The organism is Hymenobacter psychrophilus (assembly GCF_900107135.1).
Classification (GTDB): Bacteria; Bacteroidota; Bacteroidia; order Cytophagales; family Hymenobacteraceae; genus Hymenobacter; species Hymenobacter psychrophilus.
Window position 1 is genome coordinate 227,200 of the sequence record NZ_FNOV01000008.1, and the last position, 43,300, is coordinate 270,499.

At 60.7% G+C, this 43,300-nt stretch carries 37 protein-coding genes, 1 tRNA gene and 1 pseudogene (1 of these 39 cut by a window edge); 17 read left to right on the forward strand and 22 right to left on the reverse strand.

Annotated elements, in window-relative coordinates; genetic code table 11:
• On the forward strand, positions 1–644 hold the final stretch of the coding sequence (locus BLW21_RS13735; protein ID WP_092740982.1) for an efflux RND transporter permease subunit. The gene continues 2,770 nt to the left of window position 1, outside the view; only the last 644 of its 3,414 coding nucleotides appear in the window; its start codon lies beyond the left edge, outside the window; the stop codon is at positions 642–644.
• A 158-nt stretch (positions 645–802) separates the two neighbouring features.
• Complete coding sequence (locus tag BLW21_RS13740) at positions 803–1,075, forward strand: acyl carrier protein (protein ID WP_092740984.1); 273 nt, start codon at positions 803–805, stop codon at positions 1,073–1,075.
• Positions 1,076–1,503: 428 nt separating this feature from the next.
• Here BLW21_RS13740 and BLW21_RS22060 read toward each other — a convergent pair.
• A pseudogene (locus tag BLW21_RS22060) lies at positions 1,504–1,857 on the reverse strand (YkvA family protein); the annotation flags it as partial.
• A gap of 203 nt (positions 1,858–2,060) precedes the next feature.
• Complete coding sequence (locus BLW21_RS13750; protein WP_245711899.1) at positions 2,061–2,627, reverse strand: C40 family peptidase; 567 nt, start codon at positions 2,625–2,627, stop codon at positions 2,061–2,063.
• Between the two features lie 372 nt (positions 2,628–2,999).
• Between BLW21_RS13750 and BLW21_RS13755 the strand changes: the two genes are divergently transcribed.
• Positions 3,000–3,359, forward strand: coding sequence for a hypothetical protein (locus BLW21_RS13755; protein WP_092740990.1), 360 nt, complete (start codon positions 3,000–3,002; stop codon positions 3,357–3,359).
• Between the two features lie 88 nt (positions 3,360–3,447).
• Here the strand turns inward: BLW21_RS13755 and BLW21_RS13760 are convergent, their stop codons facing one another.
• Complete coding sequence (locus BLW21_RS13760) at positions 3,448–4,206, reverse strand: SDR family NAD(P)-dependent oxidoreductase (RefSeq protein WP_092740992.1); 759 nt, start codon at positions 4,204–4,206, stop codon at positions 3,448–3,450.
• Positions 4,207–4,393: 187 nt separating this feature from the next.
• Between BLW21_RS13760 and BLW21_RS13765 the strand changes: the two genes are divergently transcribed.
• A complete protein-coding gene (locus BLW21_RS13765; protein WP_092740994.1) occupies positions 4,394–4,921 on the forward strand; it encodes a hypothetical protein in 528 nt (175 codons plus the stop codon).
• A gap of 166 nt (positions 4,922–5,087) precedes the next feature.
• Here the strand turns inward: BLW21_RS13765 and BLW21_RS13770 are convergent, their stop codons facing one another.
• The 6 genes from BLW21_RS13770 to BLW21_RS13795 form a co-directional block, all read right to left on the reverse strand.
• The gene (locus BLW21_RS13770; RefSeq protein ID WP_092740996.1) at positions 5,088–6,455 is read right to left on the reverse strand and encodes a DUF389 domain-containing protein; all 1,368 of its coding nucleotides are present in this window, start codon (positions 6,453–6,455) and stop codon (positions 5,088–5,090) included.
• Between the two features lie 218 nt (positions 6,456–6,673).
• Entirely contained in the window at positions 6,674–6,985 is a 312-nt protein-coding gene (locus tag BLW21_RS13775; protein WP_092741073.1) for a DUF3817 domain-containing protein, read from the reverse strand.
• Positions 6,986–7,128: 143 nt separating this feature from the next.
• Complete coding sequence (locus BLW21_RS13780) at positions 7,129–9,408, reverse strand: GEVED domain-containing protein (protein WP_092740998.1); 2,280 nt, start codon at positions 9,406–9,408, stop codon at positions 7,129–7,131.
• A gap of 568 nt (positions 9,409–9,976) precedes the next feature.
• Entirely contained in the window at positions 9,977–10,711 is a 735-nt protein-coding gene (locus BLW21_RS13785) for a DUF6503 family protein (protein WP_092741000.1), read from the reverse strand.
• Positions 10,712–10,823: 112 nt separating this feature from the next.
• Positions 10,824–11,285, reverse strand: a complete 462-nt coding sequence (locus tag BLW21_RS13790; protein WP_092741002.1) for a cold-shock protein — start codon at positions 11,283–11,285, stop codon at positions 10,824–10,826.
• Positions 11,286–11,862: 577 nt separating this feature from the next.
• Positions 11,863–12,459, reverse strand: a complete 597-nt coding sequence (locus BLW21_RS13795; RefSeq protein ID WP_092741074.1) for a pseudouridine synthase — start codon at positions 12,457–12,459, stop codon at positions 11,863–11,865.
• 134 nt (positions 12,460–12,593) lie between these two features.
• Between BLW21_RS13795 and BLW21_RS13800 the strand changes: the two genes are divergently transcribed.
• Positions 12,594–13,226, forward strand: coding sequence for a T-complex 10 C-terminal domain-containing protein (locus BLW21_RS13800; RefSeq protein WP_092741004.1), 633 nt, complete (start codon positions 12,594–12,596; stop codon positions 13,224–13,226).
• 303 nt (positions 13,227–13,529) lie between these two features.
• On the opposite strand, the gene BLW21_RS13805 is transcribed toward BLW21_RS13800, so the two are convergent.
• Together BLW21_RS13805 and BLW21_RS13810 are read right to left on the reverse strand one after the other, a co-directional pair.
• The gene (locus tag BLW21_RS13805; RefSeq protein ID WP_175470971.1) at positions 13,530–14,234 is read right to left on the reverse strand and encodes a LytR/AlgR family response regulator transcription factor; all 705 of its coding nucleotides are present in this window, start codon (positions 14,232–14,234) and stop codon (positions 13,530–13,532) included.
• A 161-nt stretch (positions 14,235–14,395) separates the two neighbouring features.
• Positions 14,396–15,508, reverse strand: a complete 1,113-nt coding sequence (locus BLW21_RS13810; RefSeq protein WP_092741008.1) for a sensor histidine kinase — start codon at positions 15,506–15,508, stop codon at positions 14,396–14,398.
• 227 nt (positions 15,509–15,735) lie between these two features.
• On the opposite strand from BLW21_RS13810, the gene BLW21_RS13815 reads away from it, so the two are divergent.
• Complete coding sequence (locus BLW21_RS13815) at positions 15,736–18,183, forward strand: outer membrane beta-barrel family protein (RefSeq protein WP_092741010.1); 2,448 nt, start codon at positions 15,736–15,738, stop codon at positions 18,181–18,183.
• Between the two features lie 96 nt (positions 18,184–18,279).
• Here the strand turns inward: BLW21_RS13815 and BLW21_RS13820 are convergent, their stop codons facing one another.
• Both BLW21_RS13820 and BLW21_RS13825 read right to left on the reverse strand, forming a co-directional pair.
• Entirely contained in the window at positions 18,280–19,359 is a 1,080-nt protein-coding gene (locus BLW21_RS13820) for a hypothetical protein (RefSeq protein ID WP_092741012.1), read from the reverse strand.
• Between the two features lie 116 nt (positions 19,360–19,475).
• The gene (locus BLW21_RS13825) at positions 19,476–20,351 is read right to left on the reverse strand and encodes an AraC family transcriptional regulator (RefSeq protein WP_092741014.1); all 876 of its coding nucleotides are present in this window, start codon (positions 20,349–20,351) and stop codon (positions 19,476–19,478) included.
• A 497-nt stretch (positions 20,352–20,848) separates the two neighbouring features.
• Here BLW21_RS13825 and BLW21_RS13830 point away from each other — a divergent pair, with 497 nt between their 5' ends.
• The 6 genes from BLW21_RS13830 (at position 20,849) to BLW21_RS13855 (ending at position 27,752) form a co-directional block, all read left to right on the forward strand.
• Positions 20,849–22,078: a tetratricopeptide repeat protein gene (locus BLW21_RS13830; RefSeq protein ID WP_092741016.1), complete on the forward strand. Its 1,230-nt coding sequence runs from the start codon at positions 20,849–20,851 to the stop codon at positions 22,076–22,078.
• Positions 22,079–22,250: 172 nt separating this feature from the next.
• Positions 22,251–23,690: an aldehyde dehydrogenase family protein gene (locus BLW21_RS13835; RefSeq protein ID WP_092741018.1), complete on the forward strand. Its 1,440-nt coding sequence runs from the start codon at positions 22,251–22,253 to the stop codon at positions 23,688–23,690.
• A 189-nt stretch (positions 23,691–23,879) separates the two neighbouring features.
• Positions 23,880–25,925, forward strand: a complete 2,046-nt coding sequence (locus BLW21_RS13840; RefSeq protein WP_175470972.1) for an FAD-dependent oxidoreductase — start codon at positions 23,880–23,882, stop codon at positions 25,923–25,925.
• Between the two features lie 135 nt (positions 25,926–26,060).
• Positions 26,061–26,495 carry a death domain-containing protein gene (locus BLW21_RS13845; protein WP_139255213.1) on the forward strand — a complete coding sequence of 145 codons (435 nt, stop codon included), beginning with the start codon at positions 26,061–26,063 and terminating at the stop codon, positions 26,493–26,495.
• A gap of 54 nt (positions 26,496–26,549) precedes the next feature.
• Positions 26,550–27,071 (forward strand): acyl-CoA thioesterase, encoded by a 522-nt coding sequence (locus tag BLW21_RS13850; protein WP_092741024.1) that lies wholly within the window; start codon positions 26,550–26,552, stop codon positions 27,069–27,071.
• Between the two features lie 123 nt (positions 27,072–27,194).
• Positions 27,195–27,752, forward strand: coding sequence for a type 1 glutamine amidotransferase domain-containing protein (locus BLW21_RS13855; RefSeq protein WP_092741026.1), 558 nt, complete (start codon positions 27,195–27,197; stop codon positions 27,750–27,752).
• Positions 27,753–27,880: 128 nt separating this feature from the next.
• Here the strand turns inward: BLW21_RS13855 and BLW21_RS13860 are convergent, their stop codons facing one another.
• Both BLW21_RS13860 and BLW21_RS13865 read right to left on the reverse strand, forming a co-directional pair.
• Positions 27,881–28,372 (reverse strand): DUF6992 family protein, encoded by a 492-nt coding sequence (locus tag BLW21_RS13860; protein WP_092741028.1) that lies wholly within the window; start codon positions 28,370–28,372, stop codon positions 27,881–27,883.
• A gap of 71 nt (positions 28,373–28,443) precedes the next feature.
• Complete coding sequence (locus BLW21_RS13865; RefSeq protein WP_092741030.1) at positions 28,444–29,163, reverse strand: porin family protein; 720 nt, start codon at positions 29,161–29,163, stop codon at positions 28,444–28,446.
• A gap of 207 nt (positions 29,164–29,370) precedes the next feature.
• On the opposite strand from BLW21_RS13865, the gene BLW21_RS13870 reads away from it, so the two are divergent.
• Together BLW21_RS13870 and BLW21_RS13875 are read left to right on the forward strand one after the other, a co-directional pair.
• A tRNA-Val gene (locus BLW21_RS13870) sits at positions 29,371–29,445 on the forward strand.
• A 127-nt stretch (positions 29,446–29,572) separates the two neighbouring features.
• Positions 29,573–30,484, forward strand: coding sequence for a histone deacetylase family protein (locus BLW21_RS13875; RefSeq protein ID WP_092741032.1), 912 nt, complete (start codon positions 29,573–29,575; stop codon positions 30,482–30,484).
• An 83-nt stretch (positions 30,485–30,567) separates the two neighbouring features.
• On the opposite strand, the gene BLW21_RS13880 is transcribed toward BLW21_RS13875, so the two are convergent.
• From BLW21_RS13880 to BLW21_RS13890, 3 genes are all read right to left on the reverse strand, one after another.
• A complete protein-coding gene (locus BLW21_RS13880) occupies positions 30,568–31,275 on the reverse strand; it encodes a methyltransferase domain-containing protein (protein WP_092741034.1) in 708 nt (235 codons plus the stop codon).
• Positions 31,276–31,379: 104 nt separating this feature from the next.
• The gene (locus BLW21_RS13885; RefSeq protein WP_245711900.1) at positions 31,380–32,564 is read right to left on the reverse strand and encodes a type III polyketide synthase; all 1,185 of its coding nucleotides are present in this window, start codon (positions 32,562–32,564) and stop codon (positions 31,380–31,382) included.
• 64 nt (positions 32,565–32,628) lie between these two features.
• Positions 32,629–33,744 (reverse strand): NAD(P)/FAD-dependent oxidoreductase, encoded by a 1,116-nt coding sequence (locus tag BLW21_RS13890; protein ID WP_092741036.1) that lies wholly within the window; start codon positions 33,742–33,744, stop codon positions 32,629–32,631.
• A 179-nt stretch (positions 33,745–33,923) separates the two neighbouring features.
• Between BLW21_RS13890 and BLW21_RS13895 the strand changes: the two genes are divergently transcribed.
• Positions 33,924–34,289, forward strand: coding sequence for a T9SS type A sorting domain-containing protein (locus tag BLW21_RS13895; RefSeq protein WP_139255214.1), 366 nt, complete (start codon positions 33,924–33,926; stop codon positions 34,287–34,289).
• Between the two features lie 96 nt (positions 34,290–34,385).
• On the opposite strand, the gene BLW21_RS21965 is transcribed toward BLW21_RS13895, so the two are convergent.
• From BLW21_RS21965 to BLW21_RS13905, 3 genes are all read right to left on the reverse strand, one after another.
• The gene (locus tag BLW21_RS21965) at positions 34,386–34,508 is read right to left on the reverse strand and encodes a hypothetical protein (protein ID WP_262490447.1); all 123 of its coding nucleotides are present in this window, start codon (positions 34,506–34,508) and stop codon (positions 34,386–34,388) included.
• Between the two features lie 170 nt (positions 34,509–34,678).
• Positions 34,679–37,159 carry a PAS domain-containing hybrid sensor histidine kinase/response regulator gene (locus tag BLW21_RS13900; RefSeq protein ID WP_092741040.1) on the reverse strand — a complete coding sequence of 827 codons (2,481 nt, stop codon included), beginning with the start codon at positions 37,157–37,159 and terminating at the stop codon, positions 34,679–34,681.
• Between the two features lie 113 nt (positions 37,160–37,272).
• Positions 37,273–38,646: a sigma-54-dependent transcriptional regulator gene (locus tag BLW21_RS13905; RefSeq protein WP_092741042.1), complete on the reverse strand. Its 1,374-nt coding sequence runs from the start codon at positions 38,644–38,646 to the stop codon at positions 37,273–37,275.
• A 325-nt stretch (positions 38,647–38,971) separates the two neighbouring features.
• Here BLW21_RS13905 and BLW21_RS13910 point away from each other — a divergent pair, with 325 nt between their 5' ends.
• Positions 38,972–41,176, forward strand: a complete 2,205-nt coding sequence (locus BLW21_RS13910; RefSeq protein ID WP_092741044.1) for a T9SS type A sorting domain-containing protein — start codon at positions 38,972–38,974, stop codon at positions 41,174–41,176.
• Positions 41,177–41,420: 244 nt separating this feature from the next.
• On the forward strand, positions 41,421–42,308 hold the full coding sequence (locus tag BLW21_RS13915; RefSeq protein WP_092741046.1) for a DNA/RNA non-specific endonuclease: 888 nt from the start codon (positions 41,421–41,423) through the stop codon (positions 42,306–42,308).
• Between the two features lie 135 nt (positions 42,309–42,443).
• Here the strand turns inward: BLW21_RS13915 and BLW21_RS13920 are convergent, their stop codons facing one another.
• On the reverse strand, positions 42,444–43,016 hold the full coding sequence (locus tag BLW21_RS13920) for a DUF4468 domain-containing protein (protein ID WP_092741048.1): 573 nt from the start codon (positions 43,014–43,016) through the stop codon (positions 42,444–42,446).
• Positions 43,017–43,300 lie beyond the last annotated feature (284 nt).

Genomic DNA, 43,300 nt, shown 5'->3' on the forward strand with positions numbered 1-43,300 from the left:
ACGAGAAAGAAACCTCCGACTTCCTCGGCATTGCCGCCGTGGGCGCCATTGGCCTCATCTTCCTCATTCTGGTGATGCAGTTCAACTCGGTCAGCAAGCCCATTATCATCCTGGCCGAAATCATCTTCTCGGTTATCGGGGTGCTGCTAGGCCTGGCCGTTACGGGCATGAACATCAGCATCGTGATGACGGGCGTGGGTATTATTGCCCTGGCCGGTATCGTGGTGAAAAACGGTATCCTGCTGGTCGAATTCACCGACATGCTACGCACCCAGGGCATGCCCCTGCGCGAAGCCATCATCCTGGCCGGCCGTACCCGCCTCAACCCGGTTATCCTGACGGCTACGGCCGCCACGCTGGGCCTGATTCCGCTGGCCATTGGCCTGAACATCGACTTCTACGAGCTCTTCAACTCGGGTAACCCCAACTTCTTTATCGGCGGCGAGTCGGTGACGTTCTGGGGCCCGCTGGCCTGGACCATCATCTTCGGGCTGGTGTTCGCCACGCTCATTACGCTGGTGGTAGTGCCGGTGATGTACCTGATTACCGAAAGCCTGAAAATCCGCATCAAGGGCGAGCCCGAGGTGCCGGCCGACCAGGAAGAAGTGGATGCGGCCACGCCGCCCATCCTGGCCAACGCCTAACGCAGTGCAGGTTCCGGGAGGATGCACTTCTTCCCGGAACCTTTTTTTGCGGACCCTTGCAACCATTGCGGCCAGGTTCGCACTCCTTCGCCCGAACGGGCGCGCAAAGCCCTACTGCCGGTCCCGGTCCGTTTTTTCTCCCTCTGTTGGCTCGTTTCATGTACGCCTCCACCACAACCGCCCCCAAAACCATTCAGCAGCAGGTGCTGCGCATCATCAGCAAGCGTAAGGCCATCAAGGCCCGGCGCCTGCGTATCGGCAGCGACCTGAGTCGCGAGCTAGGCTTCGATACGGTTGATGTCGTTGATATTATTCTGGAACTGGAGCGCAACTTCCACATCACTATCCCCGACGAAGTACCGCTGACTACCGTTGGCGACTTTGTTAACTATGTTGCCAGCCATACCCACGTTGAGGCGCAGGCTGCGTAGCTTGTTAGCTAATCCTTATCAATCCGCCAAAAAGAAGGCCCCATACTCAATCGAGTACGGGGCCTTCTTCGTTTTTCAGCTAACAGCTCAAATAAAACCTAGCGGACGTTACCGCCCAGGTTACCACCACTGGGGCGGTCCTGGCCCGAAAGGTTAGGCTCGCGGCTGCTGTCGGTGGTATTGGCGGCTACGTCAGACTGGGTGGCCGTGGCGGACGAAGGCGTCGAGGTGGCCTGAGGGGCTACCGGAGGCTTGTTGGCATCCGAACCCATATTGTCCATTTTCGCCGAGCCGTCGCTGGCGCTGCTGGTTTTCATGGCGGGACTGGCCGAGGGCTGCTTATCGGTGTCTTCTACCAAGGTGGGGCGGGTGTTCTCCCATTCGGCGAACTTGTCCATCTCATCCTTGATAGTCGTGCTGAACCAAGCCACTAAGGCCACGTCGTCGAGCAGACCCAGCATCGGAATGAAGTCGGGAATCAGGTCGATAGGGCTCAGGAAGTAAATGGTAACGGCCACGGCCGCTACCATAGTCGAGGTCGGAATGCCGGTGTACTCGCCCGCAGCCGCGCTTTTAATCATGCGAAATAGCATCTGCATGGTTGCCCAGGCTTCTTGGGCCAAGTGGCCCAGCTCGTTTTTCTGGCTGGCCTTCTCGTAGGCATCAGTCAGCAACTGTTTCATGCGGGTCGGGCGCTTGACGTAATCTTCGGCCTTGCCAACAAATTTCTTGAAAAGGGGCGAAGACGCAATATCTTGGCCTTTAGGGTTCTGCTTATCCATAATAGGGAGGAGAGATAGAGGAAACTAGCGCCCGTGGGCACTGATGTTGTGCTATACTCTGTTGAGCCAAAATTGTTTTGCCTTCCGTCATAGCCGTAAAACTGGCTTAACTACCAACAAAAACGCCTTGCTCAATGAAGAACAAGGCGTTTGAGGAAATTAAGAAGAAAGGCTGAGCATGTCCTTCCACTATTTATACTTGATTAGCGGTCGACGCGGCCGGCGGCGTAGAAGTTACGGCTGTAGTATGCCTGGTGCAGCGAGCTGACCATTACGCCTCCGTTGGTGGCGGCATGAGCAAACTTGCTGTCTTTCAGGTAAATGCCTACGTGGTAGATGGGCTGGCCCGGCCCGCGACGGAAGAATACCAGGTCACCGGTCTGCATTTCGTCCTTGTCAACGCGCTTAACGCTGCCGAACATGGAGCGCGAGCTGCGCTGCAGCGTCAGGCCGTACACCTCCTTGAATACGCGGGATACGAAACCGGAGCAGTCGGTGCCGCTTTTGCTGCTGCTGCCGTAACGGTAAGGGGTACCCAGCCACGAGGCTACAGTAGCCAGCAACGACTTGTTTTCGGTATAGTTGGTTTCGATGCCCAGCCGCTCAGCCACCTTATCGTAGGCTACCGAATCGGAGGGAGATAGGGCCCGGGAGTTGTCGCCCTCGTCGGTGGGCAGTAATCCGCTCAGCAGGGAGGCTTGTTGGGAAGAAGCAACCACTAGGTTGCCGGACGCGGCGGGGGCTTGCTCGAAAAAGAAAGAGAGGACCATGGAGGCCGCGGCGAGGCAATACAGGAGGCTGTTTTTCATTGTCCGTCGGGAGGGTGCTGGCAGCATCGGCAGTAAGGGCCGGACTGCAGGAAAAGATGTTCGTTACTCGATAGGCAACCGGCAATCCGGATGGCAAAAGCAAAAAAAGAGAGAATAGCACACTGTTTTTCCGGGCAAGCCAGACAGAGGCGTGGGGTAAAGCTAGGGCCAAACCGACCGAAGGACCAAGAGAAAAAGCAGTTGAAAGAGAATATTCTTGGTATAGGTCAATAAGTTTTGCAAATAGTCTTGCAAATAGTCTTGCAACTGGGCCAACTTGCCCGAATCCTATTACGTACATCTCGCCCTTTACCTTTCCCTCATTAGAGCCTTATGCAACTCCCCCGCATTGTGGAAAACTCACCATTTGCCCGGTTGGCCCGCCTGAAATTGACGGCCCCCAACGTGGCCATGGTGCTGGGTCGGAGCATTCACCTGAGCGGCGTAACGCGCGAAGAGTTTTTGCGCGACCCGTTTTGGGTGGCCCACGAAATGGAGCACATCCGTCAATATGAGCGCCACGGCCGGCTAGGGTTTCTGGTGCGCTACCTGTGGGGCTGGGCCCGCCACGGCTACTACAACATCCCCTTCGAGATAGAAGCGCGCGCCGCCGCCGAGCGCGATGCGCCCTTCTACGCCCAGGGCCGCCCGCTACCCACCGCCGCCGAGCGCCACCCCAGTCCGAAGCAGTGAAATTATGAAATGATGAGATGCTGTTTCGGGGTCCTAACTACGCCACTTGAGCGCTTAGGTCCCCGAAACAGCAATTCACTATTTCACCCTACAGCGCTGCCAGGCGGCCACCGTCGACGACTAGGGTGGTGCCATTGATGAAGCTTGCTTCGGACGAGGCCAGGAAGCAGATGGCGGCGGCCACTTCTTCGGGCGTTCCTACCTGACCGGTGATTTTCTCCTGGCCGCTTTTCACGTTGGGGTTGCTCCAGAGCATGGGCGTGTCTACAGCACCGGGCGCTACGGCGTTGACGCGGGCATGGGTATGCGGAATTTCTTGGCTCAGGCCCCGTACAAAGGCGTCCATTGCGCCCTTGCTGGTGGCGTAGGATATTACGTTGGGCGTGGTCTGGAAGGCGTGTACCGAGCTGATGGCCACGATGGCACCGGCCTTCATATGGGGCAGGCAGAGCTGGGTGAGCCGGAACAACGCCCGCAGGTTCACGTGCATCAGTTGGTCCCAGTCGTGCGGATCGAGCTTGGTAATGGGGTCGAAGGTCATCATGGCGGCGTTATTGATGAGCACGTCGATGCGGCCCCACTGCTTGAGCGTGCGCTCCACGGCCCGCTTCAGGTCGGCATCTTTGCCCACGTCGCAGCGGATGAACAGCGCCTGCCCGCCAGCCTGCTCGACCAGCGTCACCGACTCGTGGCCCTCTTCCTTATTGCGGCCGATAATGGCTACGCGGCCTCCTTCGCGGCCCAGGCGCACGGCCGTGGCCCGGCCAATGCCCGATGTGGCGCCGGTAACAAAACATACTTTATCCTGGAAGCGGCGAACCGCATCGGCGACGGGGGTGAAGGGCATGGGCAGTAAAGGCAGTGAAAAGAGTAGTATCCCAACGTATAGCCCGGCCGGATGTTTAATGCTGCCCGGCCGGCATCAGCGAAAAGCCAAGAGCCGAACGACAACTTTGGGAGGCTGTTTCACGAATAACATAAGATAAGTCCGGGTTTGCCCGTCGACAATTCATTCATTCTAACCTTCTTCCACTATGAGTACTTCCAAAACCAACCAGACCGGTGAGCCGGCTGCTAAGCACGTTGCGTTTACCCCCGCCCACTCCGAAGCCGGCGACACTGCCTCGGCAACCAGCCAGCCAACCGGCAGCAGCGACCGGAGCCAGCCCACGCAAGGTTCGGCCAGCCGGCAGCCGGAAGGCAAATCGACTCAGCACAACGACAATCCACAGGGCGGCTTGGAAGCACAGGCTAAATCCTGGCTCAACCAGCAGCAGTGGCTGCAGAACATCGATGTAAACCAGCTTTCCAAGCAGGCCAAAGACCTGGGGTCGAAAGCCGTAGAGCAGGTAAATCGGCTCACGCCAACCCAAAAAGTAGTGGGCGGTGCCCTGCTGGTAAGCGGGCTGAGCTGGCTGGCGCTTCGTTCGGCTGGCAGCAGCAACAAAGGTCAGGCCTATTACGGCAACGACTCCCAGACTGGCAAAGGCGACCACGAAGACGATACTTGGCAGCGCAGCAGCGAGTCGGTGTACCGGGGCCATAAAAAAGAAGACGCCTGAATTACAGATTACCGGCAGTAAGCTCAGCAACAGAACGCCCTGCCCGCCCGCGAAAGCCCAAGACCTCATCATATCGAAACGCACCGTTGTTACGGCCGTTCCGGTGTGGTAAGGTCCTGGGCTTTTGCGGGCGGGCAGGGCGTTCTGTTGCTGAACTTGCTGATTTCTATTTGACTGGCTCGGATTGTTCCAGCAGGCGTACGCGGTAGCGGCTGCCGCTGCGCAGTTTCAGCCACTGGCCCAGCCGCTGGGCTTCGGGTGCGGGCAGCGGCTGGCGGCTGCGTACGGCCACTACTACCAGCGTATCGGCCCGGAGCGAGTCGGTGGCGGGCTGCACCACGGTGCTTACGCCCAACTGCCGCACCAGCGGATGCTCGATCTGCACTTCGCGCAACAGGGCCGAATCGGTTGGCAGGCCCGACGGGACGATGGTAGCCGCCACAATGCTTCGTAACCGCCGGGTAACCTGGTCGTCGTAGCTGGCCAGGGTTTGTTCGCCGAGGCTGCGCACATCTTCCAGCAGACTGAGGCGTAGCGAATGGGCATCGGCCGAATCGAGGCTGCCCAGGCCCTGGCGTACAATCAGGCGGGCATCGGGCAGGCTGTAAGCGGGCAGGCGGGCATAGAGGGCGCGCAGTTTCTCTGGTGAAAGCGTCTGGCCCGCCAGCAGCACGTTGATGGTGCTGGTTTCAGGGGTAAGGCGGCGGCTGACAATGTAGGAGTTGGCCAAGTTGAACTGCTCCTCGACGAAGCGTTGGGCATTGTGGGTAAACACGGTGCGCCGCACAATACGGGCACCCAAGTACACGCTGGGCACGGCCGTGAGCAGGGCCAGGCCCCACACCGCGAGTTGTACGCGCCGGGCGCGGGCGCTATCGGTGAACGTAGCCCGCGGAATGGGTAGCAGCCGCACCACCAGTAGCGTAGACAGCACAATGAACACGCAGTTGATGAAAAACAAATACAGCGCCCCGAACATGTAGCGCCATTCGCCCATGGCCAGCCCGTAGCCGGCCGTACACAGCGGCGGCATCAGGGCGGTGGCAATGGCCACGCCGGGCAGCACGTTGCTTTTCTCGCGCCGGGTGAGGGCCACGGCCCCGGCCGCGCCCCCAAACAGGGCAATCAGCACATCCCAGGTGGTGGGCACGGTGCGGCCCAGCAGCTCGGTGCCGGCGTCGGTGAGGGGGGTGAGCCGGAAGTATGCTGCCGACACCATCAAACTGATAACGGTGGCCAGTAGCAGGTTCGACCCGCTCCGGCGAATAATATCAACCCGCACGGTGGCCGCCCCGAACCCGATACCCACGATGGGGCCCATAAGCGGCGAAATCAGCATGGCCCCGATTACCACGGCCGTCGAGTTGACGTTCAGCCCCACCGACGCCACCAGAATGGCGAACATGAGCACCCATAGGTTGGTACCCTGAAACACCAAACCCTCTTCCACGTCCTGCACAATATCGGCGGGCGTGCCCATGTCCTGGGTCAGGTCGAAGCGGCGGCGCAGCCAGCGGAGGAGCACAAAAATCATGGCGCGGGGCAAAAAAGGATAAAACAGACAGCCGCGGGGCTACCTGGCGGCAACTCCGTGCAGGTGCGGAGTGCGCGGGCGGGGGCCGCCGGGCTCGGGCGTGGCCCGCAAGCGGTCCGGCACTATATCGGCAAGAATAGACAGAAGGAATAACCAACGGCCGCACCCCGGGACAACATCCGTAGAAACAGCCCGCTTGGTTGCCGCCACTACCAGCTCTAGCCGGCCAGTTTGTCTTCCCGAAACAGTTTCATATCGGCCCAGAAGGTGCCAAACGGCACAATGGAGGCTAGGAAAGCCAGCGCCGTTTTGCGCCACGACCAGCTATAGCGCACCGCCGCGCCGATAACCAGCAGGCAGTAAAGCACGAACAGGGCGCCGTGCGCCGTGCCCACGGCCCGCACCGCCGCCGGCTGGCCGAAGTAGTACTTCAGCGGCATGGCAATGCCCAGCAGCACCAGAAACGAAAGGCCCTCCAGAAAGCCAACCAGCCGCAAAAGGCCCAGCGAGGAAGAAAAGAACTGTTTCATAGCGGAAAGCGGCCGGAACAAAGCCGCCCGGCAAAGGTAGGCCCGGCGGCCGGCAACTACCCGCATTCTGTCCAAACGCGCCAACGGCGGCAGCTTCCGAAGAAACTGCCGCCGTTGGGGCCTCAGAACCGATAGGGGTGAGGCTACTGCTTCACAAACCGCTCGTGGAAGGTTTTCTGCCCGTCGCTGACGGTAAGCAGGTAGACGCCGGTAGCCAGGTTGGCCACGTTCAACTGACCGTTTTCGAAGCGGGCGTTGGCCACCTGGGCGCCCCGCAAATCGGTAACCACGGCCGACACCACCGGCGCCTTGCCGGCCAGCACGATGTTGAGCACGCTGGCGGTTGGGTTAGGATACAGCAGCAGGGCCTTGTCGGAGCTGCCATTGCCCAGCGTAGCGCCCTGGGCAGCTACGTACACCTCGGTCCCAGCCGCGCCACCCGTAATGGTTACGGAGTAGTCTTCGGTTTCGCCGTAGGTGAAGCTATTGCAGCTGGTGGTAGCCGCGTTGTCGCTCATCGTTACCCGCATGCGGGTTTTGCCGGCCAGGGCCGTAGAGGGCACAGTGAAGGTGGCCGAGAGTGTAGCGCTGCTCGACGAGGCACCCGACACCACCGTTTCGCCGGCATCGGTGAAGTCGCCGTCCTGGTTGTAGTCGATGTACACGCGCCAGTTCTCGGTGTAGGCCGTCGAGCGGAAACCAGCCGAGATGTTGATAGTTTGTGCCGAACCGGCCGCGAGGTCGGTGTTCAGAGCCGTACCGTTGTAGTAGCCACCATCGGCCCCCGAAGTGCGGTTAATGCTGCCTAGCTTCACCAGATCAATCCACTCGTAGCTTACATTGCTGCCCTTGCTGTCGCAGTACGTAACGGCAACCGGCGGAGTGGGCGGGGTTGGGGGCGTAGGAGGCGTTGGTGGGGTCGGCGTAGTGCTACCGGCCGGGGCCGTGCCAGTAACCGTGAACGAACCTATCGAGCCGTAATCAGAGTAGCCATCGGTGGCGGGGTTGCCCGAGCCGGTGCCATCAACCTGCAGGAAGTAGGTGCCAGCGGCCAGGTCGGCGCTGACGGTGGCGTTGAGGCTGCCGCTGGTATCGAACGTACCCACCACGCTGCCACTGCTGTTAAGCAACCGCACGATAATGTCGAGGTTGCCGTAGCGGGCCACCGTATTCACGGCAAAGCTTACCGCGCCGCCGCTGGTGGTAAAGCTGAAGTAGTCCTGGTCAGTGGTCTGCTCAATGATGCCGTTGCCGGTCAGGGTGTTGCCGCTACGGGCCAGCGCCGTGGCGGCGGTGGTGGTGTTGCCGTGGTCATCGGCGCGGTAGCCCACGTTGTAAGTTGCGCTGGCAATGATGGCCAGGTCGTCTTGGGTCTGGTTGGCCTGGGCATATTCGCCCTTGCTCCACTGCGTTACCGGCTTGTAGTAGCCCACGCCCATGATCGGGGCCCATGTGCCCTGGCCCTGGTAGTAGCCCTCGCTGGGGCTGATGCGGCCATCATGGCTCAGGCCCAGCGTGTGGCCGATTTCATGCGAAGTGGCTTCCCCGCCCGATTTAGGGTCGCTCATGAACACCCAGCAGGGCGTGTCGTTGTTGCCCCGGAACGAGGTCACGTAGGCCACGCCGCCGGCCCCGGGTGCGGCCGTGTTGGTGGGCGTCACGATGCAGCGCATGCGCATGTTTTTGGGGTAGGAGTTGAACACGGCCAGGTCGGTGGTCACGTTCATGTCGAAGGGCCGGAAATCCTCGCTCACCAGCTCCCAGAAGGCCTGCACCTTCACGGCATCGTTCTGAATGCCCGAGGGCGCGGCGTCAATCGGGTTGCCGTTGTTCCAGGGCGTACCCGACACATACTCTCCGTCGAGGTCGATGTAGAGGCAGCCTTTAGCGCCGGGCAGGCTCTGCAGGGATATAACGGCGGCAGCCATGGCGGTACCCCGGTTGGCCGGAGCGGGCGCAGGGACCTGGTAGCCCACGGGCTTATCGTAGTCGATGCAAATCACCTGGCTGATATCTACCTCCTGCACCTGAGCGTTGCCCCGGGTGTCGGTCGAGTAGCGGTAGGCCCGCTTGGTGTCGCGGAGCACGATATTGCCCTCTACCTGGTTGCCTTCAACCCGCAGGAAAAAGGAGGAGTTCGGTACGCCTACCAATTCACCCACGAGGTATTCGCCGGTCGAGGCTAAGTCTTCGCGGTAGTTTACCTGGCCGGTGAAATCCTTGTTGGCGGCCACCTGCAACGAAACTGTAGGCTTGGGCTGGCGGCGGGCCACGTCGGCGGCCACCTCGTTTTCGAGCTGCCGCACCAGCGCCTGGGGGCTGCCTAATTGATAAACCGGACCGGCGGGGCGGTTTTGGGCAGCGGCTCCGAAGCCGCTGAGCAGGAGGGCTGCACTGAGCCCGTACCCATAAAAGTTGTTCATACTGGTAGAAGGTTGGTTGTGGAAAAGAAGAGGGTGCAGAGAGAAAACCAGCCGGGGTGATTCAGCTGATTTCTGTCAAATGTACAATTAGCCCGATAACGTGCAATAATCTTATTTTCTATATATGCATTTGACCTGCAATCAGTTATCACTGGAAAGTAGGACTTGCGAGGTATATATTAGTTAAGAAACCGTTGCTGTATGGCTGGAAATGGCTTTTCGTCGCATAAGCAGCATCTGTAATCGGGCGTTTAACCGGGGCGAGATAAGCTCGAGAAAACAGGAAAAATGCCAAAATCATGTTAATCTGAATGACTCCATATTCACGTAGGTACCGTCCTTTTTTCTCTGGCAATTGCTGCTTTCGCCCGGCAAGTACAAAAGACAAGGGGGTGGCACCCGGCCGCGTAGCTGGCTTCAGTGCGTCTGGAAATATTACTCCCGACACAATTGAGGCAGAGCGCAACTTTAAATTCGCTGGCTGCCCGGTCATGCAAAACTCCAAGGGTGGCTGCTTTCTAAAGAAGCAGCCACCCTTGGAGTTTGAGCGGATAATACAATTTGTCGGCTACAGCCGCCGCTTGGTCAGGGGCTCAGCACTGATGAGTTGGTCGGTAGCTAAAAAGGCGTCGTTGTCGTTGCGGTACCACTTGCGCTCCTGCGGAATCCGGATACCCTCCACAACCAGCTCGCCGCGCAACGTAATATACTCGCCATCGTTGGGCGTGCGGTTGTGGGCGAAGCGGTAGGCCCGTAGCGCGGCCGTTTTGGAGTCGAAGTAAAACGTCCAGCTGTCGGTGCCCACGGCCGGGTCGTAGCGAACTTCGGCGGTGGCGTATTCTTGGCCGAGTAGCGTCTGGAGCTTGGTTTCGGGCGTTACCAGCGTGCCGGAGTCCTGCAGTTTCATGGGCAGGCCGTAGAGGTAAGTGTAGTAGTTGCGCATGGTTTGGCCCATGCCGACCCCGAGGCGGTACTGCTGGCGCTCAGCCTCGCTCAAATCGGCCCGCCCATCGAGCAGCAGTATTTCCTGTCCGTCCACCACGGCCTTGATAAGCTCGTGCCCGTCGCGGTGCCCGATGTAGCAAAAGTAACCGGCCGCGTTGTCGAGCTCCACTTCAAACGGACTTTGCTTGCCCGCCGGATTCGTGGTAACGAAGTGGAGCCGGGTGCGCAGCTTCGGCCACTGCCCCCCGGCATCGTGGTAGGCAATGGACTGCCGGATAAGCTCGGGACCAGTTGGGGGGCGCAGGGGTTGAGCAGCAGAGCCGAAGACCAGAACTGCGGCCAGAAGCAGGATACGCATAGCAGGAGGAGGTTGCCGCCGCCAACGCGACGCGTAAGTTGGACCGAAAACCAAAAAGCGGCTGAAGCGTCGAGGGCTTCAGCCGCCTGGCTGCATCGCGGGCACGAAAAAATTAGCCCGCCATTTTTACATTGAAGGCGCTCGGGCCTTTCTGGCCCATCTCTACCTCAAATGTCACCTTGTCGTTTTCCTTGATGGTGAGACCATTCAGGTTGTTGGCGTGCACGAATACGCTCTGCTGCGTAGCCGAGTCCTTGATGAAGCCGTAGCCTTTCGAGTCGGTAAAGAAGGTAACCGAGCCAGTGCGAACCGGATCCTCCTCCTCGATATCCTCTTGGCGGATAGCGCCAATACGGATGCTTTCGAGCGGAATCTCCTTCTTTTTCTTGGTCGGATCCGGGGGAGTGTCTACGATGTTGCCGTTCTCGTCGACATAGGCCAACATTTCCTCCAGGCCTTGGCCCTTGCTGGAGTTAGCCAAACGCTCCTCTTTCTTTTCCGCCTTCTCCTGGCGCTTCTTCAGTCGTTTCTTCTCGTTCTCTCTTTTGCCGAAGGTGGCCTGTGATCTACCCATATACTATGTTTGATTGAGGTCGGAGTGCCTCTGCCGGGCAGAGGCGGTGATGATACAAAAAGCTGCTTACCGGGTTAAACAGACCCTAATCTAGCAAAGTTCCTATATTGAACTCTGCTGAGAAGGTGCGGGCGAAGCGGGGCCGGAAGACAAGCGAGCCGTGCTGCAGAAAGGCGGCGGGGCGCGGGCCAAACCAGCACGGCCGGGGCTAAAGCAATAGCGGCAGGGGTAAAGTTACGCCATAATTCCCGCAAAAAGAACACCACGCGGCTATATTCCGGGCGCGGCAGGCCGGCGCTTAGCTGCCGGGAGCAAAGGCTGAAGGCCGCCGCTACGTGCTGCTGCCCGGCAACCCTATTAAGCCGTTCTTACGGGCAACCCGTGCCGCGCTGACGCATTTGAAGGTAGGTGATGCTATTATCAATACCTCGTGGCGAATGCCAACGCCGGCAACGCCGAACTGTGCCCCTACCCCTCTACGAAAGGCGCTGCTCCAACCTTTACGTGGGCGTTGACTCCTGAGGCATGCACGTCAACTCGGTGGCTCCGGGTTCTATCCGGATATTCTTCATTCCTGCTACGCCCTAACTACCAGCCCGACTATATCCAGCACTTCGTGCGCTTCGCCGGGGGCGAGGGTGGCCAACGCTATACCGCCGATGCGGACGCGTACCAGCCGCAGCGTTGGAAAACCCACGGCAGCTGTCATTTTGCGTACCTGGCGGTTCTTGCCTTCCGTAACCGTGATGCTAACCCAACTAGTGGGGCCGTGGCGGTCGTCGCGGATTTTGCGAGGACGGGGTGGCAACCCGGGGGCATCGGGCAGGCGATGGGCCGCACCGGGCAGCGTTTGGTAGGGCTGGTGCTCCACGCTGATTTCTACGCCGGTGCGCAGGCGGGCCAGGGCCTCGTTGGTGATGAGGCCGTCGACCTGGGCGTAATACTCTTTTTCCACATCCTTGCGACGAATTCGCTCGCTTACCAGCCCATCGGTAGTGAGGAGCAACAGGCCCTCGCTGTGCTCATCAAGGCGGCCGACGGCCATGGTACCGGCCGGGAAGTCGTGTAATTCGCCCAGGAACCGTTTTTTGCGCGCTTCGCGGGCGTCTTCGCTTCGGAACTGGCTTAGGTAGCCGAAGGGCTTGTATAACAGGAAATGACGGTGTTCGGACACGGCCGCAAAGGTAGGCAGCCAGGTTCGGTTGCCCGCCACCCGATAACCCCGGTGCGCCGGCCGCCGTATCAGGCCCCAGTATAGCTGCGAACCTATATCTGGCCGCGCAATTTTTTCACCTGACGTTTTTTCCCATGAATAAGTCCCTGCTTCTTCTTTCCGCTGCTGCCAGTCTGGCCGTGGCTTCCTGCAACCAGGACAAACAGGCGGCCGTTGACGCCGCCACAACTCCTTCGGGCGATACGGCCGTGGTGATGAATGACAACATGGACTACCGGGCCGATGCTGACCGCACGGTCAATCAGATAGCCAACGACCTAGAAATCGACGATACCACCACCGTTTCGACCATTGGCCGGGGCTATTACGACCGGGGCCGCCGCTTTGCCGAAGTCAACAACCAGTATAAAACCGATACCACGGGCTTCTACGCCGCCCAACGCGCCGTAAACGACGAAACCGACAACACGGTGAAGGGCGCGGTGGATGGCGACCGGTACAATACGTACACTGCCAACCGCGGCACGTATTACGCCGGCACTCCCTACACGCCCGCGCCGGCCCCCCGGCCCGTTGCTAGGCCTGCTAAACCCGCTGGCCCGACGATAGTGAAGCGCGAAAAGCGCCTCGGTGGCGACACTAAAATCACGTACTCGAACGGTAAAGTCATCAAAATCGACAAGGATGGCGACACCAAAGTGAAGTATCCCGACGGCACCAAGGTAAAAACCGATGCCGACGATGGCAATGTGAAGATAAAAGACTAGCATTTCGTCTAGTCAACCACACGCCGTAAGGCCCCGCCCGGATGTTCTGGGCGGGGCCTTATGAGTTTTAAGTATAGATGATGTGGTACCCTACTCGCGCACAAAGCAAGAGTAGGTGGATCCGCTTTGGCGCAACGTGAGGGTGCGTTGAGCCGCATCGAAATCTATGATGATGCCCGGCTGCGCGAAGGTAAACAGCGCTTTAAATTTAGTGGTGCGCGGCAAGGTTGCCTGGCCGCTTGCCTGGGCCGTAAGCGACGTGTCGGTTGATGTAATGGGGAAAGGAGTGAGAAAATAAGGATTTTACTTTTTGAAATACGCCAGCAACTCTGCCCGGTGCGAATTGCCGATGGGTAGCAGCGTGTTGTCGAGTAGCAGCACGTTGTCGGGCTGCAGCATGCGGATGTGGGCGGCGGCCACGATGAAGGAGCGGTGCACCCGCACGAAGGCCGGGCCCAGCACTGCCACCATTTCCTTCATGGTGTGGTGCAGCAGGTAGGCCTTGGTGGCCGTCGTGATTTTCACGTAATCCTTGCAGCCCTCCACGTACACAATGTCGCGGTGCGGAACCTTCAGCAGGCCCTGGCGCTCCTTCACCAGCAGGTATTTCTCGTCGGCAGAATCGGCGGGCGGCACGGGCTGGGTGGCGGGCAGCCGGGCAATGGCCTTCATAAACCGCTCGTAGCTGAAGGGCTTGAGCAGGTAGTCGAGAATATCGAGCTCGTAGCCCTCGTAGGCGTACTCGCGGTAGGCCGTGGTGAGCACGGTTTTGGGCGGGTGGGTGAGGCTTTTGAGGAAGTTGAGGCCCGTTACCAGCGGCATTTCAATATCGAGAAACAGCAGGTCTACGGGGCACTGGGCCAGGTGCTCGTAGGCCTCGATGGCGTTGCGGCACTTGCCCGTGAGCGTGAGCCCCGGCGTCTGGCCGATAAACTGGGTGAGTACTTGGTGGGCCAGCGGCTCATCATCCACAATCAGGCAACGGACGGGGGTGGGCGTAGTAGTCATGGTGGGTAGAGATGAGGTGGGTGAGGTAAAAAAGCCCGTCATGCTGAGCAAAGGCGCAGCCGCAGTCGAAGCATCTCTACCGCTTCGTTGCAGTAGTAATCAGATGAAGCGGTAGAGATGCTTCGGCTGCGCTCAGCATGACGTTCTGCTACACAGGACGATTACACCCGCAGCGTCAGCTCGGCGCGGTAGCGGCCGTCGTGCTCCGTTAGGTGCAGTTCGTGAGCATTGGGGTAGTAGAGGTCCAGGCGCTGGCGGATGTTCTGCAGGCCGATGCCGCCGCTGCGCTTGGGAGCGGCGGCCGGGGCCTCGGGCAGCATGTCGTTTTCGATGAGGAAGTGCAGGCGGCCGGGCGTGGTGGTGAGCGTCGCCTGTACAGTGGCGTGGTCGGAGAAGTGGTGGCGGCCGTGCTTGAAGCTGTTTTCGACTAGCGGCAGCAGCAGCAGCGGCGGCACCTGCACGCCGGCCGCGTCGCCCAGGGCCCGAAACTGCACCTGCGCCCCGGCGTACTTGCGCTGCTCCAGCTCGAAGTAATTTTTCAGAAACTCCACCTCTTCGGGCAGCGGAATCCGGGCCTTGCCGCTGTCGTAGAGCACGTAGCGCATCAGCTCCGAGAGTAGCAGAATGAAGCGCGGCGTGTCGGGCGAGCCGGCCAAACTCAGGCCATAGATGCTGTTGAGGGTGTTGAACAGAAAGTGCGGCTGCAACTGGGCCTTCAACTGCTCCATCTGCAAGGCCAGATGGTCTTTTTCGAGGTGGCGGCGGCGGTATTCCTGCTGAAAAGCCAGTCGCACGAACGCCACGCAGCTGAAGGCCAGCAAATCGGTGAACAGCAGACCGAGCTGGGGCTGGCCTATAGTGGGCAGCGTATGGCTGGTCCAGAGGTAGCTGTGGTGATAGTAATCGGCCAGCGACGGCGGCTGGGCGATGTGCTGAAACAAGCCGTAGCTCAGTGCCAGGTTCAGCTTCATGCTCCACCACACATACACCAGACTCACCAGCCCCAGCAGCAGATAGCGGTGGCGGCTCAGCAGCAAGGGCACCAGTCCCCGGTAGTAGGGTATGATGTAGAGCGTAGTCAGCAGAGCAAACAGCATGAGCTGGGGGTAAGGAAAATTGGGGTGCTTGGTGAGCGGCACGCGTTTCACGGCCTCCTCCATAAACGCACTGTACTTGTAGAGCCCTACGTACAGCGCCCACACCAGCCCTTCGAAGACGAGCGGGAAGCGGCTGGGCCGGTCGGGGGTGGCGGGTGGGGTGGCGGTGGTTTGCATGGGGGCAAGTTGGCAGATTTTTTCGCCAGCCCCGGCATCAGCAGACCCGGATTTCGACCAATAGGGGGTATTTTTTCGACCAAAAAAACAGGCCGACCACTTGGTCGGCTCGGGACCGGGAGTGGTCGAAAAACGCGTTGGAAAGGTGCTGGGCGGGTGTTGCTTTGTCCCATTCCCAGCCGGTTGGCGGTTGGGCTCTCTCCCAAACGCTCCTTAACTCCCGACCCATGAAAACTGCTCCCGCCTCCCTGTTCCTGCTGGCTGCTCTGGCTGCTGCTCCTGCCGTTGCCACGGCCCAAACCACGCTGGCTAAAACCGCGGCCGGCTGGCCTACCGCAACAGCCGCGCTCAGCGGCACCGTCGCCGATAGCCTCACCCGGCAGCCCCTCGCCTTTGCTACGGTGGTGTTGCAGCCCGCCGCTGCTACGCCGGTGTTCAGCACCATAAGCGACGAGCGTGGTGCGTTTCGTTTCGAGCAGGTGCCCCCCGGCCATTACCAGCTGCTGGTACGCTACATCGGCTACCAGCCGGCGGCCCCGGTGGCCGTGGAAGTGGGGGCCGGCCAGCCCGCTACGCTCGGAGCCGTGCTGCTGGCCCCCGCCGGGCAGCAGCTGAAGGGCGTAACCGTGACGGCCACCCGGCCCTTTATCGAGCAGCGGGCCGGCAAACTGGTACTGAACGTGGCTGCCAGCCCCCTGGCCGCCGGGGGCAACGCCTACGACGTGCTGGGCCGCGCGCCCGGCGTGCTGGAGCAGGGCCAGGGATTCCAGCTGCGGGGCAAAAACGTAGCGGTACTGCTCGATGGCAAACCCACCAACCTGAGCGGGGCCGAGCTGAAAACGATGCTGGAGGCCATGCCCGGCAGCACCCTCGATCAAGTGGAGGTCATTGCCAACCCTTCGGCCCGCTACGACGCCAACGGTGGGGCCATCATCAACATTATCACGGCCAAAGGCCGCAAGCTGGGCACCAACGGTACGGCCACGATGGGCGTGGGCGCGGGACAGTACGGCCGCTATAACGCCGGCCTCAGCCTCAACCACCGCACCGCCGCCGCCAACGTGTACGGCAGCCTCGACCGCCAGGAAAACCGGGTGTACAGCACCACCAGCGCATTACGCGAACTAAGCGAAGGGCTGCAAATTGCGGAGAACGGCCGGGAGGTGCGCCACAACCAAAATAACTCGGCCAAGCTGGGCCTCGACTATAACCTGGGCAAAAATGCCTCGGCCGGGATACTGCTCAAAGGCATGCTCAACCTCCGCGACCGGGATGGCCAGAACCTGGCCCGCCTCGGCAACGAGGCGTTGCTTTCATCGGCCTCGCGGGTGCAGACGGTGGGCGCGGCGCAGTTCCTGAGCCCCTCCGTGAACCTGTACTACAAAACGAAACTCGATACCGCCGGCCGCACCCTGAGCCTGAACGCCGACTACTTCGGCTACCGCAAAAACTGGCATAACGAGTATACTACCTACCTGTTCGACGGCAATCTGCAGGAAACCGGCCCCGCCAGCCTGCTGCGCGACAACTCGCCGGCCCGCAACTCGGTGCGCTCGGCGGCGGCCGACTACACGCAGCCCCTGGGCCGCGCCACGCTGGAAGCCGGCCTGAAAACTACCTTCACGACGACCGACAATGATATCCGCTGGGAGCAGGCGGCGGCCGGCCAGCCCTGGGCAGTGGATTTGGGCAAAACCAACCACTTCATCTACCGCGAAAACATCAACGCAGCCTACGCCAACGTCGGCCATACCGTGGGCAAAGTGGAGCTGCAGATTGGCCTGCGAGCCGAGCAGACCAACACCAACGGTACCTCGCTCACTACGGGCCAGAAAACCAACCGTCACTACCTCAACCTGTTCCCCAGCATATCAACACAGTATAATAAGTCGGAAAAGGTGCAGTTGGGCTTATCCTATCGCCGGCGGATTGACCGGTTTGCATTCGGTATCGTGAATCCCTTTGTAACCTATGTGAGCCAGTACCGCTACGTGCAGGGCAACCCCAATATCAGCCCCTCTTACTCGCACAACTTCGAGTTCAGTCACTCTTACAACAACATCCTGAGTACCTCCATCAGCTACGGTCACCACACCAACGTGCTGATTGACAGCTACCGGCAGCTGGAGGGTACCCGGATTGTGGTCAACTCCTACCGCAACTACCGTAGCGCCGAGTCGGTGTCGGCCAGCACTACGCTCATGAAGCCTCTGCTCGCTGGTAAATGGATGAGCGTCACCACTCTGGGCCTGGAGTATGCCCGTGTCAACAGCCCGGCCGTTGGCCTGCGTAATTCCCGTCCATCCGGTTACCTGTCCAGCAACCACACCCTCACGCTGCCCAGCGGCTTCAAGGCCGAAGCCTCGGCCATGTACATGTCGCCGATGACGTTTGGCGGCCTGGCCTTCCAGGCACGTTTCAACGCGGGCCTGGGCCTCTCTAAATCTTTGCTGAAGGAGGCCGCCACGCTCACGCTCAACGTTAGCGACGTATTTAATACCCAGCAGAACCGCTACACTGTGCTGGCCAACGGCCTCAACTCCGCCAGCCTCGACAAAACGGAAAGCCGCTTCGTGAAGCTCAACTTCAGCTACAAGTTCGGCAACCAGCGCGTGAAGGGAAGCCAGCGGCGCAGCACGGGCATCGAGGCGGAGAAGATGCGCATGGAAAATTAACGGCCAGTTACTTGACTCCTGAAAAAAGCCGTTGCGCCCCGGCGTCTCCTCTATGGAAGAGCGGCCGGGGCGCAATGGTTTTGCGGAAAAGCCCGGTCAGCGCACCCCAAACCCGCGCAGCTCCGCGTCAATCCGCTGGTTCCAGCGAGATTGGGCGACGGTGTCGGTGCCGCCGTGGGTTTCGTGGTCGTACTGGTCCTGCAGGCGGTTCATCTCGCGGAAGGAATCCAGGTACTGCCAGCCAAGGATACTCTGGTAATCGGCTACGGTGAGGCTGTCGGGGCTGGCCTTGCGCCGGAACCGCTCGGCCACCAGCCGCACCAGGTCGAAGTGGCGCTGCTCGTGGTTGAGGTTGTAGGCCTTGCGCTGCCCCTCGGCCACCCACGAGGAGGAGCGCACCACAAACACGTTCAACTCGATGTCCAGCTCCAGTACGCCATTGCGCACCCGGGGCCGGGCCTGGTAGCCGAAGCTCGGGAATATAGCCGCCGCGTAAGGCCCCATAGCGGCGCGTGGTGCGCCCATAAAATCGGTCCAGTTTAGCGGTCGGGTCGGGTCGTAGAACAGCGTATCGGGCTCGGTCTGGCGGGTGTCGTAGTGGAAGGTGGGTCGCACGCTGGTAGCCAGCCGCACATCGTGGGCTCCGGCCGTGCCCAGCCAGCCATTGAAGTAGCGCAGGCTGCCCAGCAGCGCCTGCCCCAGCGCGGCCTCTACCACGGCCCGGTTGGCGCGGGCACGGCCGTAGCGGGCACCGCCGCGGTACTCGGTAAGCGTAACGGTTTGGCCCGCGGCGTTGCGCCACTCAAAAGCCAGATGCAGCGCAACAGTACCGTTGGCGGCCGCGGCATGCGGGCCGGGCGTTTCGCGCACCCGCAGCTCCAGCACCCGCAACGTTATGGCGTAGCGGTTGGCTGGCACTGCGGGCAGCGTGGCCGCCGCAAACTGCTGCAGCGCCGCTGTGGTGCCGCCCCGCAGCTCCACTGGCCGGACTGCCGCCCCGGTGCCAGCCGGCAGCAGCAGGGCCACCGCCGGCTGCCCCGGCCGCTCGTCGCGCACGGTGGCCACGCTAAACAGCACCGGCCCAAAATCGGGCGAAGCGGCCCGTAGCACCAACGGCACCTCGGGCGCGGGCCACAGCAGCCGCACCAGCAGCAAAAACAGGTTCAGCGTAGCCATGTATGCTGCAGACAACTACCACGCGCTGCTTGTTCCGGGGCAGGGAAGTTGGGCGCCAAGGTGGCGTTGTGCTGGCGGAAGCGAAGGGTGCCGAAACCTCCGTTTCCCCTACTACCTCAGCCTCCTCCCAGCCGCTGGCGGCGGTATTCGGTGGGGCTTTGGCCAGTGAACTTGCGGAAGGTTTTGTTGAAGTGCGACAGGTTGTTGAACCCGCAGGCGTAGCAGACCTGGGTAATGGCCAGGTCGTCGTCGAGCAGCAACCGGCAGGCCTGGCCCACGCGGTACTCCTGCACGAAGTCGGTGAGCGTGTGGCGGGTCATCTTTTTGAAGTAGCGGCAGAAGGCCGGCACCGACAGGTAGGCCACATCGGCCACTTCCTGCACCGAAAGGCTGGCGCGCTGGTAGTGCTGCTCCACAAACTGGTACACCCGGCTCAGGCGCTGTTGTTCCTTGCCGCTCAGGCCCTGCCCGCCGGTGCCGGCGTGCAGCGGCTGGCAGTCGGGGGTGGGGGCGGCCTGGGCCAGCTGCTGCAGGGCCTGCAGCAGCAGCAGCAGCCGGGCAAAAGGCGGAGCCGTGAGCAGCTGCCGCAACACCGGCCCTACTGCCCGGCGCGTAGTTGCCCCAAACGAAAGGCCCTCGTGGGACCGGGCCAGCAGTTGCCGGATAGCCACCATCTCGGAACGCTCCCAGAAATCGGGGCCGAGGAAGTCGCCGCGTAGCTGCACCACAATTTCCTCGAACGGCGTGCCTACCGGCTGGCCGTAGCTGAAGGTGAGGTGGGGCAAATCGGGGCCGATGAGCACCAGCTCGCCGTCTTCGAAACGCGAAATGTGCTGGCCGATGTGCCGCCGCCCATGGCCCCGCGGAATATAAACCAGTTCGTACTCGGGGTGATAGTGCCAGAGCAGCTCGGCCTTGCTTACCTGCGTGTAGTGCAGCAGCGTAAACGAGCTGTCGGCGGTCGGGTGGATGGGCTCAAATTGTAGCTTCACGGCGCAAAATGGTGCCTCAGTGGCGGAGTGGGAGCGTGAAGTTAATACATTTGGTCAACCAAGCACTGAGAATGGCGAATAAAGCAATAGTTATCTGCTTGAAGCTTAGCGACCTTTGTTAAGTAGAATCAGATCCGGTGCTAAACGATGCTGGATTGCGCCAGTCATTATATGCTGGCTACAGGTTTTATAACAACCTATTACATAGTACCGGTCCCTGGCCGCGTCGCTCCGGGTAAAGGAAAATCTGCAACTTTTCCGCTACCACGGCTGGCGTATCAGACTGAAAGTGGGATGGGGAATCTGCATTGGTCATCCAGCGGCTTTGGGTGGGAATTTTAGCCGCTGGCCGTTTCCTGGCCCTTTTTAAGGGTTAGCAAACGCAAAAGAGGTTGAGGCTGTGGGAGCTTCAGCCTCTTTTTTTTGCCCGGTACCGTATGAGAGGCAACTCCCCCCGCCTTTTTGCGCGTATTTTGGGGCCACTCTAGCTTTACCGTATGCGTTTGATTTTGCTGTGCTTGGCCCTTCTGCTGCTCTGCCTCCCGAGCGCCACCTGGGCCCAGCAGCTCGACACCACCCGAATCCGCCTCGAAAACGTGGATGTAGCGCCCAATGCGGCCAACATTTCGGGGTGGCTGCTGCTCGATAAGGATATCCAGACCGAGTTGGAGGGAGCCGTTTACAACCTCTATAACTTCAAGTACGATAAGGCCGAGCGGCAATTCCGGAGCCTGCGCCGCCGTTACCCCCAGCACCCGATGCCCTACTTTCTGCTGGGGCTCAGCACCTGGTGGAAAATGATGCCCAGCAACGTCACCAACAAACAGTACGACAAGGTTTTTCTGGCCTACATGGACACGGCCATTACCCGGGGCGAGGCGCTGTACAAAACGGATAACAGGAACTACGAGGCCAGTTTTTTCCTGTCGGCGGCCTATGGCTTTTCGGCCCGCCTAAACGCCGAGCGCAGCAACTGGCGCAAGGCCACCGTCGAAAGCAAGCGGGCCCTCAGCTACCTCGACAAGAGCCGCGAGGCCAACGGTCTGAGTCCCGAATTTCTGTTCGGCCAGGCCATCATCAACTACTACGCCCCCTGGATTGCCGATAATTACCCGTTGCTGCGGCCGGTGCTGCTGTTCTTCCCGAAAGGCAATAAACAGCTGGGCCTGCAGCAGTTGCGCAACGTAGCCGCCAACGGCTTCTACACCGGTCCCGAGGCCAAGGTGTTTTTGATGAGGATTCTGCAGAACCAGGAAAATAAGCCCGGCGAGGCCCTGCCCATCGCCCAGCAGCTGGCCACTACCTACCCCGACAACGGCTACTTCCAGCGTTTCTACGCCCTGATGAGCTACCAGATAGGCGACCTGCGCGAGTGCGAGCGGGTAAGCCGCGATATTCTCGACAAAATCAACCGGGGTATGCCGGGCTACGAGGGCATCAGCGGGCGCTACGCCACGTTTTTTCTGGGCAGCCTGATGCAAACCCAGTACAAGGACATTGATAAAGCCCGCGACTACTACCAGCGTTGCGTGGTGTTTTCCGAAAGCACCGGCGACACGCAGCAGGGCTTCTACCTGTATGCCGTGCTCAACCTGGCCCGCATTGCCGCCAAGCAGCCCGACCCCGAAACCGCCACCCGCCACTATAAAGAGGTGCTCAAAAAGGCCGAGCGCAAGTCGGATGCCCATAAAGAAGCCAAAGCCTACTTGCAGAAGAAAAAGAAGTAGCGGCTCGGCTGGCACCCGGCAGATTCGCGCGTTCCTGCGAGTCGCCTTTTACCGCCATGGCTGCGGGGCCGGGCGGTGGGCTAGCTGAACAATTGCTTAACCTTTTGAGTATGAAAGGCGCACGGCCCACGTTTTGGGCGGTGCGCCTTTTCTTGCCTCAACACCCCTATTCATGGTTTCTGCCCCCGCTGCCCCCACCGCCACCCAACTTTCCATACCCGAGCTGTTTGCCCGCCAGCAGGGCCGCGCTGGCGCGCTGCGCCGCGAGGCCGCCAGCAGCCGCGCCGCCCGCCTGCGCCGCCTCGACACTTGGCTGACCGACAACCGGGAAGCCATTCAGGAGGCCTTGTACACCGATTTTCGTAAGCCCGCCGTCGAAACCGACGTCACCGAAATCTGGTCGTCGCAAACCGAAATACGCCACACGCTACGCCACCTGGAAGAGTGGGCTGCGCCGCGCCGGGTAAGCACGCCGCTGGCCCTAGTGGGCAGCCGCGGCTGGGTGCAAGCCGAGCCCAAGGGCGTTACGCTGATTATTGCGCCTTGGAACTACCCGTTTTACCTGGCCATTGATCCGCTGATTTCGGCCCTGGCAGCCGGCAACACGGCCATCATCAAGCCTTCGGAGATGACGCCCGCCGTGGCCGGGCTGCTGGCCCGCATGTGCCGCGAGCTGTTCGATGAGGCCGAGGTAACCGTGGTGCAGGGCGACAAGGACGTGGCCACCGAACTGCTGAAACTGCCTTTCGACCATATTTTCTTCACGGGCAGCCCGCAAGTGGGCAAAATTGTGATGCGCGCCGCTGCCGAGCACCTCACCAGCGTAACGCTGGAGCTGGGTGGCAAGAGCCCGGTTGTAGTCGATGAAACCGCCGACCTGCGCGACGCCGCCGAGAAAATCATCTGGGGTAAGGGCGTAAACGCCGGCCAGACCTGCGTGGCCCCCGATTACGTGCTGGTGCACGAAGCCGTGCGCGACCAGTTGGTAGCCGAGATGCGCGCTGCCACCCAGCGCTTCTACTCGCCCGCCGGCCAGCCCGTCAGCGAGTCTGATTCGTATGCCCGCCTCGTAAACGACCACCACTTCGGGCGCGTAGCCGGCCTGCTCGAAGATGCCCGCGCCCAGGGCACCGAAGTAGCTTTTGGCGGAACCACCGATGCCGGCCAGCGCTTCATCGAGCCCACCGTGCTGCTCGACCCGCCCACCGACAGCCGCATCATGCAGGAGGAAATCTTCGGCCCGCTGCTGCCGGTTCTCACTTTCGGGAGCCTCTCGCAAGCCGTTGATGCCGTGAATTTGCACCCCAAGCCGCTGGCGCTCTACGTCTTCACGCAGGACAAGGAAAACCAGCGCTACCTGCTCCAGAACATTCCGGCCGGCGGGGCCTGCGTGAATGAAACCATTCTGCACTTGGCCCACCCCGAGCTGCCCTTCGGCGGCTTTGGCAACAGCGGCATTGGGCGTTGCCACGGCCACGCCGGTTTCCTGGCTTTCAGCAACGAGAAATCGGTGCTCAAGCAGCGCGTGGGTCTCACCGCCCTCAAACCCCTGTACCCGCCCTACACCGATTCGGTGAAGAAGATGGTAAACCTGCTGCTGCGCTGGCTGTAGCGGTAAAGGAGCGACTCGGTGAATTGGGTGGATTTGCTGTTCGTAAATCCTGGTTGCGCTATTTGCGCCGGGAGGCCTAATGAACGCCAACTCGCTTATTCACCGGGTCGCTCCTTCATTTTTAGTATGCAAGCCGAGTATTTTCCGGGGAAAAATGCCGACCTTTTAGGGCCCGCTTTCCAGCAGGTTTTGCTGTCCAACTTCCCGCCCGCCATGCAGTTCACCGAAGCCCAGCGCGCCACCGTGCGCGCCCTTGCCGATACGTTTATCCCCACGTTGGCCCCGCCCGCCGGTGCCACCGATTCGGCGTACTGGACGCAACGGGGCTCCGAGGGCATTGATCTGGACAAGATGGCCGAGGCGCTGTCGGCGCAGCCGGCCGGGGCGCAGCAGGAGTTTGGGCAGCTGCTGCGGCTACTCGATTCGCCGGCGCTGGGCCTGACGTGGTTTGGGGCGTTGAAGCCGTTTGTCCGGCTCGATGCGGAGCAGCGGGAGAAGCTGCTGCAAAGCTGGGCCAACTCGCAGGTGCCGCAGCTGCGTAAGGGATTTCAGGCGTTGCGGAAGTTGTGCGTGTTTCTCTACTACGGTGGCTCCCGGCCCGAAACGGCCCATTTCGTGTGGGACGCCATCGGCTACGAGGGCCCCCAGGTGCCGGCCGAAACCGTGGCACCCGAACCCGCCGCCGCCCGGCCCCTGCACACGCTGCAGCCTGCGCAGGACACCACGTACGACTGTGATGTGCTGGTGATTGGCAGCGGCGCCGGGGGCGGCGTGGTAGCCGGCGAGCTGGCTGCTGCCGGCCACAAAGTGCTGGTGCTCGAAAAAGGCCCCTACTTCCACGGCACCGAATTTTCGCAGCGCGAAGTGGACATGCTGGGCCAGCTGTACGATGCCCGCGGCACGCTGGGCACCCAGGACGGCGGCGTGGCCCTGCTGGCCGGCTCCTGCCTGGGCGGGGGCACCACCGTGAACTGGGCCGGGGCCTTCCGCACGCCCGACTACGTGCTGCAGGAATGGGCCCGCGAGCATCAGGTGCCGCATTTCACGTCCATGGAGTTCAAGCAGAGCCTTGATGCCGTGAGCCGCACGCTGGGCGTGAACATCGACTACGTGCGCCACAATGGCCAGAACCAGGCCCTGCTCGACGGCTCACGGCAGTTGGGCCAGGAAGTGAAGCTGATTCCGCGCAACGAAAAGCACCCCCCGGCCGACTGCGACGAGCACTTTGCCGGCATGGGCTACAGCTGCTTCGGCGACCGGCACAACGTGAAGCAGGGCACGCTCAACACTTACCTGCAAACCGCTTTCGAGCACGGCGCCCGGCTGCTGTGCGACACCGAAGTAGCGCGCGTAACCGTGGCCCAGGGCCGCGCCACCGGGGCCGAGGCCACTTATACCGGCCCCGATGGCCGGCCGGTGCGCGTAACGGTGCGGGCCAAGCGGGTAGTGGTAGCGGGTGGGGCGGTGCAGACGCCGGCGCTGCTGCTGCGCAGCGGCCTGCGCCACCCGCACCTGGGCCAGCACCTGCACCTGCACCCCACGGTGGTGGTTTCGGGCATTTATCCGCAGCGCATGAACTCCTGGCACGGGCCGATGATGTCGGTGGTGAATGACGGGTTCACGATGCTTGACGGCACCAACTTCGGCGCCAAAATTGAAACTCCGCCTGCCCATCCTGGCCTGATGAGCATGGTGATGCCCTGGCTTTCGGGCCGCCAGCACAAGGAGCTAATGCATGAGGCGGCGCACCTGGGCTCGTTCATCGTGCTCACCCGCGACCGGGACGGCGGCCGGGTTTCCGTTGACAAGCACGGGCAGGCACTCATCGATTACACCCTCAGCGACTTCGACCGCCACAACATGCTGCGCGGAGTGCGGGCAGCGGCCGAAATACAAGTGGCGGCCGGGGCCCGCACGGTGTTGCTGCCCCACGGCTCGCTGCCGCTGCTGCATGCCGAAAACGGCCAGTTGCGCAATCCCGAAGTGCTCGACAACTTGCCCCAGCTCAGCTGGAAAGCCAACCAGTTCGGCCTGTACAGCGCCCACCAGATGAGCACTTGCCGCATGGGCGGCGACCGAGCCACGCACCCGGCCAGCCCCAGTGGTGAGCTGTACGAAGTAAAAAACCTGTTTGTGGCCGATGGCTCGGCCTTTCCGGCCTGTAGCGGTGTCAATCCTATGCTCACCATTATGGCCTTGGCCCACTATACGGCCCAGCAGCTAAAGGCCGGTTGAGTGGTTTGTGGAGAATGTTGTGCTGAGCGGAGCCGGAGGCAAAGTAGAAGAATGACGTTTTCCATTGGCGACTGAAATCAGACCCGGCGGGTCTTTTCGCGTAGGTAGGGATTTTGGTACCTGAATTTCGCTTTTATGACTCTCCGTACTCCTTTCGCATTGGTGCTGGCGGCCGGACTGCTGGGTAGCGCCTGCGCGCGCCGGCCAGCTGGCGCTACCAGCACTGCTGCTCCCACCAAATCGGGTCGCGAGGTGAAGGCTGAAGCCAAGGCGGTAGCTGCTGCGCCGCCCGCCGCCCGCGACCTGACCGATGTATTAACTGAGCAGCTGAGCCTGACCGATGAGCAGCGCAGCAGTGTCCGGCAGATTTTTACCAGCACCCTGAAACAGGCGCAACAGGCCCAGGAGCGTCTTAAAAGCAACCGTCCGGCCCTGCTGGCCGAATTGAAAAGCATCAATGCCAGTTCCGACCGGGAGCTGCAGCAGGTGCTCAGCCCCGAGCAGTACCAACAGCTGAAGGCCAAGCAGAAGCAGGTGCAGGAGCAGATGCGGGCCCGCAAGGCGCAGTAGCCCAAATCGGCCCGATTACGCACCTTTGCCGGCTCGGTTTCCTATAGACCTTCTATGCCCGCTCCCCTCGTTCAAACGCCCGAGACTATTCACCGCATCCGGTTTCAGGACTGCGATATGCTCGGCCACCTCAACAACGCCCGCTACCTCGACTACTTTCTCAATGCCCGCGAAGAGCACGCCCTGCAGCACTACGCCCTCAACCTGGGCCAACTGGCCCAGGAGCTGAGCGCGGGCTGGGTGATTACCAAGCATCACCTGGCTTACCTGCGGCCCGCCCGCCACGCCGAAACGGTGCTAATCCGCACCCAGCTCATCCATTTCGACAACTCGAACCTAGTAGTGGAGATGCAAATGCTACGCGAAGATGGCCTGCAGCTAAAGGCACTGCTGTGGTCGGAAATGACGTTGGTGCGCCTGCCCGGCGGCACCCGCACCGAGCACTCCGAGTCCCTGATGGAGCTGCTCGAACAGCTCGATGTGGAAGATGTGGACTACGACCCCGATGGCTTCGACGACCGGGTGCGCGAGTTGCGCAAGCAGTTCAAAAAGGCCCGCAAAGGCGAGGACGAGTAGCCGGCCCGGGCGCCCCGATGCCAAAATCCTGCTCAACCCCCGGCCATTTTCGCCGTTAGAGAAGAACCGAAGGCGCCCGGCGCTTTCGGTTCTTTTATTCCTCTACCCTAAACCTGATTTACGATGAGCATTTTTGGAAGCGACGCCCTGAAGGGTAAAAAAATAGCCATTATCGCCACCGATGGTTTCGAGCAGTCGGAACTCGACAAGCCCAAGAAGTACCTCGAAGATGAGGGCGCCGAAACCCACGTCATCTCGCTGAAAAGCGGCTCGATTAAGGGCTGGGACGAGAAAGACTGGGGCAGCAAAGTAGATGTAGACAAGGTAATCGGCGACGTGAAAGTAGCCGACTACGATGCCTTGGTACTGCCCGGCGGCCAGATGAACCCCGACGTGCTGCGTACCGAAGCGGCAGTTGTAAGCTTCATTGGCGAGTTTGTGCGCTCGGGCAAGCCCGTGGCGGCCATCTGCCACGGCCCCTGGACGCTGATTGAGGCCGACGTGGTGCGCGGCAAGAACCTGACCAGCTGGCCCAGCCTCAAAACCGACATCAAAAACGCCGGTGGTCACTGGACTGATGAAACGGTGGTGGTCGATGGCAACCTCATCACCAGCCGTAACCCCCAGGATATTCCCAACTTCAACGAGAAGATCAAGGAAGCCCTGGTAGGGAAAAAATAAAGCGTTCAGTTGACTCCCAGTCATCCTGACGAAAGATGGACCTTATTCCACTAAAGCGAACCGTTAGTACGGCCTTTTTAGTGGGATAAGGTCCTTCCTTCGTCAGGATGATAGCCAACTCACCTACTTCATTGTACCAGCTGCGCCGCGAACTGGTGGTAGGCGAAATAGAAAGTCAAGTCGAAGCAAAGCAGAAAACCGCCCTGCAGCCACAGCGAACGGGCATAGCCGTGCAGGCGCTCGGGCCGCTCGGCGGCAGGAGCCCGGCGGTGCAGCCAGAGGCCGATGAGCACGTAGCCCACGTCAAGCGCCGCATTGATGAGCAACAGGTGCTCAAAGCTTTGTTGGGCCGCCAGGCTATCGGCTAGCGAGAGGCCGGCCACGCCCTGGGGTTGCGCCCGCAAAATGCCCCATACGGCCAGCAGCGTGTTCACCATGTTCCAAGCCACGTTCATGAAATGGAAGTGATGAGCTGCAGTGCGTGCATCGGTGCGCGACACATGGTAGCCGCTGATAACCAGGTTGAGCAATGCCCAGACTCCGAGCAGGCCCATGCCGTGCTCGGCCATCAACTCGCGGGCCTGGTTGATAGCGGGTAAATCGGTAGCGAAAATCGGCATATAATAAAGGCGGGAAAACGCAAAAAAGGAAGCCCGGGGGCTTCCTTTTTGTTTGTGGGTGTAGCGGCAGCTTAGCGGTTGAAGCCGATGCCGACGTAAACCTGGAAAGCCCCGTTCTTGATGTCGGAAATAGCGCGGTTGCCGGTCTTGGCCAAGTCCTGGTCTTTAATGATTTCGTTGAAGCCAGCCACGTAGCGACCCCCAACGCGGGCCGGACCGATGCGGGCTTCCAGGCCGGCCGCCAGGCCGTAGTCGAGGCTGTTGTAGGCGTAGTTGTTGTTGGCGTCTTTGGCAAGCTTGCGCTCAACCCCGTTCTCGCGCACCTTGGTCAGCAGCGAAACCTGGGGGCCCACATGCACGCTCACGTTGTCGAGGAAGTTGTATACCAGCAGCACCGGCACCTGAATGTAGTCGAGGCGGGTGTTGTAGGCGCCGTTTACCAGCTGGCCCTGCGAGTTGGGCAGGCCGTTGTTGCCGGCAAAGCCCTGGCGGCTGTAGAGCAGTTCGGGCTGAACGGAAAACTTGTCGCTGAACCCATATTGGGTGTAGATGCCGGCGTGGAAGGTGTTATAGATGCCTTCGTCGGAGTAATTTTTCTTATCGTCGCCGCGGAAGTTAGACGCCGTGAAACCGCCCTTGATGCCGAAGCCGGTGTTGCGCGAGTCGGTGCCACCGGAGGCAGAAGGATAATCGGTAGAGGAGCGGACACCGGTAGGGCCGGTGGTTTGAGCCAGGGCCGGTACGCTTAGCAAGGTGGCCGCCAGCAACAGAGGGGAGGTAAGGTTTTTCATGAGAAGAGGATTCAGAAACAGAAGAAAAGGGGAGAACGGGTCTGCATAGCGCCCGGCTACCGTAGTAGTAGCCCTATACTGCCTGATGCGGCGAAGGTTACACTGCCCCGGCCAGCCGGGCCCGAATTTTATACCTGCGGTGGCTGGGTTTCCCCGGCCCTTACCCTATCTTTGGATCTTTACGGCGGCCGCAAGGCTAGCCTTAATGGGGTGTTAGCTCAGTTGGTTCAGAGCACTACCTCGACAAGGTAGGGGTCATCGGTTCGAGCCCGATACGCCCCACAGCAACCGTCTCAACACAAAAATAACCGCCCTTATCCGGCGGTTATTTTTGTGTTGAGACGGTATCGGAAGCAACCAGCGGCCGGGCAGCCCACAGCCCTCCTGCGCCATTTTATCCATCTCCCGCATGCTCTCCATTGCCTGGCACCCCGTGTATGCCCATCCGCTGCCGGCCAGCCACCGCTTCCCAATGCTCAAGTACGAGCTGCTGCCCGAGCAACTGCTGCGTGAGGGAACGGTGCCGGAAGCGGCCTTTTTCACCTCTCAGCCGCCGCCCGAAGCCGACGTGCTGCGCGTACACGCGGCCGATTATTTCCGCCGCCTGCAGGCCGGCGAGCTGAGCCGGCACGAGGAGCGGGCCACCGGCTTTCCGTGGAGCCCCGAGCTGATCAACCGCGAAACCACCATTCTGGGCGGCACGTTGGAGTGCGCCCGCCGGGCGGTGGCCAGCGGCGGGGTAGCGCTCAACATTGCCGGCGGTACCCACCACGCTTTCCGCGACCGGGGCGAAGGGTTCTGCCTGCTCAACGACCAGGCTGCCGCCGCCATGTATCTGCTGGACCATCCTGAGCTGGGCGTGCGCCGCGTGCTTATCATCGACCTTGATGTGCACCAGGGCAACGGCACGGCCGCCATGCTGGCCCACGAGCCGCGCGCGTTCACGCTCAGTGTGCACGGCGCCCGCAACTATCCGCACCGCAAGGAGCAGTCCGACCTCGACCTGCCCCTGCCCGATGGCACCGACGACGCCACTTACCTGACGCTGCTGCGCGAAACCTTACCCCGCCTATTGAATGAGCACCAGCCCGATTTTGTGTTCTACCTGGCCGGGGTAGATGTGCTGGCCACCGATAAGCTGGGCTACCTGGGCCTGAGCCGCGAAGGGTGCCGCCAGCGCGACGCCTACGTGCTTGGCCTCTGCCACCAGCACGGCTTGCCGGTGGTGGTGTGCATGGGCGGGGGCTACTCGCCCAATATTATCGACATCGTTGAGGCCCACGCCAATACGTTTAGGGTAGCGGCTGATTTGTGGAGCTGATTATTGGGCTTAGTTGGTTGTGCATGGTGCCCGCGCCGTTCAATCGTTTCATTCAAAACGACCTAAGTACTATGCACAACCAGCTAAGCCCTAATAATCAGCTGCCACCTGAAAGCCCAGCGCCAGCGTAGTGTATAGTTGATGATGCCTGCCCGGGCCAGTAGCGCTTCCAGCTCGGGGCGCGTGAAGGCGCGGGCCACCGACAGCGGCGCATCGTGCTGCACGAGCCGCGAGCCGCCCAGTAGCCGCGTGAGCCAGCGGATGCTGTGGTAGGCCAGCGGGTGGCGGTGCAAATCGTTGACGATAACGGCCAGGCCGGCCTGCCGGTGCCACTGGGCCAGCATCTGCACCAGCTGCTCATCGGAAAAGTGGTGGCAAAACAAACTGGCTGTTAGAACATCAAAGGGCTGGCGGGCGAAGTCGGGCGCGAAAATATCGGCCTGTTGGAAGCTGATTTCGGGGTAAGCCTGGGCTTTGGCCGCGGCATAATCCAGCATAAAGGCGTTGGCATCAATCCCGACCAACTCGACGGGCACCCGGCGGCGGCGGGCCCAACGGGCAATCTGGCGGAGCGTGTCGCCGCCGCCACTTCCCAAATCGGCCACGCGCAGGGGCCGGCCAGCCGGAAAATAGGGCCGCAGGCGTTCCAGCGCGTCGAGTACCGGGGCGTAGCCACCGAGCCAGGTGTTCACGGTTTCCAGCTCGTCGAGGTTCTGCCGCAGCTCGTCCGATGCCAGCGTCAGGTCGTCCATCAGCTCCTCCTGCTCCGAGCGGGCGCGCAAGTTGGCCATGTGTGCAGCTATTGGCTTTCAGCTTTTAGCTGTTAGCGTATGTTGGGTGAATCAGGTAGATGGAATAAAACTGGCAGCCGGGCCGGAAACGATACCAATAGCGCTTACGAGGCCAGGACTACAGCCTGGGGCTGCCGCATTCCGTTCTCCACTTCCATTGCTACCTCCTCGCGCATATTTTCTGAAGCCACCGTCAGCAGCATGGCTTCCAGGGTGAGGCCGGGGCCGAAAGCGAAACTGAGTACGGGTGCGCCGTTGTCGGCCGCCGTCAGCTCGCTCAGCAGCCGGGCCAGCACAAACAGCACCGTCGCCGACGACATGTTGCCGTACTCGCGCAACACGGAGTAGGCATAGCGGTTGTCGTGGGCGCTCAGGCCCAGCGCCTGCTCAATAGACTCCAATATTTTGCGGCCACCGGGGTGGATGGCAAAGGCCCGGATGTCAGCCAGCTCGACCGGCAAATCGGCCAACAGGCGCTGCGTCAGCTGCCCGATGCCGTCCTGAATCATGCGCGGCACATACGACGAAAGCGTCATTTCGAAGCCGAAGTCGTTGATGTGCCAGGCCATATCGGCGTGGCCGTCGGGCTCCAGGTCGCAGTGAAAGGCCGTGAGGGCCAGGCTGGGCCGGTGCGCGGCCGGAGTGCCCTGCACCAGCACAGCCGCCGCGCCGTCGCCAAACAGCGCGTTCGATACCAGGTGGTCGTCTTCGGTGCTTTTCTGGAAATGCAGCGTGCATAACTCCACGCATACCACCAGTACCCGCGCCTGGGGCGTGGCTTTGCAGAAAGCATCGGCCAGCTTCAGCCCGTTTACGGCTGCGTAGCAACCCATAAAGTTCACGCAGGTACGCTGCACATGGCCCGGCAGGCCCAGCGCGCCCACCAGCTCAATATCGAGCCCCGGGGCGTACATGCCGGTGCAACTCACCGTAATCAGATGAGTAACCGAGCTCAGTTCCACCTCCGGCAGCTGCTCCAGGCAGGCCTGCACGGCCTGCACGGCCAGCGGCAGCGCAAAGCGGCGGTACTCGGCCATGCGCCGGCCTACCGTCGGAAATGGATTCAGGCCGGGCGTGTTCGGGAAAAACTCAAACTCCCCGTTCACCCGCGCATAATCGGGCAGCACGGAGTAGCGGTGGCCGATGCCCGACACGCGGTACAGGGCCTGCAACTTGCGGGTGTCACGCTCGCCGAGCTGCAAGGCGGCGGCCATGAAGTCGGCAATTTGCGTTTGTGGAATGCGGTGGGGCGGGTTGGCGGTGCCAATGGCACACAAATAACTACTCATCGGGACAGTTTACGTAAAAATCGGGCCGCTTAGGTTACAGATTTATGGGAGTTATGCACAACCCCTAAAATTCCGTGCCATGTGTACGCCGCATCAGGGCGCGCACTGCTCCGGGCCAGCGGCGTAAGCCGCGCACTGTCAGCTCACTGAGCAGCGGCTGGCCAAACAGGCGCTGCACGGCCCGGCCTACCTGCAGCCGCTGCCCGAAGTGGGTTTGCCAGGCGGCAGTGTAGGCGGCTTCCAGTTGCGGGCGGTTCAGGCGGCCGCGCAGGAAGGCGTGGGTGTGGGTGGCGGCCAGGTGCGCGCCGTGGATGGCCATGGCCATGCCGTTGCCGCAGAGCGGCGTAATAAGGCCGGCCGCATCGCCGGCCAGCAGGGCGTGGCGCTCCAGGCAGCTTTTGGGGGCGAAGGAAATTTCGTTGATAACCTCGGGCTGCGGATACAGCACTTCGGCCGTTTCCAGAATGTGGCGCAGGCGGGGGTTGCGGGCCAGCACGTTGGCCTCCATGGCCGGAATGGTGCCGTGGGCCTTTAGGTTGCGGCGGGTGGTGAGGTAGCAGAAGCAGAACTTATCTTCTTCAATGGCCGAAATGCCCGCGTAGCCGTCGGCAAAGTTGTGTAGCGCAATCAGGTCGCGCGGCATGGTGGGGTAACGCAGGTGGTACTTCACACCCAAATAAGGCGAGCGTTGGGTGAAAAAGGGTCGGTTCAATTGCCTGTCCAACGCGCTGCGCTTGCCATAGGTACCAATAACCACCCGGGCCGGCAGGCGGCGGCCATCGGCCAGCACTACGGCATGGGTGTTGGTGGCCGCATCAAACTCCACATCGGCCACGGTGGCGTGCAGCACGGTAACGCCCGCGGCCAGTACTTTATGGTAAAGAAACTCGTCGAGCACGTAGCGGCTGATGCCGAAGCCGCCCAAGTCGAGCGGGGCATCGAGCACCTCACCGGCCGGCGAGCTAACCTGGAACCGCCCGATACGGGCCGGCGCCAGCGCGGCCGGGTCGGCGCCCAGGCGGCGCAGGTAGGGCAGCACCTCGTTCGACACGTACTCGCCGCACACCCGATGAAACGGGTACTGCCGCCGCTCGACCAGCGTAACGGCGTGGCCCCGCTGCCCCAGGTCGAGGGCCGCGCACAAGCCGCCTAGTCCGCCGCCAATAATGATAACGTCCAACTTATTTTTTGGCCTAAAGAGGTGAAAGAAAATGGATAGCAAATCTATTCATCGACGATACGTACTATTTAGTGGCTTTACCGGAATGAGCTAGTATTTTTGTCAACCTAAATTTCCTGCCGGCCGTTTAGTACTAGTCTGCCCGATACTGTTGCGGGCCTACCTCATCATTGCGCTATATGCTTGCACTCCTACGTATTTTTCTGCTGACTTTGTTGGCTACTGTGGCGCTACCAGGCCGTTGGGCTCCAGCCCAGGCCCAGCCACCGGGCAAAACTGCCGCCACAACCGAGGAAAAGGGGCTAACGATATTTCCCAACCCCAGCACCGGCATCGTACACATCAACATCAATGGCTTCGAAGGTCGACGGCTGGAACTCCGCGTACTCAACGTTATCGGTACGGTTATGTACCGCGAGTCGCTCACCGAGCTTCGGGAGCGGTACACCCGAACCCTCGACCTAAGCAAGTTCGCCAATGGCTTGTATTATGTGAAGCTGGAGGCCGATAATGCCAGCGAAATGCGCAAGCTTGTAATTCGTTAGCGTTCTGATTTTAGCAGCTTAATTGCCGCCTACCAGATAGAAAAAAGGCCTCTGCTGTAGCAGAGGCCTTTTTTGCGCGAAATATCGAGGCAAAGGCTACTCGCCCGTGCGCACGGGTACAGGTTGCGGCTGGAACATGGATTTGAGGTTGTCAATGGTATCAAAAGCCAGCAGGGCAGTGGCAAGGGCAATGCCCAGGAAAATCAGAAAGGCAGTCATAAAAAAAGAGAAATGAAGGAATAATTCGGCTTGCTGCCCCGACCAGCGCCCGAAGGGCCGCCCGGTGGCGTTGCCGCACACTTACCTAACCACAAACACACGGCTTGGGTTGCAGTATAATTATGTGCTTGAGCTTAAGAGGTAAAATGGGGGCTGGCTAACGGCCAGCGTTATCCCGGAAACTCTTCGCGCAGCTGTTCCACTACCTCTTCGACCGTCACGCTGACCTGCTCGACGAGTCGGGCCAGTCGGGGCCAGTCGGGTGGGGCAGCGCCTGCAGCCACTGCTTCCAAGTCGCGAAGTACGGGGCGCAGGCTGAAAAGCTGCAGACCGTCGGTAGAGCTTTTCAGGAAGTGGGCCGCTTTCGCTAATTCCGGTGCTTGCCGCAACCGTAGGTGCTGTTCCAGGCGCACCACGGCGGGGGGGGTGGTTTCAACAAACAGCAGGGCCAGCCGCCGCACAAAGCCATCGTCGTTGCCCGACATACGGCGTAGCATAGTCAGGTCGTAGAGGGGGGGCTGGCCAGCCGGTAGCTGGGCAACCTGTTGGGCAGGTGGGGGGGCTACCGGCTCGGCAACAGCAGACAACGGGGCGCTGGCTGGAGTAGAAGCAGGGCGTAGTAGGCGAATCAACAAGTCAAACAGGGCCTGCTCGCGGAAAGGCTTGGCCAGGTAGGCGTCGAGGCCGGCGGCGCGGTAGCGCTCGGCATCACCGGGCATGGCGTGGGCCGTGAGGGCCACTACGGGCGTGGCGGCCCGGTCGGGGCTGGGGTGCTGGCGCAGCAGCCGGGTAGTGGCCACGCCATCGAGCCCCGGCATCTGAATGTCCATGAGCACTACCGCGTAGAGGTTCTGGCGAAACAGCGCCAGCGCCTCGGCCCCCGACGAAGCCGTATCGACGACGACTTCCCAGCCGCGCAGCATGGTTTGCATCAGGAGCTGATTTACGGGGTTGTCTTCGGCCAGCAGCACCCGGTAGCCGCGCAACCGCTGGAAATCGGGGGGCGGAGCCGGTAGCGCGGCCGGCGCCGCCGGGGCCGGGGCCAGCGTCAGCGTGAAGCGAAACGTGCTGCCCCGGCCCGGTTCGCTGTCGGCTACCAATTGGCCACCCAGCAGCTCTACCAAGCCCCGCGAGATGCTTAGTCCCAGGCCCGAGCCGCCAAACTCGCGGGCCGTACTGGCCGAGGCCTGGGTGAAGGGCTCGAACAGCTCACGCAACTGCGCGGGCGCAATGCCAATGCCCGTATCGAGCACCGAAAACCGATACTGCGGTGCGGGGGCCAGGGGATTAAGGCACTCGTAGGTGAGCAGCACTTCGCCCTTAGGGGTGAATTTTACGGCGTTGCCAAGCAGGTTGAGCAGCACCTGCCGGAGCCGGTGGGGGTCGCCGAGTACGCGGGCCGGGCCGGCGGCCGGCGGCAGTTGCAGGCGCAGGCTGATGCCCTTGGCCGTGGCCGTGGGCAACAGGGCCTGGCAGCTGCCCCGCAATACATGGTCGAGCTCGAAAGGCATGGATTCGAGCCGCATCCGGCCCGCGCCTAGCTGGGCCATATCGAGTACATCGTTGATGAGCACCAGTAGGTTATCGGCCGAGTCCTGCGCGTGGGCCAGCAGCTGCCGCTGCTCGGCGGCGAGCGAGGTTTTAGCCAGCAACCCGGTCAGCCCCACAATACCGTTGAGCGGGGTCCGGATTTCGTGGCTCATATTGGTGAGGAAGTTCTGGCGGACCTGCGCGTTTTGCTCGGCGGTTTCCTTGGCCTGTTCCAGCGCCTGCTGCGTGTGCTTGAGCTCGGTAATGTCGTTATCGACTCCCAGCACCTGTACCGTGCCATCGGTCAGCACGAAAGGGCGCTTAACCGTGCGAAACCAGCGTTGGTTGCCTTGGCCATCAGTAAGAGGAGACTCCTCATCAATCTCCTGGCCCGAGCGCAATACCTGCTCGTCTTGGCGGCGGTACTGGGCCATACTTGGAAACCGGGCCTCCAGCTCAGGCAGCGCGGCCCGCAACAGCTCCTCGTGCGAGAGGTCGTAGAAGCGGGCGGTAGCCTCGTTGGCCAGCACGTAGTTCCCCTGGCTGTCCTTGAGGTAAATCAGGTTGGGTACGGTGTCAATTATCTGCCGGAACAGGCGGTTCTGCTCGGCCAGGCGGCGGTTGGCCGAGCGGCGCTGCTCGTCAGTTATCTTCCAGCGGGTAATATCCTCGGCAATACTTAGCACCTGCGTTACGCGGCCCTGCGCATCGCGGGCGAAGGGCGCGCTGGTCAGCCGAAGCCAGCGCGTAGCGCCGGTGCGGTGGTGCATTATGTATTCGAACGATTCCAGCTGGCCATCGGACAGCGCCACTATATTGGCATAATGCCGGTGCAACTCGGCAACCTCCGCTTTGGGCATTAGTACCTCCAGTACGCGCGACCCCAACGCCCGCAGTTCGGCTACCGGGTAACCCAGCCGGGCTTCAACAAAGCGGTTGCAGTACTGCAGGCTGCTGGAGGGCAGGTCGAAAACAAATATAAAGCTTGGTAGCTCGTCGTAGAGGCGGGTAGCGGCCGCGGCCTGCTCGGTGGCAGTGGCCAACTGCTGGCGCAGGCTGTCGAGCTGCTGGCGGGCCTGCCGCAGCTGGCGGGCCTGCTGCCGAAACCTAATGGAATCCATGATAGAGGAACTAGATGGCTTTCAGTTTATTGCTGAATGTCCTTTACGCTAGTCAGCCAGCCTTGCCGATACGCGGATAAGATAAAATAAAGAGCTGCATATATTTGGTTCGCTCAGCGAACCTGCACTTCCTGGTGCTGAATCATGCGGTAAATAGTTGACTTGCCGATTTGTAGCTTGGCCGCTACATGCAGAATATTGCCTTCGTAGCGGTCGAGGTAATGCTGCACGATGGCCGTCGTCTGGGCCCTCAGCGACTCATCGGCTGGCGGGGCTCCGGTAAGGGCAGTAGCGGCGACGGGGTGGGGGCTGCGCAAGGGCAGATCGGCCGCCGCAATGGTGCCATTTTCGGCCAGTACGGCCGCCAGCTCCACCAGTGCCTTAAGCTCGCGCACGTTGCCCGGAAACGAGTACCGCAGCAGCTTCTGCTCAGCTTCTTCGGACAGGCTGCAGGCCGCCAAGCTGTTTTGCTGGCAGAACTCGTGCAAAAAGCCCTCGGCCAGCAGTAGCACATCGTTGCCTCGATCACGCAGCGGGGGCAGCTCGATGGGCAGGCCCAGCAGCCGGTAGTACAGGTCTTCCCGAAACCGCCCTTCCTGTACCTCGCGGGCCAGGTCGCGGTGCGTGGCCACCATCAGGCGGGCATCAAAGGCAATAGAGCCAGTGCCGCCCACCCGGCATACCTCGCGCTCCTGCAGCACCCGTAGCAGCTTGGCCTGCAGGCTTAAATCCAGCTCGGCTACCTCATCCAGAAACAGGGTGCCGCGGTGTGCTTCTTCGAAACGGCCTATGCGCCGGGCTACCGCGCCGGTAAAGGCTCCTTTTTCGTGGCCAAACAGCTCGCTTTCCAGCAGCTCGCGCGGAATAGCGGCCACGTTCACGGCCACGAAAGCCGCTTCGCGCCGGTCGGAACCGTAGTGAATGGCCTTAGCTACCAGCTCTTTGCCAGTACCGGTTTCGCCTACAATAGATACCGTAATGTTGGTGCGGGCGGCCTTATCGATGAGCGTAAACAACTGGCCCATGGCCGGGCTTTTGCCCCGGATGGCCCGCCGCGCATCGTACTTCTGGCCAATTTGCTTACGCAATTGGGTGTTTTCACGGCGCAGGGCCAGTTGCTGCACAATGTTGCCTACTGTATGCCACAGCCGGTCGGCAGTTTCCTCGTCTTTTACCAGGTATTCATAGGCTCCCTGCTGGAGCAGGCCAACTGCCGTGCGGATATCCTCCTGCGCCGAAATAACAATTACGGCTACTTCCGGCAGGCGCTCCTTCAGCCGTCGCAGCACCTCATCGCCCCGGCCGTCGGGCAGGGTGTAGTCGAGCGTAATAATGTCGGGCGGTTCGCTGAGGTTGTCGAGGCAGGATTGGGCCGTAGCAAAGCGCCGGACGGTGTAATCGGGGTTTTGAGTCAGCTTGTACTCCAATAGCTCGGCATACCAGGCATTGTCTTCGACAATGAAAATAGAAATAGCGGTCGAACTCATGTGAAGGGGGAAAGGATAGATTCTCTTGGGGCCACACGGTTGCAAGTTCCAGTGGGGGCATTAGAAGAGTTCTATTCCTGAGAAAGTTGTTTTCAGAAAGAAGAGGCAGAGCAGTTAATCCTGCGAGTATAAGCGGGAATAATGGGCTTACCAAAAAATTCCCATTGCGGATAAAAATTCCCATATTGGGATAATAAATATAATTTACAATATCCTTAATATATTGATAGTCAGGGGTAAAAGAGTGATAAGGAGAGCTGGCTAGGTAATTGGCATGGGTGGGTAGCCTGCATACGCATGGCTGTCAATTCATTACTAGTTGCTTATGTCTGCTCTCTACTCATTCGGCACCTGGCGCGGCATTCGCCCGCTGATGCTGCTGGCCGCGCTTCTGCTCGCGGCCCAAACCATTCTGGCGGCCAGTGAACCCATCTACTCGTCTGGTGGGGCCAGTGGTACCGGTTTTACGCGCAGTTGCACCACGGTCGGTGGTGTTATTGAAGTTTGCTCGGGCAACGTTTCAAACATTGAGCAGGCGGCGGATGGGAAATTCGGTACGGCGGCTACCGTGAACATACCGCTAGGCTTGCTTGGCGAAGTGAAACTGCGAATTAATTTGGCCAAGGAAGCACCCAAGAACTACCGCGCCGGCGTGCTGGTCCGCCGCAAAGGCGCCCTGCTAGGATTAGTGGGGGCGAGCGTAGCGGGAGGTATTCGGATAAATACTTTTCTCAAGTCGGTGCGCCAGGAGTCGGTGCCGGTAAGCAGCCAGGTGTTGCAGGCCACGCTGGGCCAGAGTAGCGACGCCGTGCGGCTCGAATTTGTTGCCTCCAAGCCCTTCGACCAGGTTGAACTGGAAATTAGCTCGGTGCTGGCGCTTGGCTATAGCCTCGACGTATTCTACGCCTACGCCATCGATGCCAACGTAATCGAAAAAACGGATGGCTATGCTTCGCGCTTTGATAGTCCTACTACGGCCAACTACAGCACAACGGTAAAGGATGACAATGGAATAACGGTCTGCGTAAACAGCGGGGTGAGTAATCCGGAATTTGCCGTTGATCAGGACCTGACCAACTTTGCCACCTTCGATACTTTTGTCGGCGTAAGCTGCCCCAACACCCTGCAAACGCAGCTTGAGGGCCAGGCCCCGGCCGGTTATGAGGCGGGCTTCGTGCTGGGCTCGGGGGGGCTGCTCGATGTGAGCGTACTCGACAAACTACGCGTTACAACGTATCAGGGAAGCGTGAAGCAGGAGCAGGCCAGTGGCCGCGGCCTGTTGCAGCTGCAGGTACTGCCGAACGGCCAGTCCGTCGTGCGGTTTACGACCACCGCGCCCTTCGATCGGGTAGAGCTACAGCGCACCAGCGTAGTGGACCTGCTCAACAATCTGCGGGTGTACTACGGCTTCGGGGTAACGCCCAGCACGTTCCGCGACCAGCAGCCCCGGCTGTCGGCCTTCGATAACCCCGATCCAAATTTTCAGGTGGGTGGTACCGCTGCCCTCATCAGCAATGCCCGGTTGGCCGCCGATAAGAACCTGACCGGTAATTTTGCCACCGTGAGCAGCCTGTTGAGCGTGGCGACCAACCCGCGGCTGAAGCTGCGCCTCGACGCCCCTGGCAAAGCCGGCAACTTGGCCGGCGTACGGCTGGGCCTGGGCACCGGCTTGGCGGATGTTGGCGTGCTGGCCAACATCCGCATCAGAACCTATAGCGGAGCCGATGGCGGCACGCTGGTGGAAACTGCTGCGGACGGCAGCCTGCTCAATCTGGAGGTACTGGCCGATGGGCAGTTTGAGGTTGCATTCCTGACTACTCAGGACTTTGATTGGGTGGAAGTAGAGTTTGCCACAGGCCTAGACCTGCTGAGCAACTCGCGCATATTTTTCGCCTTTGCCGAAGACCGGCCTACGGGCTTCCCCTCCGTTATTGTGGTGCCCACCAATCCGCTGCCCGTGCAACTGACGGCATTCGGGGCCCGCGCCAACGGCTTGGCCGTGGAGGTAAGCTGGGCAACGGCTACGGAAGTCAACAGTAGCTATTTCGAGGTGCAGCGTTCAGCTGAGGCGGGTCGGGGCTTTGTGGCTGTAGGCCGGCAACAGGCTGCTGGCAGCAGCAGCGGCAACCGGTCGTATGCCTTCACCGATGCCGCGGCGGCCCAGCTGCCGGCTGGTCTCCTCTATTATCGCCTGCGCCAGGTCGACCTTGATGGTACCGAAACCTACTCGGCAGTGGCCGCAGTAACGCGCCGAGGTGGGGCCGGGCAACTGGTGTTCTACCCTAACCCGGCTTCAGGGGGCAGCCAGCTGCGCATCGGGGGCCTGCCAGCGCTGCCTGAGGGAGGATATCAGCTGTTGCTCTACTCTATGCAGGGGGCGTTGGTAAGCCAGCAACCATTACGCGGCGTAGCATCAGCGGCCGAAGTGGTACTTCCCAATCTGGGAGCAGGCATGTACCAAGCCGTGGTGCAGGATGCCGCCGGACGCCCGGTAGGCCGACAGCGGTTGGTGCTGACGCAAAACCGTTAAGCCGGCAGGCCCTGTTTGTTGGGCCTACGCGCAAGATTTATTCGTGGTGTTCTATTAAGGTGCTTTATGGCTATGTAAGCTGGAAAGCCCCGCTGGTTGCAGGCCGGCGGGGCTTTCTGCGTAGCTGGGAGCAGCCGGGATGAAGGGCCGCAGACCGGATGGTAACGTTACCGTAACCTCTGGCCCCGAACGAATGGTCACCTTTGCGGCATCATTCATCCGCTACCTTTTTTAGTCTTACTGCATGTCGCGTACCCTTTCCCGCGTACTGGGCTTGGCCCTGCTCACCAGCCTGGCGGTTTCCTGCTCCAAAGAAAACGTGGAACCCGCCGGCCCTGGTACTACCACGCAGGCAGCCGATAGCACTACCGCCACCCGCGACAACAACCTGGCCCTAGGCAACCCCAGCGGCGCGCAGGCCGACTCCAAATTTTACTGGAATTACCTTATCAGCAAGCCCCAATTCAGCATGTCGTACCACCGCGACCGGGGTACGCCCAACTGGGTGAGCTGGCACCTGAGCAGCGCTTGGCTGGGCAGCACTCCCCGCCAGGATAACTTCGCTTCCGATAATTCGCTGCCCACTGGTTGGTACCGCGTTAGCAGCAGCAGCTACTCGGGCTCGGGTTTCGACCGCGGCCACAACTGCCCCTCCGCCGACCGCACCGGCTCGGTGGCCGACAACTCGGCTACCTTCCTGATGGATAACATGATACCCCAGGCGCCCAACAACAACCAGCGCACCTGGGCTGGCCTCGAAAACTACTGCCGCACCCTCGTAAACGCGGGCAACGAACTCTACATCATTGCCGGCAGCTACGGCAAGGGCGGTACCGGCTCGGCCGGCTACGCCACTACGCTCGACCAGGGCCGCGTAACTGTGCCCGCCCGCTGCTGGAAAGTAGTGGTAGTACTGCCCGTAGGCTCCAACGATGCGGCCCGTGTTACCACTAGCACCCGCATTATCGCCCTCGACACGCCCAATGATAACAGCATAAGCACCACCTGGGGCAGCTACCGCACCAGCGTCGATGCTATTGAGCAGGCTACTGGCTACAACCTGCTCTCGGCCGTATCGGCCAGTGTTCAGAGCACTGTAGAAGCCCGCGTAGACAGCGGCCCCACCAACTAAGTACTGGTTAGGCCACGGGTTCTGCCGGGAAGTGCGTCCACCACTTCTGCGCGTAAGCGTCCAGTCGGGCAGGCATAAAAAAGGAGGCTGCGTTGTAACGTAGCCTCCTTTTTTATGCCTGCTCCGTTGGGGCGGCTATTGCGCGCTATGTTGTTCGCCGCCTACACCAACGTGGTCTTCGGCGGGCTGACTGTTCATAAAGGAGCGAAACGACATGGCTACCTCGCTGGCCAGCGAGTTGGCCTGGGCACCCAGGCGGCGGTCGTTGTGGGTTTTGGCGTTGTTGCGGCTGGCCTGCAGTTCGGTCTGGTACTGGTCCAGTGGTACCATCTGAGTAGGCAACTTGGGGTCAGGCACGACCTCAAAGGAGCTGACGTGGTAGGTGTAGCCGTTATCGTTGGCCTGAAAGCGGAAGGTAAACAACACTGTCATGTTCTGATCCTTGCCGCGGTCATCCACCGGCTTCAGCGTGCCGGAGCCCATCACCCGGATAGTTGATTTGGATGGGTCAGACACGAGGCCGGTGGTCGGTGTGTAGTTGAACTTGTGCTGAGTCCAGTCGAGGGCGCGGGCGTAAAGGGCGTCGTGGCCGGCGCCTTCCACTACTACCTGCTCCGTATAATCGACCCGCTCTGGCGCTTGAGCGTGGGTCGCTATGGGCAGCGTTAGAAAGCTCGCCAGCAAAAAAGGAAGTAGTACTTTATTCATAGCAGTCAGCAGAAAAGAAAGAATAAAAGTCTCAAAAGCAGGGATTTAGCAAATATAGGGCGTAAATTCAATTCAGCAATAAACAGTACTATTGTAATTATGTTAAGATTCTCGATTTACTATTAACTCGCTGACTAAGCGTGGGGATAGGGTAACGCCGAAACTAAAGCTACTGCGCATAAGCTTCCCTAGAGTGTGTGGACAGTCATGTTTAAATTTGCGGGATGCGACGCCACGAACTTACTGAGCGTGAATGGGAACTGATTCAGCCGCACACACTTGGG

What these genes read in the sequence shown, in the direction of transcription:
- BLW21_RS13740 (WP_092740984.1), top strand. Translation starts at nt 803, where the DNA reads ATGTACGCCTCCACCACAACCGCCCCCAAAACCATTCAGCAGCAGGTG.
- BLW21_RS13750 (WP_245711899.1), bottom strand. Translation starts at nt 2,627, where the DNA reads ATGGTCCTCTCTTTCTTTTTCGAGCAAGCCCCCGCCGCGTCCGGCAAC.
- BLW21_RS13755 (WP_092740990.1), top strand. Translation starts at nt 3,000, where the DNA reads ATGCAACTCCCCCGCATTGTGGAAAACTCACCATTTGCCCGGTTGGCC.
- BLW21_RS13760 (WP_092740992.1), bottom strand. Translation starts at nt 4,206, where the DNA reads ATGCCCTTCACCCCCGTCGCCGATGCGGTTCGCCGCTTCCAGGATAAA.
- BLW21_RS13765 (WP_092740994.1), top strand. Translation starts at nt 4,394, where the DNA reads ATGAGTACTTCCAAAACCAACCAGACCGGTGAGCCGGCTGCTAAGCAC.
- BLW21_RS13770 (WP_092740996.1), bottom strand. Translation starts at nt 6,455, where the DNA reads ATGATTTTTGTGCTCCTCCGCTGGCTGCGCCGCCGCTTCGACCTGACC.
- BLW21_RS13775 (WP_092741073.1), bottom strand. Translation starts at nt 6,985, where the DNA reads ATGAAACAGTTCTTTTCTTCCTCGCTGGGCCTTTTGCGGCTGGTTGGC.
- BLW21_RS13780 (WP_092740998.1), bottom strand. Translation starts at nt 9,408, where the DNA reads ATGAACAACTTTTATGGGTACGGGCTCAGTGCAGCCCTCCTGCTCAGC.
- BLW21_RS13785 (WP_092741000.1), bottom strand. Translation starts at nt 10,711, where the DNA reads ATGCGTATCCTGCTTCTGGCCGCAGTTCTGGTCTTCGGCTCTGCTGCT.
- BLW21_RS13790 (WP_092741002.1), bottom strand. Translation starts at nt 11,285, where the DNA reads ATGGGTAGATCACAGGCCACCTTCGGCAAAAGAGAGAACGAGAAGAAA.
- BLW21_RS13800 (WP_092741004.1), top strand. Translation starts at nt 12,594, where the DNA reads ATGAATAAGTCCCTGCTTCTTCTTTCCGCTGCTGCCAGTCTGGCCGTG.
- BLW21_RS13805 (WP_175470971.1), bottom strand. Translation starts at nt 14,234, where the DNA reads ATGACTACTACGCCCACCCCCGTCCGTTGCCTGATTGTGGATGATGAG.
- BLW21_RS13810 (WP_092741008.1), bottom strand. Translation starts at nt 15,508, where the DNA reads ATGCAAACCACCGCCACCCCACCCGCCACCCCCGACCGGCCCAGCCGC.
- BLW21_RS13815 (WP_092741010.1), top strand. Translation starts at nt 15,736, where the DNA reads ATGAAAACTGCTCCCGCCTCCCTGTTCCTGCTGGCTGCTCTGGCTGCT.
- BLW21_RS13820 (WP_092741012.1), bottom strand. Translation starts at nt 19,359, where the DNA reads ATGGCTACGCTGAACCTGTTTTTGCTGCTGGTGCGGCTGCTGTGGCCC.
- BLW21_RS13830 (WP_092741016.1), top strand. Translation starts at nt 20,849, where the DNA reads ATGCGTTTGATTTTGCTGTGCTTGGCCCTTCTGCTGCTCTGCCTCCCG.
- BLW21_RS13835 (WP_092741018.1), top strand. Translation starts at nt 22,251, where the DNA reads ATGGTTTCTGCCCCCGCTGCCCCCACCGCCACCCAACTTTCCATACCC.
- BLW21_RS13845 (WP_139255213.1), top strand. Translation starts at nt 26,061, where the DNA reads ATGACTCTCCGTACTCCTTTCGCATTGGTGCTGGCGGCCGGACTGCTG.
- BLW21_RS13850 (WP_092741024.1), top strand. Translation starts at nt 26,550, where the DNA reads ATGCCCGCTCCCCTCGTTCAAACGCCCGAGACTATTCACCGCATCCGG.
- BLW21_RS13855 (WP_092741026.1), top strand. Translation starts at nt 27,195, where the DNA reads ATGAGCATTTTTGGAAGCGACGCCCTGAAGGGTAAAAAAATAGCCATT.
- BLW21_RS13860 (WP_092741028.1), bottom strand. Translation starts at nt 28,372, where the DNA reads ATGCCGATTTTCGCTACCGATTTACCCGCTATCAACCAGGCCCGCGAG.
- BLW21_RS13865 (WP_092741030.1), bottom strand. Translation starts at nt 29,163, where the DNA reads ATGAAAAACCTTACCTCCCCTCTGTTGCTGGCGGCCACCTTGCTAAGC.
- BLW21_RS13875 (WP_092741032.1), top strand. Translation starts at nt 29,573, where the DNA reads ATGCTCTCCATTGCCTGGCACCCCGTGTATGCCCATCCGCTGCCGGCC.
- BLW21_RS13880 (WP_092741034.1), bottom strand. Translation starts at nt 31,275, where the DNA reads ATGGCCAACTTGCGCGCCCGCTCGGAGCAGGAGGAGCTGATGGACGAC.
- BLW21_RS13885 (WP_245711900.1), bottom strand. Translation starts at nt 32,564, where the DNA reads ATGAGTAGTTATTTGTGTGCCATTGGCACCGCCAACCCGCCCCACCGC.
- BLW21_RS13895 (WP_139255214.1), top strand. Translation starts at nt 33,924, where the DNA reads ATGCTTGCACTCCTACGTATTTTTCTGCTGACTTTGTTGGCTACTGTG.
- BLW21_RS21965 (WP_262490447.1), bottom strand. Translation starts at nt 34,508, where the DNA reads ATGACTGCCTTTCTGATTTTCCTGGGCATTGCCCTTGCCACTGCCCTG.
- BLW21_RS13900 (WP_092741040.1), bottom strand. Translation starts at nt 37,159, where the DNA reads ATGGATTCCATTAGGTTTCGGCAGCAGGCCCGCCAGCTGCGGCAGGCC.
- BLW21_RS13905 (WP_092741042.1), bottom strand. Translation starts at nt 38,646, where the DNA reads ATGAGTTCGACCGCTATTTCTATTTTCATTGTCGAAGACAATGCCTGG.
- BLW21_RS13910 (WP_092741044.1), top strand. Translation starts at nt 38,972, where the DNA reads ATGTCTGCTCTCTACTCATTCGGCACCTGGCGCGGCATTCGCCCGCTG.
- BLW21_RS13915 (WP_092741046.1), top strand. Translation starts at nt 41,421, where the DNA reads ATGTCGCGTACCCTTTCCCGCGTACTGGGCTTGGCCCTGCTCACCAGC.
- BLW21_RS13920 (WP_092741048.1), bottom strand. Translation starts at nt 43,016, where the DNA reads ATGAATAAAGTACTACTTCCTTTTTTGCTGGCGAGCTTTCTAACGCTG.